We start from the raw sequence: 56811 nt of genomic DNA, 5'->3' as shown, positions 1-56811 counted from the left end.
CCCGGCACCACTGCCGGAGCCGGCGCCGTCCCCGGCGGCCATGCCCGGGTCCGACGAGTACCGCTCCATGCACCGCTGGTAGACGCCGAAGACCTCATCGATGTCCTCGGGCCTGAGCAGCATGTTCGGGTGGAGCAGGGCGCGGCCCACCGGGTGGGTCTCCAGCCACTGGGGCCGGGGATAGCCGTGGTCGGCGCACCAGTCGAAGATCTCCTCGGCGTCGTGGATGTTGTTGCGGTGCACGGAGATCGCGGTGCGGAACACATGCCCGTGCTTGCGCATCATCTCGAAGGCGCGCTGCAGCTTGGGGAAGTCCATCTTGCCGCGCACGGTGCGCTCGGGGTCGGCGGTGTCGAAGCTGATGAAGAACGACTGTCCCGCCGGGATCTCGGCGAGCCGCTCCTCGGTGACGAGCAGCCCGTTGGTGAAGATCTGGGTGCTGAACGGCTTGCCGCGCGCATGCCGGATGATCTCCCCGGCGTCCCGGTGCGAGAAGATCTCACCCCCCGTCAGGAACACCTGGAGTACGCCCATCTCGGCGAAGTCGTCCAGGAGTTGCTTGATGCGCGGGGTGGACATCTCGTCCGGCCGCTTGAGCGCGGAGTCCGCGTAGCAGTGCCGGCAGCGCAGGTTGCAGAGGTTCGTGGTCTCCACGAACGCGATGGCGGGTGCGGACAGGTGGAACCGCTCCAGCTCCACCAGGGGGTCGGTGAGCACATGGCTCATCAACTCGGCGGAGGAGACCGGGTCTCCGGCGTTGTGACGCAGGATCAGCTCCCTGGCGGGCGCGGCGAGGAACTCGACGTGCCCGTCCGGCAGGAGAGCGACGAGACCGCCGTCGTTCATCTGGAAGGGGATCTGTTGCACGAGCGAGCCCTGCCTCTCCTGGTCGTAGGGGGCGCCGTGGGGGCGGAGGAACATCAAAGTCAACACCCGTTGAACTCGTCCGGTGTTGAACTCTACGACCGTTGAATACAGCTTGGCAAGGCACCTGCGACAGGTGCCGCGCACCCTCCCCCGGACCGCATCCGGCATTTGCGGGTACGCGTCAACCCTCCCTAGGTTGACCCGATGGGCCTCTTCGACAAGCTGACCGGCACCAAGCACCCCAGCAGTGGTGTCAGACCACGTGCGGCCGATGACGTGCGGGCCGCGCTGCTCGGGCTCAACGGCTCCGACGTGCCGTACCGCGTACGCAACGGCACCCCTTCCGAAGGCGCCGATCTCGTGGCGGAGTGGCGGATCCTGGAGCCCGCCTGGCACACCTTCTTCGTCCGCACCCAGCTGGACCGGACCCTCAAGACCCGGATGCGCCTGGTCCCGGACAGCAACGAGGTGCGTGCCCTCGACGAGCAGTGGCAGGTCTCGTGGGTCGGGGACACCCCCAGGCTCGCGCAGTCACGCGAGTACTCCCGCGGGCAGTCGACCGTGAAGTCCCGGCGGTGGACCTACGAGCGCGGCGCCGACGGCAAGCTGCACAAGAAGGAGACCTTCAGCTTCGATCCCGCCGACATGAAGGACCCCCTGCGCGACGCCGTCCTGGGCGCGGGGTGGGTGTGGCGGGGAGTGGTCTTCAAGCTGTGAGCGGCCACAGCCCGCGCAGGGCGCGGCCACCTCGGCGTGCCGGGGGCTCGCGGGCGTGTCAGGATCGCGGCCAGGGGCTCGTACGTTGATGGAGTCGCGCCATGCCGAGCGATGCAGCCAGCGGCCGCGGTCCGCGCCGGACGGTCTGGGCGGACGGACTGCCGCCCGCGTCCGGAGCCGTGGTCATGGCCACCGCCGTGCTCTCCGTCGCACTGCACCTGCTCGGCGTGGAGTGGGCGTCGGTGGCGCTGCTCGTGGTGGCGGGGCTGGTGTGGGTGTTCCTCGCCACCGTCTTCGTACGGCATCTGCTGACCGAACGGAACCGCTGGCGCCATGAGATCGACACCCCGCCCGCCCTGACCGCCGTCGCCGCGACGGCGGTCCTCGGCACCCGCCTCTCCCTGCTCGGACACCAGCCCGTCTCGGTGGCGCTGCTCTGCCTCAGCGTGCTGCTCTGGCCGCTGCTCATGTCCCACGTCATCCGGCACTGGCAGAGCAGGGTCCCGGGCGCCGCCTATCTGGTGTGCGTGGCCACCCAGGCGATCGTCGTCCTCGCCGCCACCGTGGCCACCGCCGACCGGCAGGCGTGGCTGATGTGGCCCGCCCTCGTGCTCTTCGTCATCGGCCTCGTCCTGTACGGCGTGGTGCTGCTCCGCTTCGACTTCCGCCAACTCGCCACCGGCCGGGGCGACCACTGGATCATCGCGGGTGCCATGGCCATCTCCGCCCTCGCGGGCTCCAAGCTGGTCGCCGCCGCCGTGCCGGACGGCACGCTGGAATGGGCCACCCCGGCGCACGACGTCCTGCGCTCCGTCACCCTGATCGCGCTCGGCCTCGCCTTCGCCTGGTACGCGGTGCTCGTCGCCTGCGAACTGCGCTGGCCGCGCCCCCACCACGACGTACGCCGCTGGGCCACCGTCTTCCCCCTCGGCATGACCGCCGTCGCCGCGCTCTCCACCTCCACGGCCGCGGACGTACCGGCGCTCTGGACCTGCGGAAAGGTGCTCGTCTGGCCGGCGCTCGCGGTCTGGGCCGTGGTCGCCGTCGGCGCGGTCCGCGCGATGCGCCGCACCGGAACCCCCACCTCTGTCAGCCTGCCGCGGTGACGGCCCCCGGCACCACGCTGCGGGGATCTCCCTGCGCCACCTCGTGGGCCACCTCGCGTGCGGTCCGCGCGAAGGTCGCGACCGCCCCCGTGCCGTGCCCGGCCCGCCACACCAGCCCGTAACCGACCGGCTCGGCATCGGCGAAGGGCACGTAGGCGACTCCCGGCCGGGTGAAGTACGTCCCGGTGTGCGCGGGGGCCAGGAACGCGCCCTTGCCGCCCGCGACCAGCATCAGTGCCTCCTGCATGTTGGTCACCCCGGGACCGCGGCCGATCGGTGCGCCGGACGGGGTGCGGGAAGGGACGTGGTGCTCGAGCCAGTAGTCGGGCACCTCGCCCGCGATCGTCAGGAGCGGCACCCCGGCCAGGTCGTCGAGCGAGACCGAGTCCCGCGCCGCCAGCGGATGCGCCGAGGCGATCGCGAGGACACGCTCCTCGGCGAGCAGCGCGGGACCACCGCCCAAGTCCTCCTCGCGCACCGGGAACTCCGTCAGCTGAACGTCGAACTCGCCCTTGCGCAACTGCCCGTACGGATCGCCGAGCGGCACCTCGCAGATCTCCACGGCAAGACCCGGATGGCTCACGCGCAGCGCCTCCGTCGCCCGCATCACGATCTCGCCGGCCAGCGGGTTGGCGAAACCGACGTGCAGCACGCTGTCGATGCCGCGCGCCGTGGCCGCGGCCCGCTCGACGGCGGCGTCGATCGCCCGGTGGTGCGGCTCCAGGTCGGCGCGGAGCTGCCGGCCGAGGGCGGTGAGGCCGACGCGGCGGCTCGTGCGGACGAACAGCGGTGCGCCCACCCGGCGTTCGGTGCGCTGGATCAGCTGGCTCACCCGGGCCCGGGACAGCCGCATGCGCTCGGCCGTCCTGCCGAAGTGCAACTCCTCGGCCAGGAGCAGAAAGCACTCCACTTCATCGCGTTCCATCGACGTCCCCCCAGGCAGTGCGGATCGGTAAGCCCGGTTGAACGAACGTTGCGATCTTCGCCGTTGTTCCGCCTCGCGCCCTGACCGAGGGTGAGTGAGCCGGGAAATCCCCCGGCAACACCCCCGCACCATCGATGAATTGGCGGAGAAGAGACATGAGCTCACAGTTCAAGCCCCGTGAGTGGGGTGTCCTGCTCGTCCTGTGCGGCGCGATCTTCCTGGAGGGCATCGACGTCGCCATGCTCAACGTGGCCCTGCCGTCCATCCGCGCCGACCTGGGCCTGTCCACCGGCTCCCTGCAGTGGGTCATGAGCGCCTACGTCCTCGGCTACGGCGGCTTCATGCTGCTCGGCGGCCGCGCCGCCGACCTCTTCGGACGCCGCCAGATGTTCGTCTTCTGGCTCTCCGTCTTCCTGGTCTTCTCCGGGCTCGGCGGATTCGCCACCGAAGGCTGGACCCTGATCGTCGCCCGCTTCGTCACCGGCGTCGCCGCGGCCTTCATGACCCCCGCGGGCCTCTCCATCATCACCACCGGCTTCGAGGAGGGCCCGCGCCGCAACAAGGCGCTGCTCTTCTACTCCGGCACCGCCGCGGGCGGCTTCTCGATCGGCCTGGTCGTCGGCGGACTGCTCACCGCGATCGGCTGGCGCTGGGTGTTCTTCGTGCCCGTGGTGCTCTCCGCCCTGATCCTGGCCGCCGCGCTCGCCTACGTCCCCAAGTCACCGCGGCCCGACCGCACCGGGCAGAGCGTCGACCTGGCGGGCGCCCTCACGGTCACCGGCGCGATCGTGCTGCTCGTCCTCGGCGTGGAGCGCGCATCCCACGCGAGCGCCGCCGCCACGATCGGCACGCTCGCCGCGGGTCTCGCCCTCCTCGCCGTCTTCGTCGCAGTGGAGCGCCGCTCGGCCTCCCCGCTCGTCCGTCTGGGGATCTTCCGCAGCGGCGCCCTGGTCCGCGCCAACCTCGCGGGGCTCTTCTTCGCGGGCGGCTTCTTCGGATTCCAGTTCCTGGTCGTCCTCTACCTCCAGGAACTGCGGGACTGGTCCACGCTGCAGACCAGCCTCGCGATGATCGTCATCGGTCTCGACGCGGTGCTCTCGCCCACCGTCACCCCCAAGCTGGTCGAACGCTTCGGCAACGCCCGCGTCATCTTCGGCGGTCTTCTCCTCGCCGCGCTCTCCTACGCCCTGTTCCTGCCGGTCGGCGCCGACTGGACGTACCTGGCGATGTTCCCCAGCCTGATCATCCTCAGCCTCGGCTTCGCCCTCACCTACGGACCGCTCACCATCGTCGCCACCGAGGGCGTCAAGGAGGAGGAGCAGGGCCTGGCCGGCGGACTGCTCTACACCGCCTTCCAGTTCGGAGCGGCCCTCGGACTTTCCACCGTCACCGCCGTCAACGTCTGGGCCACCACGTCGAGTTCACCCTCCGCTCTCCTTGACGGCTACCGCGCGGCCCTCTGGGTCCCGCTCGCCGCGGCCCTGCTCGCCGCACTCGTCAGCGGCTTCGGGCTCCGCTCGCGGCCCGGCACGGTGACGGCGTCCGGCGACCCGGCGGCCGGCCGCACCGAAGCCCCCGCGACCCACTGACCCGCCACCCGGCCCAGCAAGGAGCACCCGACATGCCCACCACCAAAGTCAGCGACTTCTCCGAGGTGCGGGACACGTTCTTCTCGTACGTACGCGACATCAAGTACGCCACGATGATCACCGTCGACCGGAAGCACCGCCCCCGCGCCCGCGTCCTGCTCCCCGTCTGGGAGATCGTCGAGGGCCGCCCGGTCGGCTGGCTCGCCGCGTACAAGACCCCCGTCAAGGCCGCCCACCTGGCCGACAACCCGCACACCACCTACTCCTACTGGAACCCCCGCCAGAACACCGTCCATGTGGACGCCCTCTCCGCCTGGGCCGAGGACGAGGCGTCCAGACGCCACGCCTGGGAGCTCTACACCCGGGGCGGCCCGCACGGCGTCGGCTACGACCCCGTGCACTACTGGCGGGGCGGCCCGGAGGACCCCGAGTACCACGTGATCCGCATCGAGCCCTGGCGGATCCAGCTGGTCCGCGGCTCGGACCTGCGCAGCACACTCTGGCAACCGGCACGCGACGCGGTCACCGACGGATCTGGTCCAGGAGTTGGCGAACGCGTAGCGTGAGGCGGCATGAAGATCCTGATCAGCGCAGACATGGAGGGGGCCACGGGTGTCACGTGGCCGGCCGACGTGCTGCCCGGTACGCCGCAGTGGGAGCGGTGCCGTTCGATGTTCACCTCGGACGTCAACGCGGCCGTGCTCGGCTTCTTCGACGGGGGCGCCGACGAGGTGCTCATCAACGAAGCCCACTGGACCATGCGCAACCTGCTCCTGGAGGACCTCGACGAGCGGGCGGAGATGCTCACCGGGCGGCACAAGTCCCTCTCCATGGTCGAGGGCGTCCAGCACGACGACGTGGACGGCATCGCGTTCATCGGCTACCACGCGGGCGCCGGCATGGAGGGTGTGCTCGCGCACACCTACCTCGCCAACTCGATCACCGGGGTATGGGTCAACGGAGAGCGGGCCAGCGAGGGGCTCCTCAACTCCCATGTCGTCGCCGAGTACGGGGTCCCCGTCGTCCTCGTCACCGGCGACGACCTGGCCTGCGAGGACGCCCTCGGGTACGCGCCAGGCGCGCTGAAGGTCGCCGTGAAGGACCACGTGTCGCGGTACGCGGCGGTCTGCCGCACCCCGCGGCGGACCGCCTCCGACATCCGCGCCGCGGCCAAGGAGGCGGTCCCGCTGGCCGTACGGCACGCACCGGTACAGGGCGGCCCGTTCACCGTGGAGCTCGAATTCGACGCCGAGCACCTGTCCATGGCGTCCACCGTGGTGCCGGGCGTGCGGCGCACCGGCGAGCGGAAGGTCGCGTACACCAGCGAGACCATGTACGAGGGCATTCGTACGTTCAAGGCGGTCACGACGATCGCATCGGCCGCCGTGGAGGAGCAGTATGGCTGAGGAGCAGCCGGGGCATCGGAGCACCGGACACGTCGACGGGCAGGCGCTCGACGAGGTCGTCCGGTTCACCTCCGACCTCATCCGCATCGACACCACGAACAGGGGCGGCGGCGACTGCCGGGAGCGGCCCGCCGCCGAGTACGCGGCCGAGCGCCTGGCCGGAGCCGGGCTCGAACCCGCGCTCCTGGAGCGGACACCGGGCCGTACGAACGTGGTGGCGCGCATCGAGGGCACCGACCCCTCCGCCGACGCGCTGCTCGTGCACGGCCATCTGGACGTCGTCCCCGCCGAGGCCGCCGACTGGAGCGTGGACCCCTTCTCCGGGGAGATCCGCGACGGCGTCGTCTGGGGCCGCGGCGCCATCGACATGAAGAACATGGACGCGATGATCCTTGCCGTGGTGCGTGGCTGGGCGCGCGCGGGCGTGCGGCCACGGCGGGACATCGTGATCGCGTTCACCGCCGACGAGGAGGCCAGCGCCGAGGACGGTTCCGGTTTCCTCGCCGATCAGCACGCGTCCCTCTTCGAGGGCTGCACGGAAGGCGTCAGCGAGTCCGGCGCCTTCACCTTTCACGACGGCCGCGGCAATCAGCTCTATCCCATCGCGGCGGGGGAGCGCGGCACCGGCTGGCTCAAGCTGACCGCGCGCGGCAAGGCCGGCCACGGCTCGAAGGTGAACCCCGACAACGCCGTGAGCAAGCTGGCCTCGGCGATCGCCCGCATCGGTGAGCACCGCTGGCCGGTGCGGCTCACGCCGACGGTCCGGGCGTCCCTGACCGAACTGGCCGCGCTGTACGGGGAACAGGCCGATCTGGACGCGCCCGGATTCGACGTGGACGCGCTCCTGGAGAAGCTCGGCCCGGCCGCCGACCTGGTCGCGCCGACCGTACGGGGCAGCGCCAACCCGACGATGCTGCAGGCCGGTTACAAGGTGAACGTCATTCCGGGCGAAGCCGTCGCCTATGTGGACGGCCGGTATCTGCCGGGCGGGGAGGAAGAGTTCGCCGCCACCCTTGACCGGCTCACCGGAGTGGACGTCGACTGGGAGTTCCACCACCGCGAGGTGGCGCTGCAGGCGCCGGTCCACTCGTCGACGTACGCGAAGATGCGGGCAGCCGTCGAGGAATTCGCGCCCGAGGGACAGGTCGTGCCGTACTGCATGTCCGGCGGCACGGACGCCAAGCAGTTCTCGCGACTCGGCATCACCGGCTACGGCTTCTCGCCGCTGAGGACACCGGAGGGCTTCGACTACCAAGCGCTCTTCCACGGAGTCGACGAGCGCGTCCCCGTCGACGCGCTGCACTTCGGCGTCCGCGTACTCGACCGCTATCTGAGAACGGCCTAGGGAACACAACCGATCATGGGGGAAGAGAAGGACATGATGGAGACCCAGGCTTACGGATCATGGCCGTCGCCCATCGACGCGGCGCTCGCCGCGGCCCACGACGGCTCCCCGGCCACCGTGGGCTTCGTCGGCGACGAGGCATGGTGGACCGAGCCCAGGCCCGCCGAGGGCGGCAGGCGCGCCCTGGTGCGACGGCGTCCGGACGGCGCGGAGGAGTCCGTGCTGCCCCAGCCGTGGAACGTGCGCAGCCGGGTCATCGAGTACGGGGGGCGTTCGTGGGCCGGGGCCGTGGGGCCCGACGGACCGCTGATCGTGTTCGCGAACTTCGCGGACCAGCGCCTGTACGCGTACGCGCCCGACGTCCCCGGAGCCGCGCCGAGTCCGCTGACCCCGCTCTCCGACGTGGGCGGCGGCCTGCGCTACATCGACCCGTGCGTGCACCTAGGCCGGGGCGAGGTGTGGTGCGTCCTGGAGGAGTACACGGGCGAGGGGCCCACCGATGTGCGCAGAGTCGCCGTCGCCGTGCCGCTCGACGGCTCGGCGGCCGACGACCGCGCGGCGGTGCGTGAACTCTCCGACGACCGGCACCGGTTCGTCACCGGGCCCCGCCTCTCCCCGGACGGCGCCCGCGCGGCGTGGATCGCCTGGGACCACCCCCGGATGCCGTGGGACGGCACCGAACTCCTGGTCGCCGAGGTGCGCGCGGACGGCACGTTCGGCGCCCCCCGGGTGTTCGCGGGCGGCCCCGAGGAGTCGATCGCGCAGGCGGAGTGGGCCCCCGACGGACGGCTGCTGTTCGCGAGCGACCGCACGGGCTGGTGGAACCTCTACCGCGGTGACGTCTCCGAGGGCGGCGGTTTCTCGTCGGGAACACCCGTCTGTCCGCGCGAGGAGGAGTTCGGCGGCCCCCTGTGGCAGATCGGCTCCGGCTGGTTCGCGCCCCTGGACAGCGGCCTCGTCGCCGTCGTGCACGGCAAGGGTGCCACCGCGCTCGGCGTGCTCGACCCGGAGACCGGCGAGGTCGTCGACGCCGCGGGCCCCTGGACGGAGTGGGCGGCGACCGTCGCGGTGAACGGCACCCGCGCCATCGGCGTCGCGGCCAGCCCCCGCAGCGCGTACGAGGTCGTGGAACTGGACACCAGCACCGGCCGCGCCCGCGTGATCGGCGCCGCGCACGACGACCCGGTGGACACCGCGTACTACCCCGAGCCGCGCATCCGCACCTTCAGCGGCCCGGCGGGCCGTGAGATCCACGCGCACGTCTACCCCCCGCACCACCCGGTCTGCGTGGCCCCCGACGAGGAACTCCCGCCGTACGTGGTGTGGGTGCACGGCGGCCCCACCAGCCGGTCCCCGCTCGTGCTCGATCTGGAGATCGCCTACTTCACCTCGCGCGGCATCGGCGTCGCCGAGGTCAACTACGGCGGCTCGACCGGCTACGGCCGCGAGTACCGCAACCGGCTGCGCGAGCAGTGGGGCATCGTCGACGTCGAGGACTGCGCGGCCGTCGCCCTGGCCCTGGCCGACGAGGGCACCGCCGACCGCGACCGCCTCGCGATCCGCGGCGGCAGCGCGGGCGGCTGGACCACGGCCGCCTCGCTGACCACGACGGACGTGTACGCCTGCGGCACGATCATCTACCCCATCCTCGACCTCACGGAGTGGGCCGCCGGCGGGACCCACGATTTCGAGTCGCGTTATCTGGACTCGATGATCGGCCCCTTCGACGAGGTGCCGACGCGGTACGTGGAGCGTTCCCCCGCGGAGCACGTCGACCGGGTCAGCGTGCCCTTCCTGCTGCTCCAGGGCCTCGACGACGTGATCTGCCCGCCCGAACAGGCCGATCGGTTCGTCTCCGAACTGCAGGGGCGCGGTGTGCCGCACGCCTACATCACCTTCGAGGGAGAGGGGCACGGATTCCGCCGGGCGGACACCCTGATCCGGTCCCTTGAGGCCGAACTCGCCCTGTACGCCCAGGTGTTCCGGCTGAAACTGGCGGGCACGGCACCCACCCTGGAGCTCTCCAAGTGAAACCCCTGACGCGTCCCGCGCGACTCACCCCCGGCGCGCGGGTCGCCGTCGTCGCGCCCAGCGGGCCCCTGCCGGAGGAGCGGCTCCAGGCGGGCCTGGACATCCTGCGGGGGTGGGACCTCGAACCGGTCGTCGCCCCGCACGTCCTGGACCGCCACCCGCGGCTCGACTACCTCGCGGGCACGGACGCCGGTCGCGCCCGTGACCTCCAGGAGGCCTGGTGCGACCCGTCCGTCTCCGCGGTGCTCTGCGCCCGCGGCGGCTACGGAGCGCTGCGCATGGTGGAGTCCCTGGACTGGGCGGCGATGCGGGCCGCGGGCCCCAAGGTGTTCGTCGGCTACAGCGACATCACCACGCTGCACGAGGCGTTCGCGGCGCGCCTCGGCCTCGCGACGCTGCACGGCCCGATGGTCGCGGCCATGGACTTCCTCAAGAACACGCGGGCGCAGGAGCATCTGCGGGCCACGCTCTTCGCGCCCGAGGAGGTCCAGGTGATCGCCTCGGGCGGGACGGCGCTCGTGCCGGGCCGCGCGCGAGGTGTGACCCTCGGCGGCTGCCTCTGCCTGCTCGCCTCGGACCTCGGCGCCCCTGGGGTGCGCGCGTCGGCGCGGGGCGGGCTGCTGTTCCTGGAGGACACCGGCGAGGAGACGTACCGCCTCGACCGCTACCTCACCCAACTCATCCGTGCGGGCTGGCTCGAAGGGGTCCGCGGGGTCGCGCTCGGCTCGTGGGTGGACTGCGATCCGTACGACACGGTGCGGGCGCTGCTGCTGGACCGGCTGGGCGGTCTCGGTGTGCCGGTCGTCGAGGAGTTCGGTTTTGGACACTGTGACGCGGCACTGACCGTGCCGTTCGGCCTGGAAGGTGAACTGGACGCGGACAAGGGGACGTTGACGCTGGAGACGCCCGCGCTGGCCTGAGGCCCGCCGCACACACCGCGCCTCACCCGTTTGGCCCACACCCCCGCCCCCGGAGGAGCATCCACCGCGCGCGAACCCGGCCCAGCTGCCCATGCTGGTCACCGGGGGAGGCCGGTCGAAGCTCCGACGGAAGGTCCACGTATGAGTCCCAGCAGCTCGACGGGCGGCGCGAAGGGCGGCGCGGGCGATGGCCGGGGCCGCGGCGGTGGCGTCATGACGCCCGGCAGGATCGCCGTCCTCGCGATCGCCGTCCTCACCCTGGTCTTCATCTTCGAGAACACCCGCCACACCAAGATCAGACTCCTGATCCCCGAGGTGACCATGCCCCTGTGGGTCGCACTCCTGGGCACCGGCCTGATCGGCGCGCTGTGCGGGGCGTACTTCATGCGTCGGCGCAAGTAGCGCCTTTGCGGAATCCTGACCGGGAGAGACCCTGGTCGGGAGGGCGTCGAGCGTGTTCCATGGTGATCGTGACGACCACCGTGCGACGTGACGTGCTGACGCTGCCCGCAGCCCCGCTGGGCCCCGAGAACCCGCTGCCGCCGCTGCGGCCGCTCCGTGAGGTGCACACGCTGGACGAGCGCGGCAGAGAGGGCCTGCCGCGCGACATGGCGCGCCAGCTCGGGTACGAGCCGTTGCGCGGGGTCCTGCCGACGCGGGTGCTCGACGGATACGGGCGCGAGCGCACCGACACCACCCTCGACACCCTGGTCATCGAGAACGAGCGGCTGCGCGCCACCGTCCTGCCGGGCTTCGGCGGTCGCCTCCACTCCCTCTTCCACAAGCCGACCGGCCGTGAACTCCTCTACCGCAACCCGGTGCTGCAGCCCGCCGCCTTCGCGCTGAACGGCGCCTGGTTCTCCGGCGGCATCGAATGGAACATCGGCGCCACCGGCCATACGACGCTGTCCTGCGCGCCGCTGCACGCCGCGCGCGTCGCGGCGCCCGACGGCGGCGAGATGCTGCGGCTGTGGGAGTGGGAGCGGCTGCGCGACGTGCCGTTCCAGGTGGACCTGTGGCTGCCCGAGGACTCCGACTTCCTCCACGTCGGCGTGCGCATCCGCAACCCGCACGAGAAGGCCGTCCCGGTCTACTGGTGGTCCAACATCGCGGTGCCCGAGGAGCGCCGGGTCCTCGCCCCGGCCGACGAGGCCTGGCACTTCGGGTACACGGGCGCGCTGCGCAAGGTGCCGGTGCCCGAGACCGACGGCGTGGACCGGACCTACCCGCCGCGCAGCGAGTACGCCGCCGACTACTTCTACGACGTACCGGACCGCGCACGGCGCTGGATAGCCGCGCTCGACGACGACGGCCACGGCCTCGTCCAGACGTCGACCGACCTGCTGCGCGGCCGCAAGCTCTTCGTGTGGGGCTCGGGCGCCGGCGGGCGGCGCTGGCAGGAGTGGCTGACGGAGCCCGGCACGGGAGGGTACGCGGAGATCCAGGCCGGCCTCGCACGGACCCAGCTGGAACACGTACGCCTGGACGCCGAGGGCGAGTTCAGCTGGCTGGAGTCGTACGGACCGCTGTCGGCGGACCCGGGTCCCGTGCACGGCCCCGACTGGGGAGCCGCGCGCGAGGAGGCCCAGGCACGGCTCGCGGAGGCGCTGCCGCGCGCCGTGGTGGAGGAGGCGTACGACGCGTGGCGGCCGTGCGCGGACACCGAGCCGGGCGAGGTGCTTGCCGCCGGGTCCGGGTGGGGCGCGCTCGAAGTCGTGCGCGCGGGTTACAAGCTGCCGGGTACGCCGTTCGCCGAGTCCACCCTTGGCCCCGAGCAGGAACCGTGGCTGGAGCTCCTGCACTCCGGCGCCGTCCCCGAGCCGCGCCGGGTGGCGCCGCCCGGCCCGACCCTGGTCGCCCCGCACTGGCGGGACATGCTGGAGACGGCGCCCGCGCGGCCGGCCGCCGAGTACCACCTGGGCGTGGCGCAGTGGCACGCGGGCGACCTGGCGCAGGCGGTGCGCAGCTGGGAGCGCGGCCTCGAACTCGCCCCCTCGCGCTGGCCGTTCCTGCGCTGCCTGGCGGTCTCCGACCAGGACGCGGGGAACGTCGAGCGCGCCGCCGACCGGTACGCGGAAGCCTTCGACGACCTGTGCCAGGAGCGGCGCGACGACGGTGTCCTGTGGACGTCCGCGAGTGCCGCCCTCGGCAGGGAGGCGATGGGCGTCCTGCTGGCGGCCGGGCGGAAGGAGGCGGCCCGTGGAGTGTGGGACCGCCTGTCCCCTGCCACACGGGCGGAGGGCCGCTTCCGCCTCGTCGAGATTCAACTGCTCCTGGCGGAGGGCGAGAAGGCCGCCGCACGGGCGATATTCGACGAGGGCTTCGAGGTCGCCGACCTGCGTGAGGGCGCCGAGGTGCTCGGCGAGCTGTGGCACGCGGTCACCGACGAAGAGCTGCCCGCCCGGTACGACTACCGGATGCGGGCAGCTTCACGGGACTGACGCCCCGCGGCGGTTACGTCAGCTCGCCGTTCCTGGCGACGACCTTGCCGCCGTGCACCACCATGTCCCGCTGCGGCATGTCCACCAGGACCTGCGGGAGGCACTCCCCGCGGACGAGGATGAAGTCGGCGGGGGAGCCGGGCCTGAGGTCGGCGTGGTCGAGGCCCATCACGTCGGCGCCGCCGTGCGCGCCCACGTCGTAGCAGTCGGTGAGCTCGTCGTCGAGACGGACGTCGGTGACCCAGCCGAGGATGTGCGCGCGGTGCAGCATGTCGGCGTTGCCGAACGGGCTCCACGAGTCGCGCACCCCGTCCGAGCCGAGCCCGACCCGCACCCCGTGCTCGCGCAGCCTGGCGATCGGCAGGACGAGCGACTCGTTCGGCGCGACCGTCGTCAGGGAGATGTCCTGCTCGCCCAGGTCGGCGGCCATCTTGCCCAGGTCGGTGTCGGACAGGTTCGGCAGGCAGAAGACGTGGCTGACCGTGACCTTGCCGCGCAGGGACAGCGCGCGGGTGCGCTCGATGATCGCCCGCAGGACCTTCGTGCCCTTCTCGTCGCGGTCGTGGAGGTGGATGTCCACGCCGACCCCGTGGCGGTCCGCGAGGCCGAAGACCAGGTCGAGCTGTTCGTCCATCGCGCCGTCGAAGCTGATCGGGTCGATGCCGCCGACCAGGTCGACGGCCCCGGAGCGGGCCGCTTCCTCCAGGAGCTCCGCCGTGCCCGGGGTCCGGATCACGCCGTGCTGCGGGAACGCCACGATCTGCACGTCCAGTGCGTCCCGCAGCCGCTCGCGGGCCGCGTTGACGCCCTCGACACCGGCCAGGTCGTAGGCGGGCGCCACGTCCACGTGGGCGCGCATCGCGCGGGTGCCGCGGGTCACGGCGTGCGCCATCAGGCCGTGGGCGCGCTCGCCGACCGGCCGGGCCTGGCTCTTGAACAGCTCCACGTCCTGGGCGCAGTAGTCGGCGATGCCGCTCGCGGGCTTCCGCGTGACCCAGTCGCCGCCCCACGTCGTCTTGTCCGGGTGGATGTGGGCGTCCACGAGCGAGGGCAGGGCGACCCGGCCGCCGCCGTCGATCACCTTGGCGCCCTTGGGCGCGCGGCCCTGCGTGATGCGGCCGTCGACGACCGTGAGGTCCACGGGGGTCTTCACGCCGAAGGGACGGACGTCGCGGAACACCACGGCCTTGGGGCGGTGCTTGTCACCGTGAGGCGCAGCCGCGGCCGGGGCGGCGGCCGACAGGGCGGCTCCGGTACCCGCGAGGGCGGCGGCTCCGGCGAGTACGCCGCGACGGGAGAGAGGCGTCATGGGGGGGCTCCTTCGAGAGGGGTGGTGCGGAGGAGTGGTGCGCGGGGGAGATACCGGGGGCTCGGGGGTGTTCAGACCGCGATGCCCGAACGCACCACGCGTACGGGCTTCTTGAGGACCGTCACGTCGGCGAGCGGGTCGCCGTCCACCAGGAGCACGTCACCGGCGAAGCCACGCGCGAGGCGGCCCGCCGTGCGGTCCACGCCGAGCAGCTTGGCGGCGCCGGTGGTGGCCGTACGGATCGCGTCGAGCGCGGAGAGACCCGCCGCCCGCATCAGCTCCACCTCGCGGCCGATGGGCTTGATCTTCCCGCCGGAGGAGTCCGTGCCCGCGGCCAGCGGCACGCCCATCTCGTGCGCGGCGAGCACGGCCCGCTTCAGGACCGGCAGGTACTGACGGCCGCGTTCGGCGAGCACCGGGTCCGAGGACTCGGCGAGGCCCGCGATGGCGGTGAGGGTCGGCGTGAAGTACGTGCCCCTGCGCCGCATCTCGTGCAGGGTGCGCTCACCGACGAACGCGCCGTGCTCCAGCGAGCGGATGCCCGCCATGACGGCGTCGTGGCAGCCCTTCTCGCTGTAGCTGTGGCAGAGCACGCCCTTGCCGCCGCGCCGGGCCGCCGCGACCACGGCGGACAGCTGCTCGCGGTCGTACACCTGGGCCAGCGGGTCCTGCTCGGGCAGCCCGGCCCGCTCGTTGACCCGGGTCTTGATGACGTCGGCGCCCCGGGCGAGGTTGACCTCGACGACGCGGCGCAGCGCCTCGGGTGAGCGCACCCCGTCGCGCAGTTTGGCCAGCGGGGTCAGCTCCGGGTCGGCGAGGATCGTGTCGCCCAGGTCGGGCGTGACGAAGACACCGGCGGCGCGCAGGCGGGGCGCCTGGCCCGGGGCCTGGCGGGCCAGTTCCCGTACGGCGATGTCCTGGAAGAAGTTGGTCGAGCCGCTGCGGGCGCTGGTCGCGCCGAGCAGCACCGCGTCGCGTGCCTCGGCCGCGGTGTTGAGGTGGATGTGCGCGTCGACGAGACCCGGCAGGACCCAGCGCCCGTGCGCGTCGAGCACCTCGGCGCCCTCGGGCACCTCCGTCCGCCCGCGCCTGCCCGCCGCGCGCACGACACCGTCCACGATGACGACCACCGCGTCCTCGGTCACCTCGCCGGTCGCGGGGTCCAGGAGGGTGCCGCCCTCGACGACCAGATCACCGCCGGTCCGCCGGCTGTCGGGGGAGGCCGTGCCGGGCGTGGCACTCGCCCGGGGCGCGGCGGCGGCCAGCGCGGCCGTGGTCCCGGCGAGCGCCGCCGCACCCGCGAGGACGCCGCGCCGGGTGAGCCGGGAAGAGGGCGGAGGGGTGTTCTCGACGCACATGGGGCTGCTCCAGGACGGGTTACGGAGGGAACGCGTCCGCAGTTTGTATACCAAGCTGGAGTGGCCCGCAAGGGAGGGCGAGGAAATGTGCAGGTATCAGCACAGTAATGACCAGGGGAGATGGCACTCTGCATGCCTTGGTATACAGAAGGCTCAGGAGGTGCTTTCCTCGAAGAGCGCCCTCAGCGCCACCGCCTGGCTGTCCCGCACATGCAGCAGTGTGCTCGCCGCAGCCGTCTCCTCGTCGCCCGACGCGATCTGCCGGTAGATCAGCTCATGCTGGGCCCGCATGTGGTCCGGCTCCGCGCGCATGCCGAACAGGAGCTGGAGCTGCCAGCTCAACTGCTCCATCGTGCGGGCCAGGAGGGGATTGCCGGTGAGGGCCACGATGCCCTCGTGGAAAGCCGTGTGCGCGGCGACCTCGCGGGGCCCGTCGTCCACGTCCGACGCCTGCTCGGCCTGGTGCAGGGTGCCCCGCAGCGCGGCGAGACCCGGCGGCTCGTCCGGCAGGCTCCGCGCAACCCGGCGGGCCGCGAGCCGGGACGCCTGGACGGCGAGCGGCTCCCACACCTCGTACAGATGCCGCACGTCGGAGCGTTCAAGACGGCGCACCCGCACCCCGCTGTGCGGCAGGAGCTCCAGCAGCCCCTCGGCGACCAGCGCGCGCATCGCCTCCCGCACCGGGACCCGCGACATCCGCAGCTCCTCTGCGACCTCACGCTCCACGAGACGCGAGCCCAGCGGGTAGCGGCGGTCCACGATGCGCTGCCGGACGGCCTCGCGCGCCTGGGCGCTCAACGAGATCCGTTCCGTACCGTCCGCCGTACTGCCCGCCACGTGCACCGTCCTCCGTTCGGCCTGCCTGCCGTGGAGGATACGGGCAGACCGGTCAGGTCGCGGGGCGCCGGTCCGCGTACTCGAACACGGTGCCGTCCGGGTGCACCGCGATGAGGTTGCGGCCCACCGGTGTCGGGACGGGGCCCGCGATGACACGGGCGCCGGACGCGTTCAGGACGGCGTACGCCTCGTCGACGTCCGGTACCGCGATCGTCGCCGAGACCTTCCTGAGGATCTCCAGCTCACGCTCGGGTCCGCTCATCAGCAGAAAGCAGCCGACCGCCGCGACCGACACGCCCTCCCGCTCGAAACGCTGCGCGGTACCGCCCGCGAGGCGTTCGTAGAAGGCGACCGAGGACTCCAGGTCCTCGACGCAGATACGCAGCGTGGCTCCCAGGATCTCCATACGGGCGAGCCTAGTTGGCCCGGCCGCCATCCGAGATCGTTTCGACGGACTTCCGGGCGCCGGCGCCGTTAAGCGACCCGGTATCCCTCGATCTCCTCGGTGCGCCGCAGTTCCAGGCCGTGCCCCACGCCGCCGTCGGGGCGGACGACGCCGCCCGTCGGGTCGAGGGCGCCGTCGAAGAACATCGACTCGATCCGCACATGGTCGTGCAGCCACTCGATGTGCCGCAGATTCGGCACGCACGCGGCGACCGCGGCATGCGCGTGCGGCGCGCAGCGGGCCGAGACCTCGATCCCGTGCGCCTGCGCGAGGGCCGCGGCCCGCAGCCACTCCGTGAGGCCGCCGCAGCGCGTCGCGTCCAGCTGGAGGCAGTCCACGGAGGGGACCATCCGCGCGAAGTACGGGAGGTCGTAGCCGTAGCCGCCGGCCGCGACATCGCAGACCAGCGCGTCCCGCACCAGCGCGAGCCCCCGCAGGTCGTCCGAGGGGACCGGCTCCTCGAACCAGCCCACACCGTGCTCGGCGAGCACCCGGCCCACCCGGATCGCCTGCTTACGGGTGTAGGCGCCGCTCGCGTCGACGTACAACTCGGCCTGCGCGCCGATGACATCGCGCGCGGTGCGCACCCGCAGCACGTCGCGGGCCGCCGCCCGGCCCCAGGCCTCGCCGACCTTGATCTTCACGCGGGGTATGCGCTGGCCGTGCACCCAGCCGTTCAGCTGGGCCGCCAGATGCGTGTCGTGGTACGTCGTGAAGCCCCCGCTCCCGTACACGGGGACCTCGTCGCGGGCGGCGCCCAGGAGACGTACGAGGGGGATCTCCAGGAGGCGCGCCTTCAGGTCCCACAGGGCGATGTCGATCGCCGAGACGGCGCACGACGCGGCACCGGGGCGGCCGGTGTTGCGCACCGCCTTCGTCATCGCCGCGTGCGCCGCGGGGATGTCGAGCGCGTCGAGACCCGTGACGGCCGGGACGAGCTGCTCGGCCAGCAGGGCGACGACGGACGCCGGACCGTAGGTCCAGCCGGTGCCCGTCGCGTCGCCCGCCGTGATCTCGACGATCACGATGGTCGTGCTCTCCCAGGCGAAGGTGCCGTCCGCCTCGGGGGCGTCCGCGGGGACACAGTAGGCGGACAAGGCGGGGGTTTCGATGCGCACTGCGTCCTTCATCGGGACCGTCCTGGATCACGTGCGGGGTGGGGGCGCGCGGCGGTGCGGGGCCGGTTCACAAGCCCCCACACCTGCGACGGCGCTCCATACGGGTATCCCGAAGCCGGGCGGGCAAACCGGACCGGCCCCCCGATTCCGCCCCGCGTCGCCGCGGTGTTTGACGGCGGGGCGCGAGGGCAACCCGAAGGGCTCGCGCGCCGATGCCGTCGGAAGGTCACGTCCGGCAGGAACCGACGGCCGGCGCGCCCGGCGGACCGCCGGAACCGCACGCCCATCCGAGGAGGACCCGCCATGACCACCAGCGAACTCGCCCCACTCGCCCGGCAGTTGCGGGTCGACTCCGTCCGGGCCGCCGACGCGGCGGGCTCCGGGCACCCCACCTCCTCGCTGTCCGCCGCCGATCTGATGGCGGTGCTCGCCGCGCGCCACCTGCAGTACGACTTCGACCGGCCCGACCATCCCGGCAACGACCGCTTCATCCTCTCCAAAGGGCATGCCTCGCCCCTCCTCTACGCGACGTACAAGGCGGCCGGCGTCGTCACCGACGACGAGCTGCTGACCTTCCGCGCCCAGGGCAGCCGCCTCGAAGGACACCCGACGCCGCGCCGCCTCCCGTGGGTCGAGGTCGCCACCGGCTCCCTCGGCCAGGGGCTTCCCGTCGGCGTGGGCATGGCCCTCTCGGGCAAGCGCCTCGACCGGATTCCCTACCGGGTCTGGGTGCTGTGCGGCGACAGCGAGCTCGCCGAGGGCTCGGTGTGGGAGGCCGTCGAGCACGCGGGGTACGAGCACCTGGACAACCTGACCGCCGTCGTCGACGTCAACCGCCTCGGGCAGCGCGGCCCCACCCGCCACGGCTGGGACCTGCACGCCTACGCCCGCAGGTTCGCCGCCTTCGGCTGGCATGTCGTGGAGGCCGACGGCCACGACCTGGACGAGATCGACCGCGCCTTCCGGGAGGCCCGCTCCACCACACGCCAGCCCACGGTCGTCCTCGCCCGCACCGTCAAGGGCAAGGGAGTCGCCGCCGCCGAGGACCGCGAGGGCCTGCACGGCAAACCCCTGGCCGAGGCGGCAGCGGCGGTCGAGGAGCTGGGCGGCGCGGGCGCAGGCGAGGACGTACGCGTGGAGGTGCGCAAACCCGCCGCCGCGCGTGCGCTGCACGCGACACGCAGCGGCCATCTGGAACTGCCGCGCCACCAGGTGGGCGACTCCGTCGCCACCCGCACCGCCTTCGGCCAGGCGCTTGCCGCGCTCGGCACCGCACGCGGCGACATCGTGGCCCTCGACGGGGAGGTCGGTGACTCCACGCGGACCGAGTACTTCGCCAAGGAGCACCCCGACCGCTTCTTCGAGTGCTACATCGCCGAGCAGCAACTCGTCGCCGCGGCAGTGGGGTTGGCGGCCCGCGGCTGGGTCCCGTACGCGTCGACGTTCGCCGCGTTCCTCACCCGTGCCCACGACTTCGTCCGCATGGCGGCGATCAGCGGTTCCGGCATCAACCTCGTCGGGTCGCACGCCGGTGTGGCCATCGGTCAGGACGGGCCGTCCCAGATGGGCCTCGAAGACCTGGCGATGTTCCGCGCCGTACACGGCTCGACGGTCCTGTACCCGTGCGACGCCCACCAGACGGGCAAGCTCGTCGCGCAGATGGCGGATCTGGACGGCGTGCGGTACCTGCGTACGTCACGCGGGGACGCGCCCGTCATCTACGGCCCCGGCGAGGAGTTCCCCGTCGGCGGCTCCAAGACCCTGCGCTCGTCCGGCAACGACCGGCTCACGCTGGTCGCGGCGGGCGTCACCGTGCACGAGGCGCTGACCGCGGCCGAGTACCTGGACCGCGAGGGCATCCAGGTCCGGGTCATCGACCTGTACTCGGTCAAGCCCGTCGACCGCGCCACCCTGCACGAGGCCGCCGAGCGCACCGGCTGTCTGCTCACCGTCGAGGACCACCGGCCGGAGGGCGGCATCGGCGACGCCGTCGTCGAGGCCTTCGGCGACGGCGGCCCGGTGCCCCGCCTGGTGCGGCTGGCGGTGAACACGATGCCCGGATCGGCGTCCCCCGAGGAGCAGTTGCACCACGCGGGCATCGACGCCGAGTCCATCGCGGCGGCGGCGCGGCTGCTCGTGGAGCAGGCGGTCGTGCGGTGAGGTCGGTCAGTGCCCGCCGGGCTCCGCCGATCGCGCCGACGGCGTTGTCCGTGCCGACCGCGCCCTGAACCAGGCGTTGGACGCGGGCCGGAACATCAGGACCGTCGCCACCAGCACCGCGCTCAGATGCAGCACGCGGCTCGCGCCGAACAGGACGTCCACTGCCCCCAGGTCACGGAAGGCGTCCCCCAGAGGATGCCCTTCGGCCAGCCAGCGGAGCGGTTCGACCACCAGGGACAGGGTGCCGAGGACACCGAGCCCCACGGCGAGCGTCAGACGCGCCCAGTTCCTGCCGCGGCGCAGCTGCACGGCGGTCAGGACGGCCGCCGAAAACACGGCCATCCGCAGCAGCAGTCCGCCCGCCAGTTCCCCGGCGGACGCGTCGCCGTCGGCCACCAGAGCACCGGCCATGAGCACCGTCTCGAAGAAGCCCGCCACGACCGCGGTGATCCAGAGCGCGAACGCGGCGTGGACGGGCGGGGGAGCGGAGACGGGCGGGCGAGCGGAGGGCTCACCACCGCCCGGCCGTGCGGGGCGGTGCCCCGGATGTCCCTGCGTCGCGTTCGTCATGGTGCGCCTCGCTCACTGCGGTCCACCCTGAACCGTCCGTCTGAATGGTTCCGGCGAACGCGGCCCGGGGCACGCCCGCCCGCCCCCCTCTTCAGGTGTCGTCAGCACCCCTGCGCAACATGAGGGAACCCCCTGGACGTGCCTACGTGCTTACGTGCTCTCACTTCCGGCAGAGGATCTCCCCGTGCAGCACGGCGAACCAGCCGTCCTCCCGCTCTCCCCACTCCCGCCACGCGTCGGCGAAGGCCCGCAGCTCACCGGCGTCGGTGTGGCCGCCCTCCACGGCAAGTCCCGCGTAGTCGGAGGCGACCGTGCGGTCCGCCCACAGGCCGCTCCACCAGGCACGCTCATCGGCCGATGTGTAGCACCAGGTGCTCGCGCTCGCGGTGACGTCGTCGAAACCGGCCTGAAGGGCCCAGGACTTGAGACGGCTGCCCGCGTCCGGCTCGCCGCCGTTCGCGCGGGCCACCCGCCGGTACAGGTCGAGCCAGCCGTCCATGGCGGGGAGCTTCGGGTACCAGGCCATCGCCGAGTAGTCCGCGTCACGGGCGGCGACGACGCCGCCCGGCGCGCAGACGCGCCGCATCTCGCTCAGGGCGCGCACCGGGTCGCCGACGTGCTGGAGCACCTGATGCGCGTGGACGACATCGAAGGAGTCGTCCGGGTAGTGCAGGTCGTGGACGTCGGCGACGCCGAACTCCACGTTGCGCAGGCCGCGTTCGGCCGCCGTCGCGCGGGCCCGGTCCAGGATGCCGGGCGCGTGGTCGACGCCCGTGACCTGGCCGTCGGGCACGAGCGCGGCCAGGTCGGCGGTGATCGTGCCGGGTCCGCAGCCGATGTCCAGGATCCGCAGGTGCGGCTTCAGCGCGTCCAGAAGATAGGCGGCCGAGTTGGCGGCGGTCCGCCAGGTGTGGGAGCGCAGGACGGACTCGTGGTGCCCGTGCGTGTAGACGGCCGTTTCCTCCGGCATGGCGGAACTCCTTCACGATCGCTGCCGCTTCGCTGCGGTGGACCGAACGGTACGCCGCCATGTCGAATAATGAGACCCGCGTATCACTATGTGGTCAACCCGCCAGGGGGGAGCGGCCGGAAACGGAAGGACGCGAAACGCATTTGCGGCAACGCGTACCCCGCACGGAGAATCCCCCGCATGGGACATCTGGAAGCCGCGCACATCGAGTACTACCTGCCGGACGGCCGAGCGCTGCTCGGCGATGTCTCCTTCCGCGTCGGCGAGGGCGCCATCGTCGCCCTGGTCGGGGCGAACGGCGCGGGCAAGACGACCCTGCTCCGCCTGATCTCGGGCGAGATCCAGCCCCACGGCGGCACCGTCACCGTCAGCGGCGGCCTCGGTGTCATGCCGCAGTTCGTCGGGTCGGTGCGCGACGAGACGACCGTGCGCGACCTGCTCGTCTCCGTGTCGAACGCCCGCATCCGCGATGCCGCGAAGGCCGTGGACGTGGCCGAACACCTGATCATGGCCGTCGACGACGAGGCCGCCCAGCTCCAGTACGCCCAGGCGCTCTCCGACTGGGCCGAGGCCCACGGCTACGAGGCCGAGACCCTCTGGGACATGTGCACGACGGCCGCGCTCGGCATCCCGTACGACAAGGCGCAGTTCCGCGAGGTCCGCACGCTCTCCGGCGGCGAGCAGAAGCGCCTCGTGCTCGAAGCCCTGCTGCGCGGCGGCGACGAGGTGCTGCTCCTGGACGAGCCGGACAACTACCTCGACGTACCCGGAAAGCGCTGGCTGGAGGAGCGGCTCAAGGAGACGCGCAAGACCGTCCTCTTCGTCTCGCACGACCGCGAGCTCCTCGCCCGCGCCGCCGAGAAGATCGTCAGCGTCGAGCCGGGACCCGCGGGCGCCGACGCCTGGGTGCACGGCGGCGGCTTCGACACCTTCCACGAGGCGCGGCGCGAGCGGTTCGCACGCTTCGAGGAGCTGCGCAGGCGCTGGGACGAGAAGCACGCGCAGCTGAAGAAGCTGGTGCTCAGCCTGCGCCAGGCCGCGTCGATCAGCCATGAGCTGGCCTCGCGGTACGCCGCCGCGCAGACCCGGCTTCGCAAGTTCGAGGAGGCGGGGCCGCCGCCCGAGCCGCCGCGCGAGCAGGACATCACCATGCGGCTGCAGGGCGGACGTACCGGCATCCGGGCGATCACCTGCAAGGACCTCGAACTGACCGGCCTGATGAAGCCCTTCGACCTGGAGGTCTTCTACGGCGAGCGGGTCGCCGTCCTCGGCTCGAACGGCTCGGGCAAGTCGCACTTCCTGCGCCTGCTCGCGGGCGGCGACGTCGCGCACACCGGCGACTGGAAGCTCGGCGCGCGCGTCGTGGCAGGACACTTCGCGCAGACCCACGCCCACCCGGAGCTCTTCGGCCGCACGCTCCTGGACATCCTGTGGCGCGAGCACGCCCAGGCCAAGGGCCCCGCCATGTCACGCCTTCGCCGGTACGAGCTCACCGGGCAGGCCGAACAGCGCTTCGAGCGGCTCTCGGGCGGCCAGCAGGCCCGCTTCCAGATCCTGCTCCTGGAGCTGGAGGGCTCCACCGCCCTGCTGCTCGACGAGCCCACCGACAACCTCGACCTGGAGTCCGCCGAGGCCCTCCAGGAAGGCCTTGAGGCCTACGAGGGAACGGTCCTCGCCGTGACGCACGACCGCTGGTTCGCCCGCTCCTTCGACCGCTACCTCGTCTTCGGCAGCGACGGTCTCGTGCGCGAGACGCCCGAGCCGGTGTGGGACGAGCGCCGCGTGGAGCGCAAGCGGTAGCGGCTTCCGGCCGCAGGAGGACAATGGCGGGTATGGCAGACACGACTGGCACAGCCGGCCCGTCCCACCTGAACGACCGCGAGCTCCTGGACCGGCACGCCGCCGCGCTCGACCTGTTCGGCGACCGGGTGCACGCGATCGGGCCCGACCAGTGGGACGCGGCAACGCCGTGCACCGACTGGTCCGTACGCGACCTCGTCGATCACCTGACCACCGAGCAGCTCTGGGTGCCCTCGCTCGTCCGCGACGGCGCCACCATCGACTCCGTCGGCGACGCCTTCGACGGCGACGTGCTCGGGCCCGACCCCGTCGCTTCCTGGGACACCGCGGCGGCCGCCGCCCAGGAGGCGTTCGGCGAGCCGGGCGCCGTCTACCGCACGGTGCACCTCTCCTTCGGCGACACAGCGGCCGACTTCTACTGCGGGCAGATGATCACCGACCTCGTCGTGCACGCCTGGGACCTGTCCCGGGCCATCGGCGCGGACGAAACCCTTCCGGAAGATCTCGTCGCCTTTTCCCTGCACGAAATCAAGCCGTACGCTGCGGACTTGGCGAAGAGCGGGCTCTTCGCCCCCGCGGTGGAACCACCGCGGGACGCCGACGCACAGACGGAGCTGCTGAGTCTGGTGGGGCGCCGGGTGTAGCCGCGGGGGAGCGTCAACGATGTCGGGGGAGCGGGTGAGTCACGCGTGAGTGCCCAGGTGCCGAGGGCGTCTTTCAGGACCGCGGACGTGGACGAGGCGCGGCAGGTGATCGGTGACGCGTTCTACAGCAACTTCATGGACGTCCTCGACGGGCCGCGCGCCTTTCGCGCCGAGTTCGACATCGGGCAGCTCGGCGCGCTCACCGTCGGCGAGCTCAGCTGCGGCGCCGATGTGTGGATGCGGGTCGGTGAACTGGGCGCGTACCACGTGAACATTCCGCTCGGCGGGCACATGCGCTTCAGGCAGGGCGGCGGCGCGAGCACCGTCGCGACGGCGCAGCGGGCCGGGGTGTTCCAGCCCGTCGGCGACACGGTGGTGGAGCGGTGGACCGGCGACTGCCGGATCCTCGCGGTGAAGATGGACCGCGAGGCGCTCGAACAGCGCCTGGAGCAGCTCCTCGGCCGGCCGACCCGCGCCCCGCTGACGCTCGCCCCCGAGCTGGACACCACCCATGGCCCGGGCCGCAGTTGGGCCCGCCTCGTCACCACGGTCATCGGGGACCTGCGCGTGGAGCCGGGCACTCCGCCGGGCCAGGCGTCCCTCTACGCGTCGCCCCTGGTCGCCGCGCCCCTCCAGGAGGCGATCCTGAGCGGGCTGCTGCTCGCCGTCGATCACCCCTACCGCGACGAACTCACCGCCCCGGAGCGGAGGTTGCGCCCGGCGCCCGTGAAGCGCGCGATGGACGCCGTCCAGGAGCGGCCCGAGTATCCCTTCACGCCCGCCGGGCTCGCCGCCGAGGCGCGGGTCGGGGTGCGCTGGCTCCAGGAGGCCTTCCGCCGCTATGTGGGCATGTCCCCCATGGCGTACGTACGGGAGGTGCGGCTGATCCGCGTGCGCGACGAACTGCGGGAGGCGGAGCCCGGCGCGATCAGCGTGAGCGAGGTGGCGCACCGGTGGGGCTTCAGCCATCTGGGGAGGTTCGCCGAGCAGTACCACGCCCGCTTCGGGGAGTTGCCGTCCCAGACGCTGCGGCGCTGAGTACGCGGGGTGTGCCGTCCGGGGCGTGCGCCGTCCGGGGTGTGCGCCATCCGGCGCGTGCGTTATACGGACAGCGGGCGCGCTCAGCGGATCGTGGCCGCACGGGTCACTGATTTATCGTTTCACCTGTCACCGGTCGGGCCGGTCGCTGCCCACGGGTCCTCAACCCGCCCCAGGGCCGCGACCGTGACGGACCGCCGGGGACGTTCCGGCCCGGCCTCAGGCCGGGCCGGGCCCGCGCCGCGGGTCCGGTCGCTCCCCCTGCACCATCCGTGCAACCGGACCCGCTCCCTCCGGACCGGGCCAGGACCCCGCCCGGCCGAGGGCCGGGGCTACCCCGGCCGTGGCGTCAGCCGCCGCGGCGAAGGGTGCCTCGGCCTCAGGCCGAAGAAGCGAGATCCCTGAGGGTCACCATGCCCACCGGCTGCCCGTCCTCGACCACGGGCAGCCTGCGCACGGCGTTCTCGAGCATCAGGCTGACCGCCGACGCCACGGCGTCGTCGGGGGCGACCATCACCGGATCCGGCGTGCAGATGGCCTGCGCGCTGACGGTGAGGGGATCGGCGCCGTCGGCGACGGCCCGCAGCGTGATGTCCCGGTCCGTGAGCACGCCGACGAGGCGGCCGGACGTGGCCACCAGAACATGCCCGATGTCCTGCGCGCGCATCAGCTGTGCCGCTTCCACCAGCGAGGCATCGGGACCTACCGCCACGACACCCGGTGTCATGACGTCCCTTACGACAACAGCCATGGTGGGGCCCTTCCTGTGGGGGGTCGGTTGTCTCGCCGCAGTACCCCGGTTCGGCCGGTCCATGCGGGTTTGCCCGGAAGAAGTGCGGAGACCCGTCCTCCGCACCCCCACGGGCACGCACATGTGTTTGCTTCCCGGGCTTCGGGGCAGGCGGAGTTCACAGTGCTTCGGAACGGAGGCACGTCCGTGGGAGCGGTTTCGCGCTCGCCGGGTGTGCCCCGTCGCGCTCTCGCGTCCACCCACGGTGACTCTTCAACCCAAGGCACCGAAAGAGGAGTTGCGACGCATCATGCGATCCGACGCGCGACAGACGAAGCGCCATCCGCACGACGACGCACCCGACACCGCAGCCGCCTTCCGCAGGCTGACAGAGATGCCGCACGGGCCCGAACGCGACGCACTGCGCCAGGAGCTGGTCAGGGCCTGGCTGCCGATGGCCGAGCGCCTCGCCGGCCGTTTCCGCAACCGCGGCGAAGCACTGGACGACTTGCGCCAGGTGGCTGCCCTCGGCCTGGTCAAGGCCGTCGACCGTTACGACCCCGAGCGCGGCAGCGCTTTCGAGAGCTACGCCGTGCCGACGGTCACCGGCGAGATCAAGCGCCATTTCCGTGACCACATGTGGACCCTCCATGTGCCCCGCCGCGTACAGGACTTGCGCAACCGGGTGCGGTTCGCCCGCCAGGAACTGACCCAGACCGTTCCCGGGCGCGCCCCCACCCTCGTCGAGATCGCCGAGAAGGCGCAGCTCTCCGAGGAGGACGCGGCCGCCGGTCTGGAGGCGCTGGAAAGCTTCACCGCGCTCTCCCTGGACGCCGAACTGCCGGGCAGCGACGACGGATACGCGCTGCGCGACGCACTCGGCGCACCCGACCCCGCGCTCGATGTCGTCATCGACCGCGAGGCCGTCAAGCCGCGCATCGCCGCGCTGCCCGAGCGGGAGCGCGACATCCTGTACATGAGGTTCTTCGGCGACATGACGCAGAGCCGCATCGCCGAGCAGCTCGGCATCTCCCAGATGCACGTCTCGCGCCTGATCAGCCGCTGCTGCGACCGGCTGCGCGAGGAAGTCATGCAGGACGCCGCCTAGGGCCCGCCAGAAGGGCTTAGTTGAGGCCGGAGGTCTCCCGGCTCGCGTGACGGGCCATGGCCAGCGCGATGTGGCGCGACATCACGTCGACCGTCTGCGCCTCGGCCATCGAGAACGCGAGCCGCGCCCCGCTCCTGAACAGCGTGAGGACACCCTCCACCGGACCGTCCGAGCGTTCCCTCAGCGGCACGCACAGCAGGGACGTCACCTGCGCGCGCACGAGGACGGGGGCGCCGGACGCGTCCTGGCCGAAGGAGTCCGGATCCTCCGGACGCACCTGCAGCATGGGCGCCCCGCCGCGTGCCGCCTCGACGACGAGGGGGCACGCGGCGGGCGCCTGTGCGAGGACGTCACCGACCGGCGCGTCCTTCGGCCCGAGGACGGTCGTGCGCCGCTGCCGCGCGGCCCCTTCGTCGGCGATCACCCAGTCCGCGAACCGCGGGTGCAGGACACCGGCCGCCCGTGCGAGAACGGCCACGCGGTCCCCGGCGGGAGCCGTGAGCAGGGCGGTGGTCATGGCGTCCGCGAGGTCCATGCGGGCCGCGTGCCGGGTCGCCTCGCCGAGGTCGGGGGCGGGAGCGGGGGCGGAGGCGGAGGCGTGCGAGGCATCCCGGGGTGAGGAGGCGTGCGAGTCCGCGGGCTGCATTCCCGGCTGGAGCACCACCAGGACCGCCGTACGCGGCTCGCCGCCGGGCCGCAGCGCGGTGAGCGTCGCGCGGACCGGGAGGTGCGGGTCGCGCTGGAGGTGGACGGTGAGGCTGCGGTCACCCTCGCCGCGGGCGACCGCGGCGGTCTGCGAGCGGAACGCCACCCGGTCCGCGTGCAGCAGGAATCCGGTCAGCGGCCTGCCGGTGGCGTAGCCCGCGCGTACGCCCGTGAGGCCGGTCGCGGCGAAGTTCATCCGCCGCACCACCGACTCCCGGTCGACGAGGGCGACGGGCAGGGGGAGGCGCTGGAAGAGGGCCCGCAGGAGGTGCTGCTCGTCCCGGTCGGGAGCGCCGCTTCCCAAGTGACCCTCGGTGGCCAGGCGTTCGTAGAGCGGCCGCAACTGGGCGACCACATGGTCGAGTTCGAAGATGGCCGCGTCGAGGACGGTGCCGAGGTCGTCCGTCGGGACGGAGCGTGCCGACTTCAACTCCCCGACGCGCCGCACGAAGTCCGCGATCTCCTCACCGAACTCCTCCGCTTTGGCCATGTGCCGAACGTATCCGCTGCGGTCGTTTTCCGGGGGGTCTCGCGGGAAGGCGGAGAAAAGGAGGAGGAACCCACCATGCCCCTCGTACCGGAACGGGATCTCGACCTGGCGGGACCGGAGTCCGCGCTGCCGGGACGCAGGCTCTCGCAGCTGGCGGAACAGGCCGTGCGCTGCACCACCGCGTGCTGCGGCGCGGGCACGACCGTATCGGAGGGCGGCAGCGACCACCCCGCTTCGGTGACCCACCCCGACCTCGCCGGTCTCGTCTCCGTACAGCTGCGCTCGGGCGACGGTCCCATCCCGGCGGCGCAGGAGCGTGGGGCGCCGGTGGAGACCGGTGACCTGCTGCGGGACGAGCGGTGGCCGGTGTACCGCGCCATGGCGCTCGACACCGGCGTACGCTCCAGCGTCACGCTGCCCTTCCGGCGCGGGGGGCTCACCGTCACCCTGACCCTGTTCAGCTTCCGCCCCGGCGCCCTGGACGACGTCCGGCACGGTCCCGCCCAGGCGCTCGGTGACCTCGCCACGACGGCCCTGGTCCGCGACCGCCGCTACCGCGCGGCCCTCACCGAATTGGATCACCTCGGCACCGCCCTGCGCACCCGCCCCGTGGTCGACCAGGCCTGCGGCATCATCATGCACGTCCTGACCTGCGATGCGGACCGGGCCTTCACGATGCTGCGCCGCATCTCCCAGACCACGAACCGCAAGCTGGCCGACGTCGCGGCCGCGGTCGTGGAGACGCGCGGCAAGGGCCTTGAGAAGGAGCTGGCGGCCCTGGCCGCGCAGAACTGACCGCCCACACAAGGCACCCGGCCGCGGCCCTCCGCGCGCGGAGAACGCCCCGTCGCGTTTCGATGGGTACATGCGGACGGAACCCGAAGGCCGTGGCCCTGTCCGGTACGGGCCACCCCTGCCGGAGCCGGGCCTCCCGGTCCTGCCCGAGCTCTCCGCCGTGCTCGCCGGTGCCGCGGGCCGCGCCCACGCGGAACCGCCCGGCGGCAGCCCCGCCCTGCTCGACGCCGCGAGCGGCTACTGGGCCCGGCGCGGCCTGCCGGGAGAGCGGGACCAGGTCGTCGCGGCGCCCGGTGCCGCGCCCCTGCTGCTCGCGCTGACCGCCGCCCTCGGCGGCGGCGACGTCCTGCTCCCGCGGCCCTGTCCCGCCTGGTGGGCGCCGCAGGTGCGGCTGCTCGGCCGGGCGGTTTACCACGTGCCGACGCCCGCGGAGTGCGGCGGCGTCCCCGATCCGTTCGCCCTCATGGAGACCGTCCGCCGTATCCGCGCCGAGGGCGGCACCCCACGCCTCCTCGTGCTCTCCGTCGCCGACGACCCCACCGCCACCGTGCCGCCGCCGGAGGTGCTGCACGAGGCCGTGGAGGCGGCGGCGGACGAGGGGCTGCACGTCGTCAGCGACGAGACCTGGCGCGACACCCTGCACCGGCCGCACGACACGGTGCTCGTGAGCCCCGCCGAGATGGACCCCGCACGCGTGACGGTGCTGACCGACCTCTCCGGGGCGTTCCTGCCGCCGGGCTGGCCCGCCGCGGTCGCCCGGTTCCCGGCCGGCGCGCGGGGCTCGGCGCTGCGGGCCCGAACCCTGGACGTCCTCACCGCGCTGGGCGCCTGCGTCACGGCGCCGGTCGGGGCGGCGGCGGCGTACGCCCTGGGCGAGCCGGACGAGGTCACCGACCGCCTCGTCCGCGCGACCCGCCTGCACGCGCGCGTGGCCGCGGCCGCGCAGCGCACGGTGCTCGCGGCGGGCGCGCTCGCCCGCCCGCCGGGGGCGGGCCGCCACCTCTACGTGGACCTCGGGCCGCTCCGCCCCGCGCTCGCCGCGCGCGGCGTCGGCGACTCGCAGGACCTGGAGGACTTCCTCGGCGAGCGCCTCGCCATGCCCGCGCCCGGCGGCCACCGCTTCGGCGACGAGCTGGGGGCGCTGCGCGTACGCCTGTCCACCGGCCCCCTGCTCGGCGCGACCCCACAGGAGCGCCTGGCGGCCCTCACCGCGCAGGACGCGACCGAACTCCCTTACGTGGAAAGGTCATTGAGCACGCTGGCCGCAGCCTTCGACGCTCTCCGCGCGACAGCCCAGGCCTAGGCCGCCGTGCCCCGGACCTTGTGCCACACCGTCGGTGCCACGCTGATCAGCACCGTGAGAGCGACCGCCACCAGCACGCCCTGCCACGGCTCCTTGAAGAGGGAGCCGCCGAGAATGCCGATCAGTTGGTACGTGAAGGCCCAGGCGAGGCACGCCGGTATGTCGCCGCGGGCGAACTGGCGCAGCGGCATCTTCGCCATCAGACAGGCCAGCATCACCGGAATCCGCCCGGCCGGGACGAGCCGGGAGAGGACGAGCACCAGCACGCCGTGGTCGTCGAGCTTCTCCTGCGCCTGGGCAAGACGCTCCTCGGGCGCCCGGTCACGGATCGCCGCGAGCCAGCGCGAGCCGTTCTTCGAGTGCATGCCGCGCCGGCCGAGCCAGTACAGCGCCATGTCACCCAGGAACGCGGCGAATGCCGAGACCGCGAACACCAGGAGCAGCGCGAGGGGCGCCTCCTGGTGGAAGGCCACCACCGCGGCCGAGCTGACGAGCGCGCCCGTGGGCACCACGGGCACCAGCGCGCCGACCACGATGAGCAGGAACAGCGACGGATAGCCGAGGGCCTGCGTCGACCCCGGAGTCACCTGGGCCGTCAGGGCGAGGATCACTGAGGGTCTCCCTTGGTGACCTCGGGCCGCACGCTCTCGCCGTGCCCCAGGCGGTGCACCGCCACCTCGGGCGCGATCCGCGCGGCCTGGCGCACGAACTCCTCGCCCGGCGTATGGAATTCATGGGGCCGCACGGCGTCCATGCCGATCGGCCAGTACGTCCCGTAGTGCACCGGCACCGCGCTGCGCGGCGCGAGCTCCGCCAGGGCCAGGGCCGCACGCCCCGCGTCGAGGTGACCATGGCCGAGATACGGCCCCCAGCCACCGACCGGAAGCAGCGCCACGTCGACGTCCCCGACCTCCTCGGCCATCGAGTCGAAGAGCCCGGTGTCCCCGGCGAAATACGTCCGCGCCTCACCCCGCACCACGAAGCCGAGCGCGGGCGCGGCATGCGGTCCGACGGGCAGCCGCCGCCCGTCGTGCCGCGCCGTCACCACGCGTACGACCAGGTCGCCGATCCGCACCTCGTCACCCGGCACCACCTCGATGAGGCGCAGATGGGAGAGCCGGCGCGCGAGCCCCGGCACCTGCCGGCGTGCGCCGCGCGGCAACAGCACACGCGTGCCCGGCGTGATCCGTGCGAGGGACGGCAGATGCAGATGGTCGGCGTGCAGATGGGAGAGGAGCACGATGTCGGCGACGGCCGCCTCGGGCGGCGGGAGCGCGCCCCTGCGCCGGCGCAGATGGGCCAGGCGGCGGGCGAACAGCGGGTCGGTGAGCACCCGCAGCCCCGAGTCCTCGACCGTGCAGGTGGCATGACCCCACCAGGTGATCTCCACCGGCACTCCCATTGCTCCTTCTTCCTCCTTCGCGCGACTGTCTACGAGCCTACGGCCAGGAGTAGGGTCTTCGGCTGACGCCAGTGGTGAGGATGCCAGAGGTGAGGGGGACGCGATGGGGGACACCGCAAGCGTGGCAGTGATGCGGGTCGCCGCGATCGCCAGCCTGATACCGCTGGAGGAACTGGACGCCGACCCGTTCCTGGTGGACTCCCGCAGCCAGCACGCGATGTGCGCGCGGTGGGCCGCCGCCCGGGGGTACGTCATCACGCGCGAACTGGTCGTGCACGGACTGCCCGCCGATCACGCCGTGCTCTGGGCCGACGTCGACGAGGGCCTCGTGGACCTCTTCGTAGTGCCGAGCCGCCGCGTGCTCGACCGCGCGCTGCGTTCGCCGGACGAGTTCACCGCGGAGTGCGGGCGGCGCGGGGTGCGGATCGAGACGGCGGGGCTCGCCGAACCGTCGTACGACGCGCAGATGAAAGCCTGTGTACACCGGCGGCTCTCCATGCCGACGGCGGGGTACGACGGTCGCTGACCGACCCCCGGCACCTGGCCGAACACCCTGTGACACGCTGGTGTCCGGATCTGTCATGAAACGTGAGGCGACGCGGCGTGGGGCGAGAGCGATGGCGGGCGGTCGGCAGTGCGCTGTGGAGATCCGTCGCCGTATGGCTGGTCAGTACGCTCACGATGCTCGCGCTCGCCGGCATCCTGCCCGACTTCCAGTTGCAGGCCGACGACGATGACAGCGCCACCGGCATCGCCAGCGCGGCCGCCCTGGGCGCCGGCGCCTTCGGTCTGCTCTCCTCGCTGGTGTGGCCGCTGCTCGTGCGGGCCCTGCTGCTCGTGCCCGCGCTCGTGCTCGGCCTGCTCGCCTTCGCGCTCAACGGCTCACTGCTGCTGCTCGCCCTCAGTCTCATCCCCGACGGGCGCGGTGAGGCCAACCCCGAGACCGCCGTCGTCGTCGCCGCGGTCATGTCCGCGGTCGCCTCCGCCACCGGCGGTGCCCTCGCCGTCCGCGACGACGACGCCTACCGTCGCCGCCTCTACCGGCTGGCCGACCGCAAACGGCGCCGCCTCGCCGAAGGGCGCTTCGGTCCCGTGCCGCCCGGCACGGTGTTCATCCAGCTCGACGGTCTCGGCCACGACATCCTGCGCACCGCCGTGGACAAGGGGCTGATGCCCACCATCGCCGGCTGGCTCGGCCAGGAGGTGGCGCCGACCCATCGCCTCACCCCGTGGCGCACCGACTGGTCGAGCCAGACCGGGGCGAGCCAGCTGGGCATCCTGCACGGCTCCAACCACGACGTCCCCGCCTTCCGCTGGTACGAGAAGGACACCGGCGAGGTCATGGTCTCCAACCGGCCCGCCTCCGCCGTGGAACTCCAGCGCCGCGCCATCGAGCGCACCGGCGACGGCGGCCTCCTCACCCTCGACGGCGCCAGCCGCGGCAACCTCTTCAGCGGCGGCGCCGAGCAGGTCGCCCTGGTGCTCTCCATGGCCGCGCGCCGCGGCAAGGAGAACCGCTCGCGCGCCGGGTACTTCGCCTACTTCTCCGACCCCGCCAACGCCGTCCGCACCGCCCTGTCCTTCGTCGCCGAAGTCGGCCGCGAGATCGGCGAGTCGACCCGGGCCCGGATCAGGAAGCGGCGCCCGCGCGTCGCCCGGGGCGGGCTCTACCCCTTCATCCGCGCCTTCGCGACCGTCATCGAGCGCGATGTCGTCGTCGCCGCCGTCATCGGGGACATGCTCGCCGGACGCAGCGCGGTCTACGCCGACCTCGTCGCCTACGACGAGGTGGCCCACCACTCGGGGCCCACCGGCCACGACGTGTGGAAGGTCCTCCAGCGGCTCGACCGGTCCCTCGCGCTGCTCGCCAAGGTCGCCGAACACGCCCCCCGCGCCTACCGCATCGTGGTCCTCTCCGACCACGGCCAGAGCCCCGGCGAGACCTTCCACGCCCGCTACGGCCTCACCCTCGGCGACCTCGTCAGGGCCGGCTGCGGGCTGCCCGTGCCCCGCAAGGCGCAGCGCACGCACAGCGGCGCCGAGGCCCGCTCGACGGTCCGCGCCGCGCTGCGCCGCCCCGTGGAGGAAGGCGCGGACGAACACCGTCCCGCCCGCCGCGCGGAGCCCGTCGTGCTCGCGTCCGGCAACCTCGGCCTCGTCTCCTTCCCCGACGTCCCGCACCGCATGACCCGGGAGGAGATCGAGCTGCGCCACCCGGCACTCCTGCCCACCCTCGCCAACCACCCGGGCGTCGGCTTCCTCCTCGTACACAGTCAGGAGCGTGGGGCGGTCGTCCTCGGCGCGCGCGGCACCGAGGTGTATCTCGACGAGCGGCCCCGTGACCTCGGGCCGCTGGCCGACTTCGGGCCGGGCGCCGCCGAGGCCGTGCGCCGCACCGACGGCTTCCCGCACGCCGCCGACATCATGGTCAACTCCTGGTACGACCCCCAGGAGGGCGAAGTCCTGGCCTTCGAGGAGCAGATCGGCTCGCACGGCGGGCTCGGCGGCGCCCAGGCCGCCCCCTTCCTCCTGTCGCCCCTGGTGCTCTCCTCGCCGCTCGAGGACGGCCACGAACTCGTCGGCGCCGAGCGCGTCCACGAAGTGCTGCGGCGCTGGCTCGGCGAGTTCCAGGGGCCGGAGGTTCCGCTGGTTCCGCAGCCGGACGGGACAGCATTTACGGTCGCCGACCCTGCCGCGCAGGACAAAACACGCTGATTTTGTACGGTTCCCCTCGTGCCCGACCATGTCTCTCGCCCGGCGATCCCGGGCGTCCGGCACGATGAGAGGCACCACCCCCATGCACGACACCGGAACCGTGACCCCGTCGGCTCCGGCCCCCGACCAGGAAGAACAGCGGACGGAGCAGCACGAGGACGGCGGCAGCAGGCACGCCCGCCGCTTCGGCCTCCCGATCGCCACCTGCCTCGTCATGGGCAACATCATCGGCGGCGGCATCTTCCTGCTCCCGGCCTCCGTCGCCCCCTTCGGCACCGTCAGCCTCGTGGCGTTCGCCGTCCTGACCGCGGGCGCGATCGCCCTCGCCCTGGTCTTCGGGCGGCTCGCCCGGCGCGACCCGCGCACCGGCGGACCGTACGTCTACGCGCGTGCCGCCTTCGGCGACTTCGCGGGCTTCCTCGCCGCCTGGTCGTACTGGGCCACCGCCTGGGTGTCGAACGCCGCGCTCGCCGTCGCGGCCGTCGGCTATCTGGACGTCCTGATACCGGTGGGCGAGAACAAGTGGACCGCCTGCCTGGCCGCCCTCGTCCTGCAACTCCTGCCCGCACTCGCGAACCTCGCGGGCACCCGCTACGTCGGCGCGGTCCAGGTCGTCGCCACCGTCCTGAAGTTCGTGCCCCTGCTCCTGGTCGCGATCGGCGGGCTCTTCTTCTTCGACAGCGCCAACCTCGGCCCCTTCCAGGCGAGTGACGACAGCCCGGCCGGTGCGATCTCCGCCTCCGCCGCGATCCTGCTCTTCTCCTACCTGGGCGTGGAATCGGCCGCCGTCAGCGCCGGCGAGGTGCGCGACCCGCGCCGCAACGTCGGACGCGCCACCATCCTCGGCACCCTCGGCGCCGCCCTCGTCTATCTGCTCGGCACCCTCGCGGTCTTCGGCACCGTCGCCCACGACAAGCTCGTCGGCTCCACCGCACCCTTCTCGGACGCCGTCAACGTCATGTTCGGCGGCTCCTGGGGCGGTACGGCGGTGGCGCTCGCGGCAGTCGTCTCGATCCTCGGCGCCCTCAACGGCTGGACCCTGCTGAGCGCCCAGACGCCGTACGCCGCCGCCAAGGACGGGCTCTTCCCCGAGGCCTTCGCCAAGAAGAAGCGCGGCGTGCCGATCGTGGGCGTCCTGGTCACCGTCGTCCTGGCCTCGCTGCTCACCGTCTACAACTACGCCGCGGGATCGAGCGGCGTCTTCGAGTCCCTCGTCCTGATCACCACGTTCACCGCGACCGTGCCCTATCTCCTCGCCACCGCCGCGCAGATCTACTTCCTGCTCTCCGGGCAGGGCGAGCGCGTCAACCGCGCCCGCCTGGTGCGGGACGGCGTCCTCGCGGGCATCGCGTTCGGCTTCTCCATGTGGCTGGTCGCCGGGTCCGGTTACGCGGCCGTCTACCAGGGCGTCCTGTTCCTCTTCGCGGGTGTGCTCGTCTACGCGTGGAGGGCGGCCCGCAAGGAGCGGACCGCCACCCACTGACGCTCCAGGACTACCTGGCGAGCGGTGCGACCACCCAGCGGCGGGTGGTGTACATGCTGTCGGGCGAACCGATCTCGATCAGCTTGCGGGCGGCCGGGTAGGCCTCGTTGCCCTCGATCTCATAGCCGACCTCGAAGGTGCCCGGCACGTCCCTGACCTCGGGCTCGCGCTGCGCCGCGGCACTCCGGCCGCCCTGCTCGTCGGCCGTGACGGAGGCCAGCTCGGCGAGCAGCCTGCGCTGGGCGGCGGCGAGGGCCTCGCGCGGGTCGCGGGACCGCTGCGGGGCGGCCGCGGCCTTGCCGCCCGCCGGCGGCGGCGCGATGTCGGTGCTCGGCTCGCGCGTCGTGCCGGTGGTGTCGCGCGTGGAGATCTGCGCCTGGACGACGGTCGCGTCGTTGTCCAGGGCCACCCGGATGAGACCGCGGTCGGGCGTGATGACCGGGATGCCGTCGAAGACCTGCCGGAACGTCACATGGGTCTCCAGCGACACCGGCTCACCCAGCTCGGAGCCGTCCTTCGCCCCGGAGTTCTGCATCAGGTCGTGCACGCTGTCCACGACGAGCTCGGCGCCGTCGGCGTACTGCTCGGCGAACCCGCGGGCCGCCTCGACCGCCCGCTCCGTGGGCAGTTGCCGCAGGTTGCGGTGGTTGGCCTCGGCGAGCTTGACCCACCGGATCGCGTGCGGAGCCGTGGAGACGGTCCGGTCGCCGGAGGTGGCGCTGAGCACGCCCTGCCGCTCGACCTGCACCTCTTGCAGGGCCGCCGACGGGAAGTCGGCGATGCGGCCGACCTTGGCCAGCTCGTCGCCCGGGTCGCGCGGCGCGAGCTGCACGATCTGCGGGGTGCTCGGCGCCTGCGTCAGGGGCTCCCTGAGGCTGTCGCGTGCGTTGTACCAGCGCCACGCGTACCAGTTGTCCGGCACGTGCTCGCGGTAGAGGGTGCGCTCGCCGTTGAGCCGGGCCGTGGCCTCGGCCTGGTTGGCGCCGACCGCGCAGACCGAGGGCGCCTGCCCCTTGTAGATGTCCCAGCTCGCGTTCAGCCACGCGTCGGTGAACGTCTGCCCGGCCCGCCACTTCTCCCAGAACTTCTTGCCGTAGTCCGGGCTGTCGATGCTGACGGTCTCGAACCCGAAGATCATGCGGAAGCCGATGTTGGGGCCCGCCCAGGTGCGGATCGGGGAGTGCCCGCCGAGGACCCGCAGCGAGGTACAGGTGGACCAGAAGATGTAGTTGACCTTCTCGTTGCCCAGCGCCATCCGGTTCGATACGGCATCGCTGCGGCCGTCCCAGACCGCGCCGAGCGGCGCGAAGAAGACACCGTTGTTGTCCATGCCGCCGTGGCCCGAGTGGTAGACGGCGACCACCGCGTCCATGCCGTAGCGGTCCTGCCAGTTGTCGTACGTCTCCTCGTACGCCCAGACCTGCGCCCCGCCGTCCGCGAACCAGAAGTTGCGGTCGTAGAACTGCTGGAGGTACGCCAGCCACCCGGTGGCGTCGGCGTGCGTGTGGAAGAGAGATGACTGGTTGACGAACTTCTGGATGCTGAAGGCGCCCCACCAGCCGAACGTCGAGTCACGGTCACCCGCGGCCCCGGGCTTCGCGCCCTCCAGCGGAGACGGACCGCGTTCCGAGTAGTTCATGCGCATGGTCAAACCCCCTGAGTGGACTCCTCGTCCCGTGGGCGAGGGGGCCTCAAAGTGTCACCGCAGACGCGCCTTGCACAGTTGGCATTTCGGCCATAGCGACCACGTACCGGGGCTGTCCTGATGCCTCAGGAGCCCCGGTGGAAGGGGGCGGTCCTCCGCATGCGCGGCGTCCGGGTGTGATCGGATGGGCGCACGGAAGTTCCGGAACGCATCCCGGAACCGCACTGAAGGGAAGTACATCGTGGCTACCACGCGCTCCGCGCACACGATCTGGGAAGGCTCTCTGACGGAGGGCTCGGGAACCGTCACCTTCGATTCCTCCGGGATCGGGGAGCAGGCTGTGTCCTGGCCGTCCCGCGCCGAGGAGGCCAACGGCAAGACCAGCCCCGAAGAGCTGATCGCCGCCGCGCACTCCAGCTGCTTCTCCATGGCGCTGTCGCACGGTCTGACGGGCGCGGGCACCCCGCCCACCCGGCTGACGACCTCTGCCGACGTGACCTTCCAGCCGGGCACGGGCATCACCGGTATCCACCTCACTGTCGAGGGTGAGGTGCCGGGCCTCGACGAGGCCGCGTTCACCTCCGCTGCCGAGGACGCCAAGGCGAACTGCCCCGTGAGCCAGGCGCTGACGGGCACGACCATCACGCTGTCGGCGAAGCTCGCCTGACGCTCGTCACACCGTGCCGCCGTCCCTCGCGGGGCGGCGGCACAGTCATGTGCGGCATTGACAACAAGCCGCTCAAGTTTTGTGATGGAGGTCGAAGTACGCCGGGAAACGGGCTCGCTTGAAGGGGACTGGACATGGCACGTGCAGTCGGGATCGACCTCGGTACGACGAACTCGGTGGTGGCCGTCCTGGAGGGCGGTGATCCCACGGTCGTCGCCAACGCGGAGGGAGCGCGCACCACACCTTCGGTCATCGCCTTCGCCAAGAACGGCGACGTGCTCGTCGGAGAAGTGGCCAAGCGGCAGGCGGTCACGAACGTGGAGCGCACCGCGCGTTCCGTCAAACGCCATATGGGTGACGGCAGTTGGCGCTTCCCGGAGGACGGCTCCGTGGACGGCACCCGGTACACCGCGCAGGAGCTCTCCGCCCGCGTCCTGCAGAAGCTCAAGCGCGACGCCGAGTCCTACCTGGGCGAGGACGTCACGGACGCGGTCGTCACCGTGCCCGCGTACTTCGACGACACCCAGCGCCAGGCCACCAAGGAGGCCGGCGAGATCGCGGGCCTGAACGTCCTCCGCATCATCAACGAACCCACCGCCGCCGCCCTCGCCTACGGCCTCGACAAGGGCGACGACCAGACGGTCCTCGTCTTCGACCTCGGCGGCGGCACCTTCGACGTCTCGCTCCTGGAGATGGGCGACGGAGTCATCGAGGTGAAGGCCACCAACGGCGACACCCAACTGGGCGGCGACGACTGGGACCAGCGCATCGTCGAGTACCTGGTGCGGCAGTTCAAGAACGGCCACGGAGTGGACCTCGGCAAGGACAAGATGGCGCTGCAACGCCTGCGTGAGGGCGCCGAGAAGGCGAAGATCGAGCTGTCGTCGTCGAGCGAGACCGACATCAACCTGCCGTACGTGACGGCGTCGGCGGACGGCCCCCTGCACCTGGCGGAGAAGCTGACCCGCGCCCAGTTCCAGGAGCTGACGGCGGACCTGCTCGAACGCTGTCGCGTCCCCTTCCACCAGGCGGTGAAGGACGCGGGCATCAAGCTGTCGGCCATCGACCACGTGATCCTGGTCGGCGGCTCGACGCGCATGCCCGCGGTCACCGAACTGGTCAAGGAACTCACCGGGAGCGAGCCGCACAAGGGGGTCAACCCGGACGAGGTGGTGGCGCTCGGGGCGGCGCTGCAGGCCGGTGTGATCAGGGGGGACGTCAAGGACGTCCTGCTCCTGGACGTGACGCCGCTGTCCCTCGGGATCGAGACCAAGGGCGGCATCATGACCAAGCTCATCGAACGCAACACGACGATTCCCACCCGGCGTTCGGAGACCTTCTCGACCGCCGAGGACAACCAGCCGTCGGTCGGCATCCAGGTCTTCCAGGGCGAGCGGGAGATCGCCGCGTACAACAAGAAGCTCGGCGTCTTCGACCTCACCGGACTGCCCCCGGCGCCGCGCGGCGTGCCCAAGATCGAGGTCACCTTCGACATCGACGCCAACGGAATCATGCATGTGTCCGCCAAGGACGAGGCGACGGGGCGCGAGCAGCGCATGACGGTGACGGGCGGTTCCGCGCTGCCCAAGGACGACATCAACCGCATGGTGCGGGAGGCCGAGGAGCACGCGGAGGAGGACCGCAAGCGGCGCGACGCCGCCGAGACCCGCAACCAGGCGGAGCAGCTCGTCTACCAGACCGAGCGTTTCCTGCGGGAGAACGAGGAGCGGATTCCCGCGGCCACCAGGACCGAGGTGGAGGCGGCGGCTACGGAGCTGAAGGCCCTCCTGAAGGACAAGGCCGACGACACGGCGGCACTCCGCGCGGGCGCGGAAAAGCTCGCCTCCGTCAGCCAGCGAATGGGCCAGGCCATGTACGAGAGCTCCGGCGAGAGCACCCAGGAACAGGCGGCTCCGGGCTCAGCTCCCGACGAGGGCGTGGTCGACGCGGAGATAGTGGACGACGAGAAGCCGGGGGAGCAGGGGAAGGGAGCCGAGGGGCAGTAACCCCGCTAGGACCCCGTCTTCTCCCACCCCCGCCGCTCAGGACGCGGTCCCACCCGGCGGGGGTCCTTGCTGCGGTACACCACGTACGGCCGGAACAGATACTGCACCGGCGCGCTGAACATGTGCACCAGCCGCGTGAACGGGATCAGCGCGAACAGCGCCATGCCGACCACCGCGTGGATCTGGTACATGACCGGCACCCCCGCCATCCGGTCCGTGTCCGGTTGCAGGGTGAACAGGCTGCGGGCCCAAGGCGCCATCGACTCACGGTAGTTGTAGCCCTCGCCCGAGGCGTGCGTCAGCTTCGCCACCATGCCGAGCACGATCGCCGCGAACAGCACGAGATACATCAGCTTGTCGTTGGCGGTCGTCGCCCGGAACACCGGCGCGTTGGTGCGCCGCCGGTAGAGCAGCAGCAGGATGCCGAGCACCAGCAGGATGCCGGCCGCAGTGCCGCCGTACAGCGAGAACAGGTGATACGTGTGCTCGCTCACGCCCACCTTCTCCGTCCACGACTCCGGCACGAAGAGCCCCACCAGATGCCCGACGAGCACGAACAGAATCCCGTAGTGGAACATCGGTGACGCGATGTTCAGGAGCTTCGACTCGTACACCTGTGAAGAGCGCGTCGTCCAGCCGAACTTGTCGTAGCGGTAGCGCCACAGGAGGCCCGCCACGAGGAGGACGAAGGCCACGTACGGGATGACGCCCCACAGCAGCGTTCTCATCAGTGCTCCCCGATCAGTGCGAAGGGTTCCAGGCCGACGTCCTCCCGCGGGGGCCCCGACCTGGCGAGGGCCTGGGCCTCGGCCCGGTCCTTCGGCGAGGGGCCGGGCAGCGTCGCGCAGACCGCCTGGAGGACGGACGCGTAGGGCGTGCCGAAGTCGGTGAGGGCGAGCCGCAGCAGTTCAAGGCCCGGCCGGTGTTCCTCCAGGAGGACGGGGCCCGCGTGCGCGGAGAACTCCAGGACCGCGGGCAGGAAGTCCGGCAGCTCCTCGCCCGTGAACTCCAGGCCGTGCTCCCGGTAGACCTCCTTGAAGCGGACCAGGGCCATCCCGCGCCGCCGCGTGTCACCGTCGCGCCACCAGCTCAGATAGAGGCTGTGGCGGTTCTTGAAGTCGAAGACCCGGACGTAGTGCGCGGCGAGATCGGTGGGGCCGGTCGCCGCCGCGTGCGTCAGGAACCCTTTCAACTCCGGCGCGGCAGCTGTCAGTTGCGGCAGCAGGCCGCGGAACTCCTCGTCCGGGTAGGTCAGGCAGTGCGCGGCTGCCTGATAGAGCACGGCGTGGTCGCTCACAGGGTGTCCTTCTCGGTCGCGGAGGGCTGTTCGTCGGCGGTCTGCCGGTCCCGCAGGGCGTGGAAGTTCTCGATGGTCACCAGCGGCAGCTGCTTGCGGCCCGAGTCCTGCCCGAACGGGCCGTCCCCGCCGGCCCCCGGACCGCCCTCGAAGTCGAGGCTGCAGGAGTCGGGCAGCGCCGACTCCTCCAGACGTTGCGCGTCACCCACCGCCGCGGTCGGGATGACGTAGCGGTCCTCGTACTTGGCGATGGCGAGGAGGCGGTACATCTCCTCGATCTCCTGGCCCGACATGCCCACGGACTCGGCCACCGAACTGTCGGGCCGGTCACCGAGGTTGATGGCCCGCATGTGCGCCCGCATCGCCGCCAGCTTCTCCAGGGAGGCCCGCACGGGCCCCACGTCACCGGCCGTGAAGATCTCCGCCAGGTATTCGAGCGGGATGCGCAGGGTGTCGATCGCGCCGAAGAGGTTGTCCAGGTCCTCGCCGTCGTGCCCGGTCTCGCTCAGCGCGTCCACGACCGGGGAGAGCGGCGGGATGTACCAGACCATCGGCATCGTGCGGTACTCCGGATGCAGCGGGAGCGCCACCTTGTACGTGCTGATCAGCGCGTGCACGGGGGAGCGGCGGGCCGCCTCGACCCAGTCGTGTCCGATCCCGGCCCGCTCGGCCTCGCGCCGCACCTCGGGGTCCTCCGGGTCGAGGAAGACCCCCAACTGGGCCTCGTACAGGGCCTTGTCGTCCTTGACCGACGCCGCTTCCGTCACCTTGTCGGCGTCGTAGAGGATCACGCCGAGGTAGCGGAGGCGTCCCACGCACGTCTCCGAGCAGACGGTGGGCAGACCCACCTCCAGACGCGGGTAACACATCGTGCACTTCTCGGCCTTGCCGGTGCGATGGTTGAAGTAGACCTTCTTGTACGGGCAGCCCGTCACGCACTTGCGCCAGCCCCGGCAGCTGTCCTGGTCGACCAGGACGATGCCGTCCTCCTCGCGCTTGTACATCGCGCCGGAGGGGCAGGACGCCACGCACGAGGGGTTCAGGCAGTGCTCGCAGATCCGCGGCAGATAGAACATGAAGGTCTGCTCGAAGGCGAACTTCACCTTCTCGGCGGCCTTCTCACGGGTCTTGGCCACCATCGGGTCGAGGTCGCCGTACTCGGTGGCGCCGCCCAGGTTGTCGTCCCAGTTCGACGACCACTCGATCTTCATGGGCTTGCCGCTGATCAGCGAGCGCGGCTCGGCCACCGGATAGTCGTCGCCGAGCGGGGCGTCGGTGAGGTTCTTGTACTCGTACGTCCAGGGCTCGTAGTAGTCCTTGATCTCCGGCAGCTTGGGGTTGGAGAAGATCTCCAGGAGAGCCTTGATGCGGCCGCCGTTCTTGAGCTTCAGGGCGCCCTTCTTGTTCAGCTCCCAGCCGCCGCGCCACTTCTCCTGGTCCTCGTAGCGGCGCGGATAGCCCTGGCCGGGCCGGGTCTCCACGTTGTTGAACCAGACGTACTCCATGCCGTCCCGGTTGGTCCACGCCTGCTTGCAGGTGACGGAGCAGGTGTGGCAGCCGATGCACTTGTCGAGGTTCATCACCATCGCGATCTGTGCCATGACGCGCATCTAGTACTCCACCTTCTGCGAGCGGCGGCGGATGACCGTCACCTCGTCGCGCTGGTTGCCCGTCGGGCCGAGGTAGTTGAACGCCCACGACAACTGGGCGTAGCCGCCGATGAGATGGGACGGCTTGAGGATGAGGCGGGTCAGGGAGTTGTGGATGCCGCCGCGCTTGCCGGTGGTCTCCGTCTTGGGGACGTTGACCGTGCGTTCCTGCGCGTGGTGCATGTAGACCGTGCCGGCCGGCATCCGGTGCGAGACGACCGCGCGCGCCACCACGACGCCGTTGCGGTTGACCGCCTCGATCCAGTCGTTGTCCTTCACGTTGATCGCCTCCGCGTCCTGCGGCGACATCCAGATGCACTGGCCGCCCCGGGAGAGCGACAGCATGAAGAGGTTGTCCTGGTACTCGGAGTGGATGGACCACTTGTTGTGCGGGGTGAGATAGCGGACCGTCACCTCCTTCTCGCCGTCCGGCCCGAGCTGTGGCTCCCCGAACAGGCGGTTCATGTCCAGGGGCGGCCGGTAGACGGGCATCGCCTCGCCCAGCTCGTGGATCCAGTCGTGGTCGAGGAAGAAGTGCTGGCGCCCGGTGAGCGTGTGCCAGGGCTTGAGGTGCTCGGTGTTGAGCGTGAACGCCGTGTAGCGCCGCCCGCCCGCCTCGCTGCCCGACCACTCGGGCGAGGTGATGACGGGGACGGGCGCGGCCTGCGTGTCGGCGTACGTGATGCGCTTGCCCTCGTGCTCGGCGGCCAGGTGCGCCATCTCCTGACCCGTGCGCTCCTCCAGGGTGTGGAAGCCCTGGGTGGCGAGGCGGCCGTTGGTCGTGCCGGACAGGGCGAGGATGGTGTTCGCCGCCTTCACCGCCGTGTCCATGGCGGGGCGCCCGTCGGCGGGGCCGCCGCGCACGACGCCGTTGCGTTCGCGCAGCTCGTCGACCTCCTGGTCGGGCCGCAGGGCGATGCCCTTCGCGGGCAGGCCCAGTTTCTCCGCCAGGGGGCCGAGCGCCGCGAACTTCGCGCCGATCGCCGTGTAGTCGCGCTCGACCACCGTCAGGCCCGGCATCGTCTTGCCCGGGATGGCCTCGCACTCGCCCTTGCGCCAGTCGAGGACGACACCGCCGGGCTGCGCCGTCTCGCCGGGGGTGTCGTGCTGGAGCGCGGTGGCGACGACGTCCTTGCGTACGCCGAGATGGTCGACGGACAGCTCGCTGAGCCGGTCCGCGATCGCCTTGAACGCGTCGAAGTCGGTGCGGGCCTGCCAGGGCGGGTCGACCGCCGGGGTGAACGAGTGCACGTAGGGGTGCATGTCCGTGGAGGACAGGTCGTGCTTCTCGTACCAGGTGGCGGCGGGCAGGACCACGTCAGAGAGCAGCGTGGACGACGTCTGGCGGAAGTCCAGCGAGACGAGCAGGTCGAGCTTCCCCTCGGGTGCCTCCTCGTGCCAGGTCACCGTCGAGGGCCGCTCGTCGGGCGCCGCCTCCTCCGCCCGCAGCGAGGAGTGCGTGCCGAGGAGATGCTTGGTGAAGTACTCCGCGCCCTTCGCGGACGAGCCGAGCAGATTGGCGCGCCACAGGGTCAGGACGCGCGGCCAGTTCTCCGGGGCGTCGGGGTCCTCGCAGGCGAAGTTGAGGGTGCCGGCCTTGAGCTCGTCGACGACATTGGCGACCGGGTCGCCGGAGGCCCCTGAAGTGTCGCCCAGATCGAGGGAGTTGCGGTCGAAGGTCGGGTAGGAGGGCATCCAGCCGGTGCGCGCCGACAGGGCCAGGCAATCGGCGCCCGTCATCCCCGCGAACCGTCCTTCGCCGAGCGGCGACGCGAGCACGTCCGCCGCGAATTTGTCGTAGCGCCACTGGTCGGTGTTCAGGAACCAGTACGCGGCGCCGATCATCTGCCGCGGCGGCCTGCTCCAGTCGTTGGCGCTGGCCAGCGTCGCCCAGCCGGTCGCCGGGCGGCACTTCTCCTGACCCACGTAGTGCGCCCAGCCGCCGCCGTTGCGGCCCTGGCAGCCGGTCAGCTGGAGGAGGGCGAGGAAGGCGCGGTAGATCGTCTCGGAGTGGAACCAGTGATTGGTCCCCGCCCCCATGAGGATCATGCAGCGCCCGCGCGACTTCTCGGCCGTCTGCGCGAACTCACGCGCGATCTTCACTGCCTTCGCGGCCGGGACCGAGGTGTGCGCCTCCTGCCAGCCCGGGGTGCCGGGGGCGTCGGCGTCCTCGTACGAAGAGGGCCACTCGCCCGGGAGGCCCGCGCGCCCGACGCCGTACTGCGCGAGCAGCAGGTCGAAGACCGTCGTGACAAGGGGGCCGTCCTGCCCGCCGAGCCGCGTGGCCGGAACCCCGCGGCGGACGATCTCACCGCGTCCCTGGCCGTGCGTGCCGCCCTCGGTGTCGAAGCGGGGGAGCAGCACCGCGACGCCCGTCGCCACGTCGGAGTCGTGCAGGGTGAGCTGCGGCTCGATGTTGCCGAGCTCCAGGTTCCACTTGCCCTTGCCGGACTCGGTCCAGCGGAAGCCGAGCGAGCCGTTCGGGACGGCGGGCTGCCCGGTGTTCTCGTCCAGGACGGCCGTCTTCCAGTCGCCGCCCTCGCCGCTCTGACCGAGGTCGGTGGCGCGCAGGAACTTCGAGGGGACGTACGCGCCGTCCTTCTCGGTCAGCGTCACCAGGAACGGCAGGTCGGTGAACTTGCGCACGTAGTCCGTGAAGAAGTCCGTCTGCCGGTCGACGAAGAACTCCTTGAGGATGACGTGGCCCATCGCGATGGCCAGGGCGCCGTCCGTGCCGGGGTGCGGATGCAGCCACTCGTCGGCGAACTTCGTGTTGTCCGCGTAGTCCGGGGACACGGCCACGACCTTCTGGCCGCGGTAGCGCGCCTCGGCCATCCAGTGGGCGTCCGGCGTCCGCGTCACCGGGACGTTCGAGCCCCACATCATCAGATACGCGGCGTCCCACCAGTCACCCGACTCCGGTACGTCGGTCTGGTCGCCGAAGACCTGCGGGGATGCGACCGGCAGGTCCGCGTACCAGTCGTAGAAGGACAGCATGGGCGCGCCGATCAGCGACATGAAGCGGGCGCCCGCCGCGTGCGACACCATCGACATCGCGGGGATGGGGGAGAAGCCCGCGACCCGGTCGGGGCCGTGCGTCTTGATCGTGTGGACGTGCGCCGCGGCGATGATCTCCACGGCCTCGTCCCAGGAGGCCCGCACGAGGCCGCCCTTGCCGCGCGCCTGCTGGTACGTCCTGCGCCGCTCCGGGTCCCCCTGGATGTCCGCCCAGGCGAGGACCGGGTCCCGCAGCCGGGACTTCGCCTCGCGGTACATCTCCAGGAGCACGCCCCGCAGGTACGGGTAGCGCACCCGGGTCGGCGAGTACGTGTACCAGGAGAACGCGGCGCCGCGCGGGCAGCCGCGCGGCTCGTACTCGGGCCGGTCCGGGCCGACGCTCGGATAGTCCGTCTGCTGGGTCTCCCAGGTGATGATGCCGTCCTTGACGTACACCTTCCAGCGGCAGGAGCCCGTGCAGTTCACGCCGTGCGTCGAGTTCACGACCTTGTCGTGGCTCCACCGGTCCCGGTAGAAGGCGTCCGCGTCCCGGCCGCCGACGAGTCCGATGCTGTGCAGGTCGGGGGCGGCGGTGCCGCGGCGGAAGAACTTCCCCGCGCGCAGCAGCGCGGCGCCGGGCTCGGTCGTCTCTGTCACCCTTGAGCTCCCTAGGTCTGCCTTTCAACGAACCTAGGTCCGGGGTGGCGGGGGCACACGGCGGCGACCGCCGTACGGGTTGCGGGCGCCGGGGGCAGCACGCTTACCCCTGAGGTAATCGACCCTCGCGCGGGGGCCCGGCAGGGTGGTCGTACCGGATCCGGCTCTTCTCTCCCTACCGCCGCTCGGAGGCAACACCTCATGTCGACGTACTCCGCGAACCCGCTCACCGCACTGGCCCGCACGAACGACGCGAAGACGATGCTGCGCCGCTTCCTCGGCATCGACGCGGTCGTGACCACCGGGAACGGCCTCGCGTACGCGGCCGCCTCGGGCCCGCTCGGCCGCTTCCTCGGCGTCGACGCGGGGCTCCTGCTCGCCCTCGGCGTCTTCCTCACGCTGTACGGCGTGGGCGTCGGCTACCTCGCGTCACGCAAGAGCCCGCCCACGCCTGCCGTCCAGGGGGTGATCGAGGCGAACGCGGCCTGGGCGGTGCTCAGTGTCGTCGCCCTGTTCGCCTGGCTCTCGCCCACCACCGCGGGCACCGTATGGATCCCGCTCCAGGCGCTGACCGTCGGAGGTTTCGCCGCCCTGCAGTACGCGGCACTGCGGTCCCTGAGGGCCTAGGCCCCTAGCTGTCCGACTGCAGGTACTTGACCGTCGCCGGATCGGCCGGGAGGAGCGTCTCGATGGCCAGTTCGGCGACCGTCACGTCCATGGGTGTGTTGAAGGTCGAGATCGACGAGATGAAGGACAGCAGCTGCCCGTCGTGCTCGATGCGCAGAGGGAGCGCGAAGTACGGAACGCCGCTCTCCGGCCCGTCGGCATCGACCACGTCGACACCGGGGTCCTGAACCGGATACGCCGCCACCTCCTCGTACACCGCACGCAGCGCGTCCGAACGCTGCAGCGCGATCTGCCGCTCCATCTGGTGCAGCAGGTGCCCGCGCCACTCCCGCAGATTGCGGATCTTGGGGGCGAGGCCCTCCGGGTGGAGCGTGAGCCGCATGGCGTTCAGCGGCGGCTGCAGGAGGTGCTCCGGGATGCCGTCGAGGATCATCGCGATGCCGCGGTTCGCGGCGACCACGTCGTACGCCGCGTCGACGACCAGCGCCGGGTAGGGCTCGTAGCCGCGCAGGAGCTGTTCGAGACCCTCGCGCAGGGCGCCCATCGAGGGGTCGTCCAGCGGGGTCTCCCGGAAGCGGGGCGCGTAACCGGCCGCCAGAAGCAGCGAGTTGCGTTCCCGCACGGGTACGTCGAGGTGCTCGGCGAGGCGCAGCACGATCTCCTCGCTCGGGCGTGACCTGCCGGTCTCGATGAAGCTGATGTGCCGCGCCGAGGAGTCGGCGCGCAGCGCCAGTTCCAGCTGACTCACCTTGCGCCGCTCGCGCCAGCCGCGCAGCAGCGGGCCGAACGCGTTCTCCTTGCTGACCACGGCAGTTGTCATACCCAGACAGTAATCGAAGACTCCCTGCCCGGTGGCTTGACCAGGGCTGCGCGGGAGGGGGTGTGGCAGGCTGAGGGGAACACGTCCGTACGCACGGGAAGGGGCGCGGCCATGTCACTCGAACCGCTGTCACAGAAGGACGTCGAGGAGCGGCTCGCGGAGCTGCCCGGCTGGTCGCTCGCAGGCGACAAGATCACCCGCTCCTTCCGGCTCGGCTCGCACTTCGCCGCGGCCGCGATGGTCGTGCACATCGCGCGGATCCAGGAGGAGCTCGATCACCACTCCGAGCTGACGCTGGGCTACGACACGGTCACCTTGTCCGTGAACACGCACAGCGTGGGCGGAGCTCTCACCACGCGCGACTTCGACCTGGCCGGCCGGGTCGAGGAGCTGGCCGTCGCTCACGGGGCGGTCTAGGCGCGGATGCTGGACTACGGCAAGGAAGCCGACCGCTACGACGCGTCGCGGGGCGGTGAGCCGCGCGCCGACGCCGCTGCCGCCGCCGTCCGCGGCCTGCTGCCGCCGGACACCCGCACCCTCCTGGACGTCGCCTGCGGCACGGGCCTGGTCACCCGGAGCCTCGCAGGGACGGGCCTGCGGGTGACCGGGGTGGACTCGGCACACAACATGGCGCGCATGGCGTCGGGCCGGCTGCCGGGCGCCATAGTCCTGGGAGACAGTCGTCAACTCCCCTTCCCTGAAGACTCGTTCGACGCGGTGAGCGCGGTATGGCTGCTCCATCTCCTGTCCAGTGCCGACGAGGCGGCGGCGGTCGTCGCCGAGTGCGCCCGTGTGCTGCGGCCGGGCGGCGTGTTCGTCACGACCGTCGACAAGGCCGCCGCGCACGACGTCGGCAGCGACATCGACGCCGTCCTGGCCCCGCGCCCGGTGGGCCCCGCGGTCGACCGCGCCCAGGCGGTCGAGGCGTACGCGGCGGCACAGGGCCTGACCCCGGCCGACGGATCCCGCTTCCGGGGCCACGGCCAGGGCCGCACGCCTCGCTCCACGGTCGAGGACATCGGCCGGGGCTGGTTCACGCGGGTCCCGCCCGACAGTTCGCTGGCCGCTCAGCTCGCGGCGGGCCTGGCGTCCCTGCCGGACCAGGATGTGCCGCGCCCCGACCCAAGGTTCACGCTCGCCTCCTTCCGCTGACCGTCGGGTTTGCCGAAACCGCAAGGTGAGTGGCCAGGAGCGGGACGGCGGCGCAGTCTGAGGAGACGGCACGGACACACCCCACCGGACACGCGAAGGCGGCAGCAGAAGATGGCTCACGACCACAAGCACGGCCACCACCACGGCCACCACCACGAGGACATCGACTGGGCCACGATGGGCCCGATGCTGGAACGGAACGCGGAGCTCGCCGCCCCGCAGAACCGCGAGATCGCCGCGTGGCTGCGCACATGGCAGCCGGAGCCGGCGCTGATCGCGGACGTCGGCAGCGGCTCGGGGTCCATCTCCTTCCTCCTCGCGGAGATCTTCCCCAAGGCGAACGTCATCGCGGTGGACCCGGCGGAGCCCCTCCTGGAGCGGGCACGGGAGCGGGCGGCGAGGGAGAACCTGACAGACCGATTCAGCACCCTGCAAGCGGAACTCCCCTCGGGAATAGGCAAGTTGCCCCTCGCGGACCTCCTCTGGATCGGCAGGGCCCTGCACCACGTAGGAGACCAGGAGGGCGCACTGGCAGCCCTGGCGGACCGCCTCGCGCCGGGCGGCGCGGTCGCACTCCTGGAGGGCGGCCTGAACCAGCGCAGCCTGCCCCGCGACATCGGCTTCGGCCGACCGGGCCTGCAGACCCGCTTCGACCTGGCGGACGACGAGTGGTTCACACGGATGCGCGCCGACCTGCCGGGCGCGAAGTCGGTCACGGAGGACTGGCCCACGCTCCTCAAGGAGGCGGGCCTGCGCCACGCGGGCACCCGCACGTTCCTCCTGGACCTGCCGGCCCCGGTCTCCGAGGCGGCCCGCGCCCAGATCATCTCCGAGCTCTCCCGCCGCCGCGACATGCACGAGGACACCCTGACCCCCGAAGACCTGACCACGGTCGACCGCCTCCTGGACGCCGACGACGAACAGAGCCTGCACCACAGGCCGGACGCGTTCCTGCTGTCGGCGCAGACGGTGCATGTGGGGGTCAAGGGCTGAACCGCAACGCTGAATATGCACAACTTCGGCTGCCGGAAGTGCCGTTGACGTTACCTTTTAGGCGACGCCGATCAGGCTGCGGAGGGGAGTCGGGCTGTGAGCGAGCTGATGCGATGGGAGTCCGACGAAGGTCCTGTCGTCGTGGAAGTGGACGCCAGGGACCCGGGTTTCAGGTCGGTGTCGCGCCGAAGCGACGGCAGCGAGATCCATGATGTCGAGGGGCACTTCGGGGCGGCGCTGAGCAATGTGCGGGGTGCCGCGATGTCCGCGCTGCGGACCTTCCGTGACCAGGCACTCGACCCCGACGGCATCGAGCTGGAATTCGGGGTGAAGCTGAGCGCCGTCGCGGGTGCCGTCATCGCGAAGACGGCCGCCGAGGGCCACTTGACCGTCAAGCTGACCTGGTCCCGGCGTGACGAGCCGGGCGAACGATGACGGTGCGGGGCGGATAATGCGAGGCATGCAGTGGCGTGCCCGCATCGGCACGGTCGACGGCACGCCCAGAGGGGCGGGCGTACTGGTCGACGGTACGCGCCTGATCACCTGTGCCCATGTCGTCGAAGGGCTTCCGGCGGTCTCCGTCACGCTGCCGGGCGTCACCGGCACACTGCCCGCGAAGGTCGCATGGTCCGGCGACTGGCGGCGCCTGGGGGACCGCGGTGACATAGCGGTGCTCGAACTCGCCCACGCGCTGCGGGTGACGCCCTGTGCGTTCGCGCCGCTCGACACGCTGCGCCCGCGGCCCGGCCGGAACGCACATGAACTGCGCGCGCTGGGCTTCCCGTTCGGCCATGAGCAGGACGGCACACACGTCACGCTGACGACCAGCGCGGACCGGCTGCTCGGTCAGGAGTGGCTGGAGGTCGATGTCGGGCAGGCCCACCTGCGGCGCCTGGACGAGGGGTTCAGCGGCGCGGCGGTCTACGACCCCGAGTCCGGCAAGGTCGTCGGCATGGTCACCGACGCCGTCCTCGGCGGCGATCAGGAGGGTTACATCGGGCGGATGCTGCCCATCGACACCATCCGACGCCACTGGGAGGAACTGGACGACTTCCTGCCCCTGGACTGGCTGCCGGGTGAGCCACGCCGTGAACTGCGCGCCCTGTTCGCGGGGGCGCGCCTCGATGCCGATGGCCTTGAGCTGCTCGTACGGCGCGCTTTTCCCACTTTCCGTCGCCCGCTGCCGCCGTTCCGGTCGGTCTGGCACGCCATTCGGTACGTCGGTGAGGAACTGACCGGCGAGGAACGGCTGTTGCGGGTGCTCCGCGAACTCGGCACCCGGCTGCCGGAGGTGGACGTCGGAGCCTGGCTGCGGCGCTGGATGCCCGACCAGTACGAGGCCGAGGCACAGGACGCGAAGGCCGCACACGAGGCACCCGCGCCCATCGGTTCCGTGATGTTCCGCGCGGAATCGATGACCCGTGGCGCCGGCCTCGACCTCACGGTGTGCACGGTGATCGACGGCGTTCCGGTCGGCTCGTCGGGGCCGGTCAGGATCCGCCCACGCCAACTCCGCACGAAGGTCGAGGCGATGCTCGCCGAACAGATCGGCAGGCTGCACGAGTGCGACTGGATGCTGGAGTTCGTGGTGCCGGAGCGGCTGATGAGCGAGCCCTTCGAGGAGTGGCAGATCCACGAACCGGGGGCGGCACGCCCCCGCCCCATGCGCACGGTGCCCGTGGTGGTCAGGCACATGGACCGCCTCAAGCCGCTCACCGTCTCCCGTCTCACGCGCAGGCGCTGGGAGACGGTGCGTGCCCGCGGCGAGACCCGGCCCCGCCGTGTGGCGTGCGGGCTCCCCTACGGCTACGACGAGTTCCACGACTGGCTGGACGCGGACGACGAGGTGTGCGCCCTCGCGTACGCCGCGACTCCGCTGGGGGACTGGCTCTCGGCAGCCCTGGACACCGGTGTGCCGATCATGCTGTGGAGACGGCACGACTGCGGCGAGGACGGCCACGCGCAGTGTGCTCCCGACAAGTTTCTCGACCGGCTCACGGAAGCGGTGGCGGTCCTCGACCCCGACCGGCTGCCGTTCGAGGTCATGAGGCTGCGCAAGGAGGCCCGCTCCCCGGACAAGGGGGACGCCGACCACTGCGGGCACCGTCTGACGCTCTTCTGGGACGACCCGGAGCGCAAACCGGATCCGCCGCTGGCGATGGGAGTTCGAGGAGATCAGTGAGCCCACGGAGTGCGAGGAGAGCAGTGAGGACCACCGGCAGCGCAGGAAGAACTGGCCGTACAGGAAGCACCGGGAGCGTGCAGCGTGCCTGACACCGCCGAGACGCCCAACTGGCGCATCTACTCCGGGAGCCGCGTCCCGCACGACGGCATCGACCGCCTGCCGGCCCCGCCCCCCTGGCGCACCTTCACCGGTGGCCCGGCCCTGCGCACCCCGCCGGGCGACTCCGGCAACCCGCACGCCGCCGTCAGTTACCGGCCGGGCGAGGACGCGGTCCGCCAGGTCAACGCCGCGCTCTATCTGCGCAGGCCTCTCCTGGTGACAGGTGCGCCGGGCACCGGCAAGTCCTCCCTCGCCTACGCGGTGGCCCATGAACTGGGCCTGGGGAAGGTCCTGCACTGGCCGATCACGAGTCGGGTCACGCTCCGGGACGGCCTGTACGAGTACGACCCGCTCACTCGGCTGTACGCCGCGGAGCGCGCACGACGCGAGGACGTCAACGGCTCCCCGGGCGACGACATCGGCGACTATCTGCGCCTCGGACCCCTCGGCACGGCGCTGCTCCCGTACGAGCGCCCGCGCGTCCTGCTCGTCGACGAGATCGACAAGAGCGACATCGACCTGCCCAACGACCTGCTCACCATCTTCGAGAAGGGGGCGTACGAGATCGTCGAGCTGGCCCGTCGTGCGGAGCCGACGGCCAAGGTGATGACGGCCGACAGCACGACCGACCGCGTGGAGATCCGCGACGGCACGGTCAGTTGTCGCGCCTTCCCCCTCGTCGTCATGACGAGCAACGGCGAGCGCGAATTCCCGCCCGCGTTCCTGCGCCGCTGCGTGACCGTGGACCTGAAGCAACCCGCGAGCGTGGCGGAGCTGACGGCGATCGTCCGCGAGCACCTCGGCCCCGTCGTCGAGGGCGAGGGAGGCGAGCTGCCCGAGGGCGCCCAGGAGATCATCGACCGCTTCTTCGAGCGGCGCAGCGGGGGTCTGCTCGCCAACGACCAACTCCTCAACGCCATCTACATGTGCCACCACGCATCGTTCAGTGAACCCCCGGAAACCGTCCGGCAGTTGGCGGATCAGGTCATGCCGTTCCTGAGCAGCGAGGCAACGCGCTCCGATGGAGACTGAGCGGCTGGTGAGACTGCGGGGCCTGCTCGACACCCTGGGGCCCCACGTCACTCCGCTGGAGCTCGCGGAGATGCTGTGGCTTGCGGAGCGGCTGCCTCCGGGCGAGACGGACGGCGAGAGCGTGTGCGGGAGCGGTGGTGCGGACTCGCCCGGGCGGCTGGCCGACGCGGTGCAGGCGGCCCTCGAAGGGGTGGGGGACGCGGCGGTGACACAGGCGCGGCAGCGGGATGATCCGGCGGCCGGGCACCCTGGCGTCGGCGATGCGCCGGACGGTCAGGGCCGGCCCGGCGACCTGACCCGCTCGGCCCTGCACATCCCGCACGGCGCCCCGCGTCCCGGCACCGACGCCGAGGACGTCCTGGTCCCCGCCCCACAGGCCCTGCGCCACGAACTGGAGATCCAGCGCGCCCTGCGACCGCTCAAGCAGCGTGTCCCCGACCGTCGCCGCCGCATCCTGGACGAGGAGGCGACGGCCGCGCGCGCCGCACTCCACGCGGGGCTGCGCCCCTGGGCCCCGGTCATGGCTCCCGCCACCGACCGCCTCCTGAGCCTGGCCCTCGTCGTGGACACGGGCCCGGCGATGCAGGTGTGGCGCTCGCTCGCGCGTGAACTGCGGGAGGCGATGCAGCGCACCGGCGCGTTCCGGGACGTACGGCTCTGGCATCTGTCCGACCTCGGCCCGGGTGTCTGCATCCGCTCCTCGCCCCGAGGCCCCGCACTGGCCCCGGCGGCCATGGTGGACCCGACGGGCCGCCAGGTGACGCTGCTGCTCAGCGACTGCTCGGGCCCGCACTGGTGGGGCGGGCGCGCGGCCCCGGCCCTGCATCTGTGGGCCAGGCGTGGCCCGACCGCCATCCTGCAGCCCCTCCCCGAACGACTCTGGCGGCGCACGGCGGCCCCCGCGATCCCCGGCAAGGCGATCGCGTCCAGGGCGGGCGCCCCCAACACCGCGCTGCGTTTCACCCCGCACGACGGCCGGGCGGGACGGCCCGCGACGGATGCGGTCCCCGTGCCCGTCCTGGAGCTCTCCCCCGAATGGCTGGCCGACTGGGCGGGCCTGGTGACCGCGTCCGGCGATCATCACCGGGACACGGCGGTGACGTACGTGAGCGCTGCGCAGCCACCGCACGGCCAACCCCTCGCCGCGGAGGGAGATCTGACGATCACCGAGCGGCTTCTCCGCTTCCAGGCCGCGGCCTCGCCCACGGCGGTGGACCTGGCGGCGCATGTCGCTCTCTCGGTGCCCGCACTGCCGGTGATGCGGCTGATCCAGCAGCGGGTCACGCCGGGCTCGCGTGCCAGCGACCTCGCCGAGGTGCTCCTCAGCGGCCTCCTCGAACCGGTCGATCCGGAGCGGGGCCTGTACGACTTCGTGCCGGGTGCGCGAAGCGCCCTACTGGAGACCCTGCCCCGCCCCGAGTCACTGGCGGTCGCCGATCTGTTGAACCGGCTCGGCGCCGAGATCGAGACCAGGGCCGGCTCGACGCCCCGGGCCTTCGGGGCGGTCGTGCCGGTCGCGGAAGGGACAGGGGGCCGGGCACTGGGGGACGCGGGCCGGCCTTTCGCGCTGGTGAGCGAGGAGGCGATGGGGCTGCTGCGGGGGCGGGCGATCCGGGTGGCGGAGCGGCCGGTGGGCGGGGACAGCGTGGTCGGCGGGTCGGGCTCGGACCCGCACGACACCGGGCATGGGGCCTCCCCAGCCCCATCGCCTTCCCTGCTCGGCGGCTTCGACCCGCCCGCTGATGTCGCGTGCCCGCCGGGACTGACGAACGTGGAGGCGCCGCGGGATTTCGTCGGCAGAAGGGATGTGCTTGAGCGCCTGGACCTCGAACTCCTTGGCCTGTGGACGGGGTCCGCATCGCCACGCACGGTTGTCCTTCATGGAATAGGAGGCGTCGGCAAGTCGGCGCTGGCGTCGGAGTGGGCGGCCGGGGTGGCCCGCGCCGAGACCCATCGCCCGGTGTGGTGGGTGCGCGCGGACTCGCCCGCATCGATCGTCACGGGCCTGTCCGGCCTCACTCGTGCATTGCAGCCCTCGGTCCCGGATTTTCTGGCGAGGGAGGGGCGTTGGGAATGGGCCCTTCAGTGGCTGACCTCGCACGAGGGCTGGGTCCTCGTCTTCGACGGTGTGGAGAACCCCGACAACGTACGCGTCCTCCTCTCCCGTCTGGGCCCGAACGGGAGCGTCCTGATCACCAGCCGCCTGGCCGCCGGATGGGAGGGGACCGCCACACAGATGGAGCTCGGTGCTCTCACGACGGAGGAAGCCGTGGCGATGTTCAACCGGATCGGGGGGCCGGAGGCGCAGGTGAAGCAGCTGGCCGACGAACTGGGGCGGCTGCCGCTCGCGTTGCGGCAGGCGTCCGCGTACCTGGCCGGGACCGACACCACCGTCGAGGAGTACCGCGACATGTTCGCGGCACAGATGCAGCGGTTGCAGAACCCGAAGGACGATTCGCTGCCGACCAGTATCGGCGACAGCTTGCGACAGGGGCTGCGAGCCGTCAGCACTCCGGAGGCCAGGCGCGTCCTGCAGACTCTGGCCTGGTACGGCTCCGAAGACATCCCCGTGGACCTCCTGACCGGATCCCAGCTCACCGAGTCGCAGATTGCAGACGCGCTGGAGTTCCTGGTGCACGCAAACCTCCTCGACCACCA

Annotated in this window: 49 protein-coding genes (2 of these 49 only partly in view); 30 read left to right on the top strand and 19 right to left on the bottom strand. The window is 71.9% G+C overall.

The window, feature by feature from the left end:
* Window positions 1–921 carry the 5' portion of a radical SAM protein gene (locus tag AB0I66_RS12900; RefSeq protein WP_363207798.1) on the bottom strand. 444 nt of this gene lie to the left of the window's left edge, so 921 of the gene's 1365 nt are visible here — the first part of the coding sequence; its start codon is at window positions 919–921; its stop codon lies beyond the left edge, outside the window.
* Between the two features lie 150 nt (window positions 922–1071).
* Between AB0I66_RS12900 and AB0I66_RS12895 the strand changes: the two genes are divergently transcribed.
* Window positions 1072–1584, top strand: coding sequence for a hypothetical protein (locus tag AB0I66_RS12895; protein ID WP_363207797.1), 513 nt, complete (start codon window positions 1072–1074; stop codon window positions 1582–1584).
* Between the two features lie 101 nt (window positions 1585–1685).
* Window positions 1686–2690, top strand: coding sequence for a tellurite resistance/C4-dicarboxylate transporter family protein (locus tag AB0I66_RS12890; protein ID WP_363207796.1), 1005 nt, complete (start codon window positions 1686–1688; stop codon window positions 2688–2690).
* Here AB0I66_RS12890 and AB0I66_RS12885 read toward each other — a convergent pair.
* The gene (locus AB0I66_RS12885; RefSeq protein WP_363207795.1) at window positions 2674–3615 is read right to left on the bottom strand and encodes a LysR family transcriptional regulator; all 942 of its coding nucleotides are present in this window, start codon (window positions 3613–3615) and stop codon (window positions 2674–2676) included. The genes AB0I66_RS12890 and AB0I66_RS12885 overlap by 17 nt on opposite strands.
* A 155-nt stretch (window positions 3616–3770) precedes the next feature.
* Here AB0I66_RS12885 and AB0I66_RS12880 point away from each other — a divergent pair, with 155 nt between their 5' ends.
* The 8 genes from AB0I66_RS12880 to AB0I66_RS12845 all read left to right on the top strand — a co-directional run bounded on the left by AB0I66_RS12880 (window position 3771) and on the right by AB0I66_RS12845 (window position 13347).
* Window positions 3771–5204, top strand: coding sequence for an MFS transporter (locus AB0I66_RS12880; RefSeq protein ID WP_363207794.1), 1434 nt, complete (start codon window positions 3771–3773; stop codon window positions 5202–5204).
* Window positions 5205–5236: 32 nt separating this feature from the next.
* Complete coding sequence (locus AB0I66_RS12875) at window positions 5237–5770, top strand: pyridoxamine 5'-phosphate oxidase family protein (protein WP_363207793.1); 534 nt, start codon at window positions 5237–5239, stop codon at window positions 5768–5770.
* 6 nt (window positions 5771–5776) lie between these two features.
* Complete coding sequence (locus AB0I66_RS12870) at window positions 5777–6610, top strand: M55 family metallopeptidase (RefSeq protein WP_363207792.1); 834 nt, start codon at window positions 5777–5779, stop codon at window positions 6608–6610.
* Window positions 6603–7955 (top strand): M20/M25/M40 family metallo-hydrolase, encoded by a 1353-nt coding sequence (locus tag AB0I66_RS12865; RefSeq protein WP_363207791.1) that lies wholly within the window; start codon window positions 6603–6605, stop codon window positions 7953–7955. The genes AB0I66_RS12870 and AB0I66_RS12865 overlap by 8 nt, the downstream gene beginning before the upstream one ends.
* Window positions 7956–7970: 15 nt before the next feature.
* Complete coding sequence (locus AB0I66_RS12860; RefSeq protein ID WP_363207790.1) at window positions 7971–9986, top strand: LpqB family beta-propeller domain-containing protein; 2016 nt, start codon at window positions 7971–7973, stop codon at window positions 9984–9986.
* Window positions 9983–10906, top strand: a complete 924-nt coding sequence (locus AB0I66_RS12855; RefSeq protein WP_363207789.1) for an LD-carboxypeptidase — start codon at window positions 9983–9985, stop codon at window positions 10904–10906. The genes AB0I66_RS12860 and AB0I66_RS12855 overlap by 4 nt, the downstream gene beginning before the upstream one ends.
* Before the next feature lie 141 nt (window positions 10907–11047).
* Window positions 11048–11308, top strand: a complete 261-nt coding sequence (locus tag AB0I66_RS12850; protein WP_363207788.1) for a DUF1049 domain-containing protein — start codon at window positions 11048–11050, stop codon at window positions 11306–11308.
* Window positions 11309–11367: 59 nt separating this feature from the next.
* Window positions 11368–13347 carry a DUF5107 domain-containing protein gene (locus AB0I66_RS12845; protein ID WP_363207787.1) on the top strand — a complete coding sequence of 660 codons (1980 nt, stop codon included), beginning with the start codon at window positions 11368–11370 and terminating at the stop codon, window positions 13345–13347.
* A 13-nt stretch (window positions 13348–13360) separates the two neighbouring features.
* Here AB0I66_RS12845 and AB0I66_RS12840 read toward each other — a convergent pair whose 3' ends face one another.
* The 5 genes from AB0I66_RS12840 to AB0I66_RS12820 all read right to left on the bottom strand — a co-directional run bounded on the left by AB0I66_RS12840 (window position 13361) and on the right by AB0I66_RS12820 (window position 18426).
* A complete protein-coding gene (locus AB0I66_RS12840) occupies window positions 13361–14656 on the bottom strand; it encodes an amidohydrolase family protein (RefSeq protein ID WP_363207786.1) in 1296 nt (431 codons plus the stop codon).
* A 71-nt stretch (window positions 14657–14727) separates the two neighbouring features.
* Window positions 14728–16014: an amidohydrolase family protein gene (locus AB0I66_RS12835; protein WP_363207785.1), complete on the bottom strand. Its 1287-nt coding sequence runs from the start codon at window positions 16012–16014 to the stop codon at window positions 14728–14730.
* Between the two features lie 153 nt (window positions 16015–16167).
* A complete protein-coding gene (locus tag AB0I66_RS12830; RefSeq protein ID WP_363207784.1) occupies window positions 16168–16851 on the bottom strand; it encodes a GntR family transcriptional regulator in 684 nt (227 codons plus the stop codon).
* 52 nt (window positions 16852–16903) lie between these two features.
* The gene (locus tag AB0I66_RS12825) at window positions 16904–17257 is read right to left on the bottom strand and encodes a VOC family protein (RefSeq protein WP_363207783.1); all 354 of its coding nucleotides are present in this window, start codon (window positions 17255–17257) and stop codon (window positions 16904–16906) included.
* 68 nt (window positions 17258–17325) lie between these two features.
* Window positions 17326–18426 carry an enolase C-terminal domain-like protein gene (locus tag AB0I66_RS12820; protein ID WP_363207782.1) on the bottom strand — a complete coding sequence of 367 codons (1101 nt, stop codon included), beginning with the start codon at window positions 18424–18426 and terminating at the stop codon, window positions 17326–17328.
* 291 nt (window positions 18427–18717) lie between these two features.
* Here AB0I66_RS12820 and AB0I66_RS12815 point away from each other — a divergent pair, with 291 nt between their 5' ends.
* Window positions 18718–20574: a transketolase gene (locus AB0I66_RS12815; protein ID WP_363207781.1), complete on the top strand. Its 1857-nt coding sequence runs from the start codon at window positions 18718–18720 to the stop codon at window positions 20572–20574.
* Between the two features lie 6 nt (window positions 20575–20580).
* Here AB0I66_RS12815 and AB0I66_RS12810 read toward each other — a convergent pair whose 3' ends face one another.
* A complete protein-coding gene (locus AB0I66_RS12810) occupies window positions 20581–21144 on the bottom strand; it encodes a hypothetical protein (RefSeq protein WP_363207780.1) in 564 nt (187 codons plus the stop codon).
* 160 nt (window positions 21145–21304) lie between these two features.
* The gene (locus AB0I66_RS12805) at window positions 21305–22114 is read right to left on the bottom strand and encodes a class I SAM-dependent methyltransferase (RefSeq protein ID WP_363207779.1); all 810 of its coding nucleotides are present in this window, start codon (window positions 22112–22114) and stop codon (window positions 21305–21307) included.
* A gap of 180 nt (window positions 22115–22294) precedes the next feature.
* On the opposite strand from AB0I66_RS12805, the gene AB0I66_RS12800 reads away from it, so the two are divergent.
* The 3 genes from AB0I66_RS12800 to AB0I66_RS12790 all read left to right on the top strand — a co-directional run bounded on the left by AB0I66_RS12800 (window position 22295) and on the right by AB0I66_RS12790 (window position 25596).
* Window positions 22295–23914, top strand: a complete 1620-nt coding sequence (locus tag AB0I66_RS12800) for an ATP-binding cassette domain-containing protein (RefSeq protein WP_363207778.1) — start codon at window positions 22295–22297, stop codon at window positions 23912–23914.
* Between the two features lie 32 nt (window positions 23915–23946).
* A complete protein-coding gene (locus AB0I66_RS12795; RefSeq protein ID WP_363207777.1) occupies window positions 23947–24558 on the top strand; it encodes a TIGR03086 family metal-binding protein in 612 nt (203 codons plus the stop codon).
* A gap of 87 nt (window positions 24559–24645) precedes the next feature.
* Window positions 24646–25596, top strand: a complete 951-nt coding sequence (locus tag AB0I66_RS12790; RefSeq protein ID WP_363207776.1) for an AraC family transcriptional regulator — start codon at window positions 24646–24648, stop codon at window positions 25594–25596.
* 379 nt (window positions 25597–25975) lie between these two features.
* Here the strand turns inward: AB0I66_RS12790 and AB0I66_RS12785 are convergent, their stop codons facing one another.
* Entirely contained in the window at window positions 25976–26347 is a 372-nt protein-coding gene (locus AB0I66_RS12785; RefSeq protein ID WP_363207775.1) for a CBS domain-containing protein, read from the bottom strand.
* A gap of 289 nt (window positions 26348–26636) precedes the next feature.
* Between AB0I66_RS12785 and AB0I66_RS12780 the strand changes: the two genes are divergently transcribed.
* Window positions 26637–27434 carry an RNA polymerase sigma factor SigF gene (locus tag AB0I66_RS12780; protein ID WP_363207774.1) on the top strand — a complete coding sequence of 266 codons (798 nt, stop codon included), beginning with the start codon at window positions 26637–26639 and terminating at the stop codon, window positions 27432–27434.
* Between the two features lie 16 nt (window positions 27435–27450).
* On the opposite strand, the gene AB0I66_RS12775 is transcribed toward AB0I66_RS12780, so the two are convergent.
* On the bottom strand, window positions 27451–28629 hold the full coding sequence (locus AB0I66_RS12775) for a PAS domain-containing protein (protein ID WP_363207773.1): 1179 nt from the start codon (window positions 28627–28629) through the stop codon (window positions 27451–27453).
* A gap of 75 nt (window positions 28630–28704) precedes the next feature.
* On the opposite strand from AB0I66_RS12775, the gene AB0I66_RS12770 reads away from it, so the two are divergent.
* Together AB0I66_RS12770 and AB0I66_RS12765 are read left to right on the top strand one after the other, a co-directional pair.
* Window positions 28705–29424 (top strand): GAF and ANTAR domain-containing protein, encoded by a 720-nt coding sequence (locus tag AB0I66_RS12770; RefSeq protein ID WP_363207772.1) that lies wholly within the window; start codon window positions 28705–28707, stop codon window positions 29422–29424.
* Window positions 29425–29494: 70 nt separating this feature from the next.
* Entirely contained in the window at window positions 29495–30727 is a 1233-nt protein-coding gene (locus AB0I66_RS12765) for an aminotransferase class I/II-fold pyridoxal phosphate-dependent enzyme (protein ID WP_363207771.1), read from the top strand.
* Here the strand turns inward: AB0I66_RS12765 and AB0I66_RS12760 are convergent.
* The gene (locus AB0I66_RS12760) at window positions 30724–31338 is read right to left on the bottom strand and encodes a VTT domain-containing protein (protein ID WP_363207770.1); all 615 of its coding nucleotides are present in this window, start codon (window positions 31336–31338) and stop codon (window positions 30724–30726) included. The two genes, AB0I66_RS12765 and AB0I66_RS12760, sit on opposite strands and share 4 nt — an antisense overlap.
* Window positions 31335–32123 (bottom strand): MBL fold metallo-hydrolase, encoded by a 789-nt coding sequence (locus AB0I66_RS12755; RefSeq protein ID WP_363207896.1) that lies wholly within the window; start codon window positions 32121–32123, stop codon window positions 31335–31337. The genes AB0I66_RS12760 and AB0I66_RS12755 overlap by 4 nt, the downstream gene beginning before the upstream one ends.
* Before the next feature lie 127 nt (window positions 32124–32250).
* On the opposite strand from AB0I66_RS12755, the gene AB0I66_RS12750 reads away from it, so the two are divergent.
* From AB0I66_RS12750 to AB0I66_RS12740, 3 genes are all read left to right on the top strand, one after another.
* Window positions 32251–32655 carry a hypothetical protein gene (locus AB0I66_RS12750; RefSeq protein WP_363207895.1) on the top strand — a complete coding sequence of 135 codons (405 nt, stop codon included), beginning with the start codon at window positions 32251–32253 and terminating at the stop codon, window positions 32653–32655.
* A gap of 77 nt (window positions 32656–32732) precedes the next feature.
* Entirely contained in the window at window positions 32733–34844 is a 2112-nt protein-coding gene (locus AB0I66_RS12745; RefSeq protein WP_363207769.1) for an alkaline phosphatase family protein, read from the top strand.
* An 82-nt stretch (window positions 34845–34926) separates the two neighbouring features.
* Entirely contained in the window at window positions 34927–36327 is a 1401-nt protein-coding gene (locus AB0I66_RS12740; protein WP_363207768.1) for an amino acid permease, read from the top strand.
* Between the two features lie 10 nt (window positions 36328–36337).
* On the opposite strand, the gene AB0I66_RS12735 is transcribed toward AB0I66_RS12740, so the two are convergent.
* Window positions 36338–37972, bottom strand: a complete 1635-nt coding sequence (locus tag AB0I66_RS12735) for a DUF6345 domain-containing protein (RefSeq protein WP_363207767.1) — start codon at window positions 37970–37972, stop codon at window positions 36338–36340.
* A gap of 241 nt (window positions 37973–38213) precedes the next feature.
* Between AB0I66_RS12735 and AB0I66_RS12730 the strand changes: the two genes are divergently transcribed.
* Window positions 38214–38639 carry an OsmC family protein gene (locus tag AB0I66_RS12730; RefSeq protein ID WP_363207766.1) on the top strand — a complete coding sequence of 142 codons (426 nt, stop codon included), beginning with the start codon at window positions 38214–38216 and terminating at the stop codon, window positions 38637–38639.
* A gap of 134 nt (window positions 38640–38773) precedes the next feature.
* Window positions 38774–40645, top strand: a complete 1872-nt coding sequence (gene dnaK, locus AB0I66_RS12725; protein ID WP_363207765.1) for a molecular chaperone DnaK — start codon at window positions 38774–38776, stop codon at window positions 40643–40645.
* Window positions 40646–40650: 5 nt separating this feature from the next.
* Here the strand turns inward: dnaK and narI are convergent, their stop codons facing one another.
* Genes narI through AB0I66_RS12705 form a run of 4 tightly spaced genes read right to left on the bottom strand, consistent with a single transcriptional unit; the run spans window position 40651 to window position 47245 of the window.
* Complete coding sequence (narI, locus tag AB0I66_RS12720; protein ID WP_363207764.1) at window positions 40651–41373, bottom strand: respiratory nitrate reductase subunit gamma; 723 nt, start codon at window positions 41371–41373, stop codon at window positions 40651–40653.
* Window positions 41373–41942 (bottom strand): nitrate reductase molybdenum cofactor assembly chaperone, encoded by a 570-nt coding sequence (gene narJ, locus AB0I66_RS12715; RefSeq protein ID WP_363207763.1) that lies wholly within the window; start codon window positions 41940–41942, stop codon window positions 41373–41375. The genes narI and narJ overlap by 1 nt, the downstream gene beginning before the upstream one ends.
* Window positions 41939–43552, bottom strand: coding sequence for a nitrate reductase subunit beta (narH, locus tag AB0I66_RS12710; RefSeq protein ID WP_363207762.1), 1614 nt, complete (start codon window positions 43550–43552; stop codon window positions 41939–41941). Before narH ends, narJ begins: the two co-directional genes overlap by 4 nt.
* The gene (locus tag AB0I66_RS12705; protein WP_363207761.1) at window positions 43553–47245 is read right to left on the bottom strand and encodes a nitrate reductase subunit alpha; all 3693 of its coding nucleotides are present in this window, start codon (window positions 47243–47245) and stop codon (window positions 43553–43555) included.
* 201 nt (window positions 47246–47446) lie between these two features.
* Here AB0I66_RS12705 and AB0I66_RS12700 point away from each other — a divergent pair, with 201 nt between their 5' ends.
* Window positions 47447–47872 (top strand): hypothetical protein, encoded by a 426-nt coding sequence (locus AB0I66_RS12700; RefSeq protein WP_363207760.1) that lies wholly within the window; start codon window positions 47447–47449, stop codon window positions 47870–47872.
* 4 nt (window positions 47873–47876) lie between these two features.
* Here AB0I66_RS12700 and AB0I66_RS12695 read toward each other — a convergent pair whose 3' ends face one another.
* Window positions 47877–48692: a helix-turn-helix transcriptional regulator gene (locus tag AB0I66_RS12695; protein WP_363207759.1), complete on the bottom strand. Its 816-nt coding sequence runs from the start codon at window positions 48690–48692 to the stop codon at window positions 47877–47879.
* A 111-nt stretch (window positions 48693–48803) separates the two neighbouring features.
* On the opposite strand from AB0I66_RS12695, the gene AB0I66_RS12690 reads away from it, so the two are divergent.
* The 7 genes from AB0I66_RS12690 to fxsT all read left to right on the top strand — a co-directional run.
* Window positions 48804–49109 (top strand): 4a-hydroxytetrahydrobiopterin dehydratase, encoded by a 306-nt coding sequence (locus AB0I66_RS12690; protein WP_363207758.1) that lies wholly within the window; start codon window positions 48804–48806, stop codon window positions 49107–49109.
* A gap of 6 nt (window positions 49110–49115) precedes the next feature.
* Window positions 49116–49844, top strand: a complete 729-nt coding sequence (locus AB0I66_RS12685) for a class I SAM-dependent methyltransferase (protein WP_363207757.1) — start codon at window positions 49116–49118, stop codon at window positions 49842–49844.
* Window positions 49845–49955: 111 nt separating this feature from the next.
* The gene (locus AB0I66_RS12680; RefSeq protein WP_363207756.1) at window positions 49956–50837 is read left to right on the top strand and encodes a methyltransferase; all 882 of its coding nucleotides are present in this window, start codon (window positions 49956–49958) and stop codon (window positions 50835–50837) included.
* 96 nt (window positions 50838–50933) lie between these two features.
* Window positions 50934–51272: a CU044_2847 family protein gene (locus tag AB0I66_RS12675; RefSeq protein WP_363207755.1), complete on the top strand. Its 339-nt coding sequence runs from the start codon at window positions 50934–50936 to the stop codon at window positions 51270–51272.
* 25 nt (window positions 51273–51297) lie between these two features.
* Complete coding sequence (locus AB0I66_RS12670; RefSeq protein WP_363207754.1) at window positions 51298–53019, top strand: trypsin-like peptidase domain-containing protein; 1722 nt, start codon at window positions 51298–51300, stop codon at window positions 53017–53019.
* An 84-nt stretch (window positions 53020–53103) separates the two neighbouring features.
* Complete coding sequence (locus tag AB0I66_RS12665; RefSeq protein WP_363207753.1) at window positions 53104–54153, top strand: MoxR family ATPase; 1050 nt, start codon at window positions 53104–53106, stop codon at window positions 54151–54153.
* On the top strand, window positions 54143–56811 hold the 5' portion of the coding sequence (gene fxsT, locus AB0I66_RS12660; RefSeq protein WP_363207752.1) for an FxSxx-COOH system tetratricopeptide repeat protein. Its footprint extends 1687 nt past the window's final position; 2669 of the gene's 4356 nt are visible here — the first part of the coding sequence; its start codon is at window positions 54143–54145; its stop codon lies beyond the right edge, outside the window. The genes AB0I66_RS12665 and fxsT overlap by 11 nt, the downstream gene beginning before the upstream one ends.

The organism is Streptomyces sp. NPDC050439 (assembly GCF_040655335.1).
Taxonomy (GTDB): domain Bacteria; phylum Actinomycetota; class Actinomycetes; order Streptomycetales; family Streptomycetaceae; genus Streptomyces.
Note: the sequence above shows the minus strand (reverse complement) of the source record. Positions and strands in the feature narration are given on the sequence as shown.

Excerpts from the sequence above, each read along its gene's own strand:
- AB0I66_RS12895 (WP_363207797.1), top strand. The coding sequence starts at position 1,072 with ATGGGCCTCTTCGACAAGCTGACCGGCACCAAGCACCCCAGCAGTGGT.
- AB0I66_RS12890 (WP_363207796.1), top strand. The coding sequence starts at position 1,686 with ATGCCGAGCGATGCAGCCAGCGGCCGCGGTCCGCGCCGGACGGTCTGG.
- AB0I66_RS12885 (WP_363207795.1), bottom strand. The coding sequence starts at position 3,615 with ATGGAACGCGATGAAGTGGAGTGCTTTCTGCTCCTGGCCGAGGAGTTG.
- AB0I66_RS12880 (WP_363207794.1), top strand. The coding sequence starts at position 3,771 with ATGAGCTCACAGTTCAAGCCCCGTGAGTGGGGTGTCCTGCTCGTCCTG.
- AB0I66_RS12875 (WP_363207793.1), top strand. The coding sequence starts at position 5,237 with ATGCCCACCACCAAAGTCAGCGACTTCTCCGAGGTGCGGGACACGTTC.
- AB0I66_RS12870 (WP_363207792.1), top strand. The coding sequence starts at position 5,777 with ATGAAGATCCTGATCAGCGCAGACATGGAGGGGGCCACGGGTGTCACG.
- AB0I66_RS12865 (WP_363207791.1), top strand. The coding sequence starts at position 6,603 with ATGGCTGAGGAGCAGCCGGGGCATCGGAGCACCGGACACGTCGACGGG.
- AB0I66_RS12860 (WP_363207790.1), top strand. The coding sequence starts at position 7,971 with ATGGGGGAAGAGAAGGACATGATGGAGACCCAGGCTTACGGATCATGG.
- AB0I66_RS12850 (WP_363207788.1), top strand. The coding sequence starts at position 11,048 with ATGAGTCCCAGCAGCTCGACGGGCGGCGCGAAGGGCGGCGCGGGCGAT.
- AB0I66_RS12845 (WP_363207787.1), top strand. The coding sequence starts at position 11,368 with ATGGTGATCGTGACGACCACCGTGCGACGTGACGTGCTGACGCTGCCC.
- AB0I66_RS12840 (WP_363207786.1), bottom strand. The coding sequence starts at position 14,656 with ATGACGCCTCTCTCCCGTCGCGGCGTACTCGCCGGAGCCGCCGCCCTC.
- AB0I66_RS12835 (WP_363207785.1), bottom strand. The coding sequence starts at position 16,014 with ATGTGCGTCGAGAACACCCCTCCGCCCTCTTCCCGGCTCACCCGGCGC.
- AB0I66_RS12825 (WP_363207783.1), bottom strand. The coding sequence starts at position 17,257 with ATGGAGATCCTGGGAGCCACGCTGCGTATCTGCGTCGAGGACCTGGAG.
- AB0I66_RS12820 (WP_363207782.1), bottom strand. The coding sequence starts at position 18,426 with ATGAAGGACGCAGTGCGCATCGAAACCCCCGCCTTGTCCGCCTACTGT.
- AB0I66_RS12815 (WP_363207781.1), top strand. The coding sequence starts at position 18,718 with ATGACCACCAGCGAACTCGCCCCACTCGCCCGGCAGTTGCGGGTCGAC.
- AB0I66_RS12810 (WP_363207780.1), bottom strand. The coding sequence starts at position 21,144 with ATGACGAACGCGACGCAGGGACATCCGGGGCACCGCCCCGCACGGCCG.
- AB0I66_RS12805 (WP_363207779.1), bottom strand. The coding sequence starts at position 22,114 with ATGCCGGAGGAAACGGCCGTCTACACGCACGGGCACCACGAGTCCGTC.
- AB0I66_RS12800 (WP_363207778.1), top strand. The coding sequence starts at position 22,295 with ATGGGACATCTGGAAGCCGCGCACATCGAGTACTACCTGCCGGACGGC.
- AB0I66_RS12795 (WP_363207777.1), top strand. The coding sequence starts at position 23,947 with ATGGCAGACACGACTGGCACAGCCGGCCCGTCCCACCTGAACGACCGC.
- AB0I66_RS12785 (WP_363207775.1), bottom strand. The coding sequence starts at position 26,347 with ATGGCTGTTGTCGTAAGGGACGTCATGACACCGGGTGTCGTGGCGGTA.
- AB0I66_RS12780 (WP_363207774.1), top strand. The coding sequence starts at position 26,637 with ATGCGATCCGACGCGCGACAGACGAAGCGCCATCCGCACGACGACGCA.
- AB0I66_RS12775 (WP_363207773.1), bottom strand. The coding sequence starts at position 28,629 with ATGGCCAAAGCGGAGGAGTTCGGTGAGGAGATCGCGGACTTCGTGCGG.
- AB0I66_RS12770 (WP_363207772.1), top strand. The coding sequence starts at position 28,705 with ATGCCCCTCGTACCGGAACGGGATCTCGACCTGGCGGGACCGGAGTCC.
- AB0I66_RS12765 (WP_363207771.1), top strand. The coding sequence starts at position 29,495 with ATGCGGACGGAACCCGAAGGCCGTGGCCCTGTCCGGTACGGGCCACCC.
- AB0I66_RS12740 (WP_363207768.1), top strand. The coding sequence starts at position 34,927 with ATGCACGACACCGGAACCGTGACCCCGTCGGCTCCGGCCCCCGACCAG.
- AB0I66_RS12735 (WP_363207767.1), bottom strand. The coding sequence starts at position 37,972 with ATGCGCATGAACTACTCGGAACGCGGTCCGTCTCCGCTGGAGGGCGCG.
- dnaK (WP_363207765.1), top strand. The coding sequence starts at position 38,774 with ATGGCACGTGCAGTCGGGATCGACCTCGGTACGACGAACTCGGTGGTG.
- narI (WP_363207764.1), bottom strand. The coding sequence starts at position 41,373 with ATGAGAACGCTGCTGTGGGGCGTCATCCCGTACGTGGCCTTCGTCCTC.
- narH (WP_363207762.1), bottom strand. The coding sequence starts at position 43,552 with ATGCGCGTCATGGCACAGATCGCGATGGTGATGAACCTCGACAAGTGC.
- AB0I66_RS12700 (WP_363207760.1), top strand. The coding sequence starts at position 47,447 with ATGTCGACGTACTCCGCGAACCCGCTCACCGCACTGGCCCGCACGAAC.
- AB0I66_RS12695 (WP_363207759.1), bottom strand. The coding sequence starts at position 48,692 with ATGACAACTGCCGTGGTCAGCAAGGAGAACGCGTTCGGCCCGCTGCTG.
- AB0I66_RS12690 (WP_363207758.1), top strand. The coding sequence starts at position 48,804 with ATGTCACTCGAACCGCTGTCACAGAAGGACGTCGAGGAGCGGCTCGCG.
- AB0I66_RS12685 (WP_363207757.1), top strand. The coding sequence starts at position 49,116 with ATGCTGGACTACGGCAAGGAAGCCGACCGCTACGACGCGTCGCGGGGC.
- AB0I66_RS12680 (WP_363207756.1), top strand. The coding sequence starts at position 49,956 with ATGGCTCACGACCACAAGCACGGCCACCACCACGGCCACCACCACGAG.
- AB0I66_RS12670 (WP_363207754.1), top strand. The coding sequence starts at position 51,298 with ATGCAGTGGCGTGCCCGCATCGGCACGGTCGACGGCACGCCCAGAGGG.